The organism is Amycolatopsis sp. w19, assembly GCF_051373225.1.
GTDB lineage: Bacteria > Actinomycetota > Actinomycetes > Mycobacteriales > Pseudonocardiaceae > Amycolatopsis > Amycolatopsis japonica.
On record NZ_JBPQFM010000005.1, the window covers coordinates 224661 to 280378 of the forward strand.

Sequence of the window (55718 nt, forward strand, 5' to 3'; positions counted from 1 at the left end):
CCAGGCTCTTGGCCGCGAAGGTGTCGCACCGCGCGGGCTCGCCGGTCTGGAAGCCGGTGGTGAACCACTTCTTCCGCTGCGCCGAGGTGCCGTGGCTGAACTTCGACTCGTCGACCCGGCCCCCGCCGAGCTTCGACTGGATGTAGTCGTCACCGATCCGCGAAGCGGTGTCCAGCGCCGAGTCGACGTCCTCCTGGCTGACCTCGGTGATCAGCGGCCGCCCGCTCTCGGTCGGGGTGGTCGTCGCGTGGTTCGCCCAGACACCGGCGTAGCAGTCGGCCTGCAGTTCGAGCCGCACCGAACCGGACGTCGGCCCGCTCCCGGTGCCCTTTTTGGACACTCCGGTGAGGTTCTGCACGTGGTGACCGTATTCGTGGGCCAGCACGTACGCCTCCGCGAACGGCCCGCCCTGTGCACCGAACCTGGTGCGGAGTTCGTTGAAGAAGCCCAGATCGATGTAGACCGTTGAGTCGCCGGGGCAGTAGAACGGCCCGACGTCGGAGGTCGCGTTGCCGCAGGCCGTGTTCACGCCGCCGTTGAAGAACTTCGTGACCGACTTGCGGTAGGTCGACCCGGACCGCTGGAACTCCTGCCCCCAGTAGTCCTGGATCGAGTTGATGATGGCGACGATCGCGCAGTCGTGGTTCCGGTTCGCGTCCGCGCCGGTCTTGCACTCCTGGGACAGCGTGGTGTTGTCCACCTGCTGCCCGGAGCCCAGTCCGCCGAGCCCGCTCGAGGACGGGTTCAGGCTCACACCGCCGAACTGGGAGATGAGGAAGTAGATGACCAGGCCGACCACACTGAGCCCGCCGCCGCCGAGTGCCACCCGGCCGCCGATCCCGCCGCCACCGCCACCGCCGCGCAGGTCCTCGACCTCGGAGGTGTCCAGGCCCGCGCCTTCGTCGAATCGCACGGGGGAAGCGTAGCCGGAAGACCCCGGATATGCCTGGGTGCGGCCGCGTGGAGCGGCCGCACCCAGGGCTACCGAGGTTGTCTTGTTCTGATCGCCGGTCGGCCGCGATCACCGGGCCGGCGTCCTGGCACTGCCGAGGCGGTCGAAGAGGCCGCTAACCCGAAACAGGCCGGAGTGACGCCGAATGCGCCAGAATTGTCGAGCGCATCCGAGATGCCCGCGCTCGTCGCTGTTCACAGTCGCGACCGACCCGGTCCTTTCCGTTCCGGTCGCGGGGACACAGCAGGCGGTCAACCGCGAGAATCACCCGCCATACCACCACCTGACCCTTCCCGGCTGGGAGCAGGTCCGGCGACCCTTCCACGGGTTCGCCCGGTACTTGCCCGACCATCCGCTGACAAGCAGAATGCGCCTTTTCGCGCCGAGTCTCAACCTTTTCGTAACCCTCCTTCGGGCGAATGTTCCGCCGGATTTTTCAGGGGCCGAAAAGTGACCGGTGGGTATGCGCCTTGTGCGATCAACGCTCTACTCTGCGTGGATGGCGGTGGAGCAGAAGGAAGTGCGCTGGCTTTCCGAGTCCGAGATGGTCGCCTGGCGCTCGTACATCGTCGCCACCATGCGGCTGCGACAGCGCCTCCATCGCGAGCTCTCCGAGCGCCACGACGTCACCCTCGCCGACTACGAGGTCTTGGTCTGCCTTTCGCTCCAGCCCGACCGGCGGATGCGGATGACGGAGCTGGCGAGCATGCTCGGCTCGACCAAGAGCAGGCTTTCGCACCAGATGGTCCGGCTGGAGGCGGACGGTCTCATCCGCCGCACCCGCGATCCGGCGGACAAACGCGGCGTCGTCGCGGAGATGACCGGGAGCGGCGCGGAACTGCTGGAAGGCGCGGCGCCGACGCATGTCGAGGGTGTCCGCGAGCATTTGATCGACCTGCTGAGCCCCGAGGAGCAGCGGGTGCTGGGGCAGGCTTTCGGACGCGTGCTGGAGCACCTGTCCGAGATCGACGGCCTGCCGCGGCTGCCGCCGATCACTTCCTGAGCCTGGCGGCCTGACGCGTCAGGTGGGCACGCTCGGCCAGGTCGGCCGCCTTGCCCGCGGCCTCGCCGTACAGCCGCGCCGCGGTCTCCAGGTCGCCGTCGCGCTCGTGGAGGTACGCCGCCACGGCCGCGTACCTCGGCAGTGAATCGTCCAGTTCGGCGAGCGCGGCCAGGCCCGCGCGCGGTCCGTCCGCCTCGCCGACGGCGACCGCGCGGTTGAGCCGGACGACCGGGCTGCCGGTCAGCCGCGCGAGTTCGTCGTACCACTCGACGATCTGCACCCAGTCGGTCTCCGCCGCGGTGGGCGCGTCGGCGTGGAGCGCCGCGATGGCGGCCTGCGCCTGGAACTCGCCCAGCCTGTCGCGGGCCAGCGCGGCTTGCAGGATCTCGACGCCGTCGGCGATCAGACGCGTGTCCCAGGCGCCGCGGTCCTGTTCGGCGAGCGGCACCAGTTCGCCGTCGGCCGCCGTCCGCGCGGCGCGCCGGGCGTGGTGGAGCAGCATGAGGGCGAGCAGTCCGGCGACCTCGGGATGGTCGATCGAGGCGAAGAGCCGCCGGGTGAGCCGGATGGCTTCGGCGGCGAGGTCGACGTCGCCCGAGTAGCCCTCGTTGAACACGAGATACAGCACGCGGAGCACGGTGGCGACGTCGCCCGCCTGGTCGAAACGCACTCCCGAGACGGTGCGCTTGGCCCGGCTGATGCGCTGCGCCATGGTCGCTTCGGGCACCAGGTACGCCTGGGCGATCTGGCGCGTGGTGAGCCCGCCGACGGCGCGCAGGGTGAGCGCGACCGCCGAAGACGGCGTCAGCGACGGGTGGGCGCAGAGGAAATAGAGCTGCAGCGTGTCGTCCACCGCGGGAGCGGGCCCCGGGGCGGGCTCGTCGTCGACGAGGTCTTCGCGACGGCGGCGGGCGGCGTCGGACCGTGCCATGCCGAGGAACTTGCGCCAGGCGACGGTGACGAGCCAGCCCTTCGGATCGTTCGGCCGGTCGCCGGGCCAGACGCGGACGGCCTCGATCAGCGCCTCCTGGACGGCGTCCTCGGCCGACGCGAAGTCGGCTCCGCGGCGGACGAGGATCCCGAGGACGTTCGGCGTGAGGCTCCGGAGCAGGGCCTCGTCCAGTTCGGTGGTCACTCCGTGACGACGAGCGGGTCGCCCTGCAACGGACGCAGTTCGAGCCATTCGTGGATCGGCTTCCCGCCCGCTCCCGGGGCGGCCGACAGCTCACCCGCGAGTTCGAGCGCCCGCTCGTAGCTGTCGACATCGATGATCATGAAACCGGCGATGAGGTCCTTGGTCTCGGCGAACGGGCCGTCGGTGACCGGCGGCTTGCCCTCTCCGTCGTAACGGACGAAGGTGCCTTCGGGCGCGAGAGCCTGCTCTCCGACGTACTCGCCGGTCTCCACGAGCCGGGTCGCGAAGTCCCTCATGTAGTCGATGTGCGCCGTGATCTCCTCCGGCGCCCATTGCTCCATCGGGATGTCGTTCACCGCCGCCGGAGCGCCGCGGTAGTGCTTGAGCAGCAGGTACTTGGGCATGCCGGAAGGGTAGCGGCAGACTGCCGGTCCTTCTGCCTGGTCGGCTGAGACATCCGACCTCTAGCGTCTTTTTCGCGTTCCTCCATCGCGAAAGGAAGAGCCCTTGTCCAAGGCGAAACGGCGAACCGCCTGCCTGCTTGTGACCATCGGTCTCGGCTGTGGCCTGCTCACCGGAGAAGCGGTCGCCTCCGAGGTGGCCCCGGCCCCGCTCGCTCCAGCCGTCGCCCAAGCGCTGATCGCCGCGAACCCGGTGGTCTGCGAGGGCGACGGGGTTTCCGGCAAACGTGTCGAGCTGGTCTACGTCCGTGAGGCCGGCCAGCCCGACCGGTACGCGACCGTCGCGCCGTCCCTGCGCGCCTACGCGTCCGGGATCGACGATTCGTTCAACGACAGCGCCGCCGCGACCGGCGGCAGCAGGCATCTCCGCTACGTGACGACCGCGGGCGCGGGTTGCCAGGTCGCCGTCGCGAATCTCGTGGTGCCCGACGGCACGTATCTGTCCGGCGCCATCCGCGACCGCGCCATCCAGGCCGGTTTCTTCGACGCGGACCGTGACTACATGCTGTTCTCCGACAATCCGCACACCTGCGCGGGCACGTGGGGCGACAGCGACGACCAGCCCGGCCCCGCCAACGCCTTCAACAACGGCAGGCACTACACGGAGATCGCCGTCCCCTGCTGGGGTGTCAACGCCGCCGCCCACGAACTGGGCCACATGCTCGGCGCGGTTCTGCCGGGCGCCCCGCACTATCAGGGCGGCGGGCACTGCTCCCAGGAATGGGATCTGATGTGTTACGGCGACACGCAGTCCTTCGACTGCACGGAACGCGACTTCGACCGGCTGCTGGACTGCGGCAACGACGACTACTTCAGCACGAACCCCACGCCGGGCAGCTGGCTCGCGACGCATTGGAACGTCGCGAACAGCGCCTTCCTGATCAAGAAGGACACGCCCGACAACGACGACGGCCACGCCAGGGGCGGGAAGACCTACGTCATCACCGGCGCGAGCGGTAACGCGATCGACGTCGTGGGCTCGTCGACCGGCGGCCTCGTCAACCTCAGCCATCGGCCGCGGACCGACGCCATGAGCCAGAAGTGGGTCCTGGGCTACAACACCGGTCTTCAGCTGGTCAACGCCAACAGTCAGCTGTGCGCCGACAGCGCCCAGAGCGGGACGGCGCCGGGAACGCCGATCCTGCAGTACAACTGCAACGGCCAGAACGGTATGCGGTGGGCGTTCCAGCCGCTCGGCAACGGCAAGGTGGCGATCTTCAACTACCTGACCGGTTACGCGATCACCGACGGCGGCACGTACCCGGCGCCTCTGGTCCAGCAGCCCTACACCGGGGCGGCCAACCAGCAGTGGACGCTGAACCCCGTCGCCGATCCCGGCCCGCAGGCGGGCAAGAAGTACTACTTGACCGTCGCCACCAACGGAAACAGCGCGGCGGTCGTCGACGGCTCGTCGTCGGCGGGCGCGAAGATCACCCATGTGGCCAGGCAGAACGACAACGGCCAGAAATGGCGGCTCACCGACGCGGGCGGCGGGTACTGGAAGATCTCCAACGAGCGGAGCGGTCAGTGCCTGCGGCCGGTCTCCGGCAGCACCGCGGAGGGCGCGCAGTTCGAGCAGACGCATTGCGGCTCCGCCGTCAACCAGCAGTGGAAGCTGTTGCGCAGCGCCGACATGCGCTACGGACTGGTGAACCGGGCGAGCAAGCTGGCGGTGCGGCAGATCAACAACGGCACGGCTTCGCTGCTGGAGCAGCGGCCGTTCCTGGGCGGCCGTAGCGACGAGACGGTCTGGGCACTGGTACCCGCGTGACGCGAAGCGCCCCAGGCCGGTCGGCCTGGGGCGCTTTCGTATTCAAGACTGGCGGTAGCGGTGGGATTCGAACCCACGGAGGACAGAGCCCTCGCATGTTTTCAAGACATGTTCCTTCGGCCGCTCGGACACGCTACCGCTGTCGAGGGTATCCGACGGGGCTTTGGTGGAAGGTTTCGGATCTAGTCGAAGTCCCAGTCGGTCAGGATGCCCACGAAGATGACGCCGATCAGGATCAGCACGATGACGGCGACGCCGAGGTAGCCGATGATGATCGCCGCGAGCGCCATCCCCTGGCCGCCCGCTTCCCCGCGTTTGGCCTTGGAATGCGCGATATGCCCCATGATGACGCCGGCGATCGACGGCAGCCCGCTGCACGCGACGAGACTGGCGATCGACACGACCAGCGCCGCGATCGCGAGCCCTTGTTCCTGCGGCGGCGGCATCGCCGGGCCGTATCCGTAACCCGGTTGCTGGTACGGCTGCCCGTACGGAGGTTGCTGGCCGTAGGGCTGCTGCTGACCGTAGGGGTCCTGCGGGTATGTCACCCGCTAACCGTAACCGCCGGAGCTCAGGATGCCTGGCTCTTCGCGGCCTTCGCCGCGATTCGCGCCTGGACCTCGGGACGGCGCAACGGCGGCACCTTCGCCGGCGGCTGACGGCGCTCGGGCAGTTCGGCCAGCAGCCGCCGGGTGATCGCGGTGACCTCGGCGACGGCGGCCTCGAACGGCTCACGGGTGGCGTCGGAAAGGCTCTGCACCCCGGACACCTTGCGGACGTATTGGCGGGCGGCGGCCTCGATCTCGTCCGGCGTCGCCGCCGGTTCCAGGCCTCGTAGCGTGGTGATGTTCCGGCACATGCCCCGATCGTACGTCCGCTCACCGACGTTTCCGAGTGCTTCGATCACACAGTCGGTTAGAAGGTGCCGTGGTTCGTTGACGCCGAAAAACGCGTTTGGGCACCCTCGGCGGAGTGCCCCTCAGACCTCGCTCTCTTCGCCGTGCGCCCGTCGAGCCGACCCCCGAACCGGCCGAACCCTCCCCGATACCGGAACAGATCGGGCAGCGCGTCCCGATCGACGCCCTGATCGACCTGGTCACCGAGATCTTCACCGCGCACGACCTGCCCTGGTCGCGGGCCAGGATGGCCGCCGAGGCGTTGTGCCACGGCGATCTCACCGGAACGCCGGAATCCGGTGTCGCCGAGCTGACCCGGCTGTATCTGCCGATGCTGACCAACGGGATGGTGCGGCCGAGGGCCGAACCGCTGATGATCGCCGACCGCGGCGCCGCCGCCCTGATCGACTACCGCCGCGCGCCGGGCCTGTGGGCCGTCGGCGACGCGATGGACCGGGCGGTGTCCCGGGCGGGCCGGTACGGCGTCGGGCTCATGTCGGTGCGCGGCGTCGGGCCGTTCGGCAGCGCCGGGCATCATGCCGCGAGGGCGTTGCCGCACACCATGATCGGGCTCGTCATGGCGGCGGGCGGGGAGCGCGGGACGGCCGCGAACCCGCTCGGTATGGCCGCCCCCGCCGGCGCGTACCCCGAATTCGTCCTCGACTTAAACACGCTGGGGGACGTCGACGGCGCGGGCAGCGCCGCGATCGCCGGCTTCGCCCTGCTGGTGGAGATCTTCGCCGGGGTGCTGTCGGGCGTCGGCGACCACGACCACGACACCGGCCTGATGGTGATGGCCATCGCGCCGACGACGCTGCGCAGCGCCGACGGGTTCTACAAGGCGGCGAGCGCGTTGTTCGGCAGCCTGCTCGGCTGGGAGGGCGGCACGCCGGTCCGCTATCCGGGCTGGCGGGAGGCGCAGTACCTCGAACAGTGCCAGGCGCTGGGTGTCCCACTGAACGAGCCGGTGCACCGCGAGCTGGAAGAACTCGCGAAGGCGTTGCGCCTGGCGCCGCTGCAGGGGCGTTAGCCCAGGACGACGCGGCCGCCTTCGCCGCCGACCTCCACGACGTCGCCGTTCGTCAGCTGACGGCCGCGCCGGACCTCCACCTCGCCGTTGACCGTGACCTCTTCGGCGTCGAGGAGGTCTTTGGCGTGCGATCCGTCTTCGGCCAGGTTGGCCAGTTTGAGGAACTGGCCGAGGCGGATCGGTTCACCGGTGATCGGGACGTCGTGGATGCTCATGGGGAGATCATCCCCGTGCGTCCATCTTCCGGTACAAGGTGGCGACGTCGGTGTCGAAGTAGCTGCTGTAGGACGTGTCCGGATCGTCCCCGCCGTAGAGGTAGCCGCCGATCACGCCGACGACGGTGCCGAGTCCGGTCTTCGGGTCGGGGTCGACCACCCACGGGCCGCCGCTGGTGCCGGTCGTGAAGCCGGGGCACGCGACGCGCATCTGGTAGGTGTCGGCCTGGGCGCTCGTGCCGTGGCAGACGACCGGCGCCTCCCGTTCGTCGGGATACCCGGTCAGGGTGATCGGGTGGTCGAATCCGCCGCCGGTCAGCAGGGTGTTGGCGCCCGTGACGCTTTCGAGGGTCTTCGTGGTGCCGGCCTGGCGGGCGGTCGCGAACCCGACGTCCAGGTCCGGATCGGAGGAATCGGCCCAGCCGTCGGGAACCTGCGGATCGGAGACTTCCCAGTAGCCGTACGGCGCGACACCGTCGTGGTAGCCGGGCGCGAACGAGATCCCCGTCGCGTACTCGCCGCCTTCGCCGTCGTGCAGGCAATGCGCCGCCGTGAGCAGGAGGTCGCCGGGGGCGCTGTGGACGACGCTGGCCGTGCAGAAATGCGTTCCGTCCAGGAAGAGCGCGCCGATCGCGGGATTGGTCTTCGGTGCCGCGGGAGTGGCAGCCACCGTCGCGGCGGCGGCGTCTTCGGTCGCGGCGGGATCCGACGCGGCGGAACAACCGGACAGAACGACACAGAGCACGAGCAACAGGGCGCGGCGCATCGCCTTCCTTTCGCTCGTCCACGGCTGTCCGGGTACAGATCACCATAAGTGGGGTACGAACACAGCCCGAATCGATCAACGCACAGCAAGCTCACAGCCGTAGTATGTGTTACCTCCGGTAACAGTCGAGCGGGTTGGAGCGGGTATGAAGTCGTTCACGGACAAGGTCGTGGTGATCACGGGCGCGGGCTCGGGGATCGGCAAGGCGCTCGCGATCGAGCTCGCGGGCCGGGGCGCCAGGCTGGCGCTCTCCGACGTCGACGCCGTCCGCGCTGCCGGCACCGTCGCGGAGTGCGAGAAGGCGGGCGCGACCGCGAAGGCGTACGAGCTCGACGTCGCCGACCGTGACGCCGTCCTCGCGCACGCCGAGGAGGTCGCCGTCGATTTCGGCGGCGCCAACGTGGTGGTGAACAACGCCGGGGTCGCGCTCGGTGCCACGGTCGAGGAAATGACCTGGGACGACTACGACTGGCTGATGGGGATCAATCTCGGCGGCGTGGTCAACGGCACGAAAGCGTTTCTGCCGCAGGTGATCGCTTCGGGTGACGGGCACATCGTCAACCTTTCGAGTGTGTTCGGCTTCATCGGCGTGCCCACGCAGAGCGCTTACAACGCCGCGAAATTCGCGGTGCGGGGGTTCACCGAGGCGCTGCGGCAGGAAATGCTGATCGCCCGGCATCCGGTCAAGGTCAGCTGCGTGCATCCCGGTGGCATCAAGACGAATATCGCCCGTGACGCGCGGGGTGGCGTCGAGCGGGACATCGACAAAGCCGCCGAGGGATTCGAAAAGATCGCGAGGACGACGCCGGAGAAGGCCGCGCAGACCATCGTCCGCGGTATCGAACGGGGGACGGCGCGGATCCTGATCGGTCCGGACGCGTACGCCATCGACGCGATTCCCCGCGTGCTCGGCTCCTTTTACCAGCGGCCGCTCGCGCTGTTGGGGCGCTTGGGAATGCGGAATCTCTGAGAAAGCGGAAGCCACTGAACGGAGTAACCCTCCGTGGTCCGGACGGCTCGGGATAACTCGATCGGGGTGCGTTACTTACGGCGGCGTCGGAAATGCACCACAATGCTCAAGTTCGTGATTCCCCTTCCGGAGGTCCCCATGCCGCGCGCCGCCCAGCGCCGTACGCCGACCGATGCCGCGCTCTCCGTCGAGACGGCGGAGCTGCTGGACCGGACCGGGATCATCGCGGCGAGCCTGCCGAAACGGCGGCGCAGCCCGGAGAACGAACCCGTACCCGAGCCGATGCCGGTGCGGCCCCCGGTCTGCGAACCGGTGGTGGACAAGGATCTCCGCCCGAAGGCCGTCGTCATCCATCGCCGCGCCCGGTCCTGGCTCGTCGGCGGAGCGGGGGTGGCGCTGCTCGCGATCGGCTGGTTCGCCGGCACCTTCAGCTTCCAGCCCGCCGACGACACCGCCTTGCCCGAGCAGCCGTTGCCCGCCGTGGCGACCCAGCAGGCGGCGCCGCCGGCCGCGCAGCCCGCGCCGCAGGCCGCGCCGGTGACCGTCTACGTCCCGGTCACCGTGAAGCAGCAAGCGCCCGCGACGAAGAAGAAGCCCGCCAAGGAACGCGTCGTCGCCCTTCCGCCCGCCGAGACCCGGCCGCCGGAGCAGCCGCGCACCGACCTCGGCTCGCGTGACAAGGCCACGCAGGACATCCGGAGCATGATGGATCCCGTCGTGGCGAGTTCCCTCGCGATGCAGATGGCGCAGGGAATGGTGAGTTACGGCTACGGCCGCTGACCCGTCAGCGTGGCGGCCAGCGCCGAGCCCTCGCCAGGATCCCCGTGCACGAGTTCGGTGCGATGCACCACGCGCGGCGAGGACAGCGAAAGCGCGCTCACGCCGGTGATGACGTCCGCCGGGAGCAGCGCCAGTCCCTGACCGGCCGAGACCAGGGCGAGCAGACCGCGGACATCGGTCCCGGTGTAGCGCAGCCGACCGCGGAATCCGTCGGTCGAAGCGAACTTTCTCAACCGTTCCAACGGAATCGCCGTATCCGGAGCGTCGATCCACGCCGCGTCGGCGAGTTCGGCGAGCCGGACCGCCCGCCCCGTCATCGGATGGCCGTCGGGCACCGCGACCGCGAGCGGGCGTTCGCCGACGACGGTGGTGGTGAGCGGGCCGACGTCCGGCAGCGGGAGCGGATCACTCGGCGCGGTCATCCCGTCGACGAGGCCGAGATCGAGTGAGCCCGTCGCGACCTCCGTCAGGACGTCTTCGCGGCCCAGGACGCGCAACTCGGTGCCACGACGCGCGGCCGTGGCGACTTCGGCGGTGAGCGACAGCGGGGTGAGCCCGAGGACGACCCGCCCGGTGGGAGCCGCGGTGAGCCGGGCGAGGTCCGCGCGGGCGGCGTCGAGCCGGGTCAGCAGCGGGCCGGCGTGTTCGAGGAGACGTTCCCCGGCGTGCGTCGGGGCGACGGGCCGCCGGGTGAGCAGCGCGGTGCCGAGGTCCTGTTCGAGCGCGGCGATGTGCTGGGAGATCGCGGATTGCGTGTAGCCGAGGTCGCGGGCCGCCCGCGAGAACGAGCCGCCGCGGGCCACCGCCACGAAGGTGCGGAGCAGATGAGTCTCCATGGTCATCAGTATCGCTTATGGACGCAGCAAGGATCATCGTTGGCGCTGAACTCGGTTCGCGGGTCAGGATGACCGCATGACACAGACAGCCCGGGTCGCCCTGGTCGGCGACCGATCGGACGGCGTCCGCTCCCACGTCCGCATCCCGATGCTCTTCGATCGGCTCGCCGAACGCGACGGCCTCGAACTCGACGCCTACTGGATCCCGACGGACGCCGTCGGCGACCTCACCGGTTTCGACGCCGTCTGGCTGGTGCCCGGCAGTCCTTACCGGTCCGAATCCGGTGCGATCGAGACCGTGCGTGCCGCCCGCGAGAACGGCATCCCGTTCCTCGGAACCTGCGCCGGATTCCAGCACGCGCTGCTGGAATTCGCGCGGAACGTCTGCGGTCTCGGCGGAATCGGGCACGCGGAGAACGCGCCGGACGCGGAAGAGCGGTTGATCGTCCCGCTCGCGTGTTCGCTCGTCGGGCACGAAGGCGCGGTCCACGTCACGCCGGGCACCCTGGCGGCACGGGTTCTGGGGGCGGAGCGTTCCGTTGAGCGGTACCACTGTTCGTATGGTCTCGACGCCCGGCACCTGGACACCTTGGCGGCGAAAGGGGTGGTCTTCAGCGGATTCGACGGCGATGGCGACGCGCGGATCGCGGAACTGCCGGAGCACCCGTTCTTCCTGGCGACGCTGTTCCAGCCGGAACTCGCCGGCGACGGAACCCGGCCGCATCCGGTCGTCCGCGCCTTCGCTTCGGCCGCCACGGAGCACGCGAATCTGACCGTCCACAGTGGACACTGACGGTCGTCGTGGGCCGGATGGCCGCTGACACTGCGGAAGTGATCGACTACCGTGAGCCAAGGGGAGGGGCTCATGGAGAAGGGGGATTCCGCTCGGGGCACCGCGTTCAGGGCCGCTTTCGCGGTCGGCGAGTTCCGTGCGTTGTGGGCGGCCGAGGCGCTTTCGCAGGCCGGTGACCAGCTGGCCAGGGTCGCGTTGTCGGTGCTGGTCTGGGAAAGGACGGCGTCGGCCGGGCTGACCGGGCTCACCTATGGCCTGACGTATCTGCCGACGCTGATCGGCGGCACGCTGTTCGCCGGTCTGGCGGACCGGTATTCGCGGCGGACGGTGATGATCGTCTGCGACCTGGTGCGCGCGGCGATCGCGGCGCTGATGGCCGTCCCGGGGATACCGCTGCCGGTCCTGGCCGGACTGCTGGTGATCCTGACGATGGCGGGCGGTCCGTTCCGGGCGGCGCAGCTCGCGTTGCTCCCGGACGTCCTCGAAGGCGACCGGTACGTCGCCGGGCTCGCGGTCCGGACGATCACCATCCAAACGGCACAGCTGGCCGGATTCGGCGGTGGCGGACTGGTGATCGGTCTCGTGACGCCCTACTGGGGACTGGTGATCGACGCGGTGACCTTTGTGGTCTCGGCGCTGCTCGTGTCCGTCGGGGTGCGCCGCCGAGGGCCCGCCGCCACGGAATCTTCGGTGAAAAGCCGTGTGGCGCGGGCTTTCAGTGGCGAAGGCGCCAAGGAACTGTGGCAGGGCAAGGGAATCCGGGTGCTCTTCGGGTTGAAGATGCTCGCCGGGTTCGCCATCGCGCCGGAAGGGCTCGCGGCGCCGCTCGCCGTCGGGCTCGGGGCGGGCAGTTTCGCGGTCGGACTTATTCTCGCGGCCGATCCGATCGGTTCGGTAATAGGTTCGTGGATCTTCACGAAATGGGTTCCGGCACGACGGAAAACGCGAATCGTCGGCATTCTCGCCATCGCATCCGTCGTTCCTTTGGTGTTCGTCTTCTTTCGCCCGTCATTACCCGTCTGCCTCGCGCTGATCGGGCTCAGCGGGGCCTTCGCGGCGCCGTACCACCTGCAGGCCGTCGCGTTGATGGCTCGCGCGGTGCCGGACGGCGTCCGGGCGCAGGTGATGGGCCTGACCTCGACGAGTTTGGTGACCGTGCAAGGAATCGGGATCATGCTCGCGGGCGGTCTCGCCCAGTTGACCGGTCCGTTCGTGGCCGTCGGGGTGGCCGCGACGGTGGCCGTCGCCTCGGCGGGACCGATGGCGATGGCGTGGAAACGGGCCATCGCCACCGGCCCCGATGTATGGCTCCCGGCCGGGAGCCGAACCGGCTGAATTGGTGGGATCAGTCCTCGCGACCGTTCATGATGGTCCTCCCTCCCACTGCTCCATCTGTGTGTTCCGGAAATGACTCGAGCCACCCTCAGTACTACCTCGGATACATTGAAATGTGTACGGAAGGGGGACCGGTGACGATGATTATGGGGGATGTCGAACTCGCCGGAGAAGGGGCCGGCACACGTCTGAGAGCCAGGGTCCGACGCTGGGAATTATGGTCCGGACCACGCGGTGTTCCCGCGGTTTTTCTTGTGGTGGAAGGCCTCGCGGCGGCAGTCGCCGTAATCGCCTTGCTCCGATCGAACTACGAGACTACGGAATTCGTCCGATTTGGATCACTGCTCGGCCTCGCTGTTCTGCAGGCCGAGCTTTCGCGTTCGGTGGAACGGTTGCGGCGCACGCTGTGCGACCGGCCGCATATCAACATGACTTCGGTGTGGACGTTCGCGGGGGTGCTCGTCCTGCCGTCCGGGCTCGCGCTCGCCCTCGGTCTGCTCATCTACCTGCATCTTTGGTTCCGGGTGTGGCGGGGGATGAGCCACCGCCCGGCCTACCGCGTCGTGTACTGCGCGGCGGCGATCGTGATCTCCTGCCTGGCCGCGGGGGCCATCGTCGCCGGCTGGAACGGGCTGCCCGTCGGGTTCGCCGGCTCACTGAAGATCGTCGAAGCGGCGGCAGTGTTCACGGTGGTCAACGCGTTCATCGTGGCGCTCTCGGTGTACCTGCACACCGGGGCGAGGTCGCTGCGGTCGCTGTTCGGCACCGGCGACGACAACCTGCTGGAGGTCACCACCCTGGTGCTCGGGACCTCGACCGCGCTGGGCATCGTGCACGCGCCCGCCCTCGTCCCGTTCGTGCTGCTGCCGGTGCTGGTGCTGCACCGCAGCGTGCTGGTGCGGCAACTGGAGATCGCGGCGAACATCGACGGCAAGACCGGCGTCCTGAACGCACACGCGTGGCACGCGCTGAGCGAACGGGAGCTGTCGTCGGCGGCGAGGGCGAAGAGCAAGCTCGGCGTGCTGATGCTCGATCTCGACCATTTCAAGCAGGTCAACGACGTCTACGGGCATCTCGCGGGCGACGTCGTGCTCAAGGTCGTCGCGAAGACGATCTCCGAGCACGTACGCGACTACGACTCCGTCGGCCGCTTCGGTGGCGAGGAGTTCGTCGTGCTGCTGCCCGGCGCGACGGAGACCGAGGTGCTCCCCGTGGCCGAGCGGGTCCGCCGGGCGGTGATGGCGATCGAGGTCGAGGTCGCGACCGCGTCGGGGCCCCGGGTCGTGCGAGGGCTTTCGGTGTCCATCGGCGCGGCGGTGTACCCGTCGGGCGGGACCGTGCTGGAGCGGCTGCTGCACGTCGCCGACTCCGCGCTCTACCAGGCGAAGAACAGCGGGCGGAACCGCGTCGTGTCCCTCGCGGCCGCCTGACCCGTTGGACTACGCGATCGCCACCGAAGCCCCAGCAACACCACCAGACCCCGCAGTCGCAGCGGTGGCGCGTGAAGGCCCCCTTCACTGCGCTAGACGCAGTGAAGGGGGCCTTCACGTACTTCAGGGGCGAGCCACGTCGTGCCGCCTGAGGCACTTGGTGTCCGCAGTGGTCACTTTCCGAGCAGTGTACGCCTGCTTTATATCGTTAAGTCCGGTTCCGCGTAGGGTCGTGAGTGGTAAAGAGGGTTAGAACGACCATTCCCACTCACGACCCCCGCGTAATACTGCGCAAAGCGCCTAAAACAGACACCTCGGCCTCGAAAGATGTCCTTTTTGGACAGTCCAAGGGACGTGCCGAGTAGGACCGCCCTCCCCGCTCGTGAGGGGGCTACCAGGGTGAGTTCTCTTCGTCGTCCGGCGCTTCGTGGCGCCGTTCGCGAGGGGCCTGAGGCGGAGCGTCGGTCGAGGCCGCCGGAGGTGCGGGCGGCGGAGGCGGCGGCTCTTCCTCCTCGATCTCGGGGAAGCGGCTGCGCAGGGTCCCGATCATCAGCGACCTGGTCTCCTGGTCCTCGTCGCCGAGCGATTCCTGCATGACCTCGGCGACCTGACCCGCGATCCCGGCCTGCGCCTGGTGCATGGTCTGCAGGATCGCCCGCGACAGTTCCTCCAGCGGGTACGTCCTGGCCTTGGTCCCGAACTCGATGTCCGTCACGCCGCCGTCCGCCCCGACGGTGATCTTCACGGCGCCGTCGGAGCTGGACGCGGTCAGCCGGAGCTGCTCCGTCCGCTCTTGGGCGGCGGCGTACCGCTGAGCCTTCTCTTCCAGCCCGGCGGCCCATCGCTCCATTTTGCGCTGGGCCTCGTCCGGGTCCAGCATGAGCTCGCCGAGCTCGTTCGCGCCGGTCACTTCTTTCCTCCGATGTTCAAGGCGGAGAAGTCCGCTTTGAACGGTTCCGCGTTGGTCTTGTCACCGTCTACATAGGACTTGGCAGCGGTGCGGACGTTGTCGGCCGTCGCCTGTATCCCTTCCACGGCAGCCTTGATCGTCTCCGCCGCGCGTTCGCCCGCCGGGTTGACGATCGGCGGCAGGAACGCGCACAGCAGGCCGTACGCGTCCGCCGACATCGCCGAACCGGTCGCGGCGTGCGCGGTGTTCAGCCGGTCCACGAGCCCGTCGAGATGGCTCGCGTGCGCGGTCAGGTCGTCCGGATCGACCTCGAACGAGGCGGTCACTTCCAGTCCTTGTTCTTCCAGTCGCCGATCACCGGCGGCGCCACGACCTCGTCGGCCGCGAAGAAGGACGGGTCGTCGGATTCGACGTAGTCGGCGACCTTGTGCTCCTTGTCGTCCTGGCCCTGTCCCTTACCGGCGCCGGGGGCCATCCCGCCCATCGGGCCCATGCCGCCGGGGGTACCGGGCTTGCCACCGGAGGCCGCCGCACGGGCCGCGGCCGCTTCGGCGTCCATCGCGCCGGCGCCGACGGCGCCGCCCATGCCGAGCGAGCCGGACGCCCGTCCGGCGCCACCGAGACCGCCGCCGCCCGCGCCACCCGCACCAGTACCGCCGCCGCCGAAGCCACTGGTCCCGCCGGTGCCGCCACCGCCGGGGATGTTCGGCATGCCGAGTTTGGGCGCGTTGTACGGCGTGCCCTTGTACGAGTTGCCGTCGGGGAACGAGGGGCCGGTGAGCCGCTCGCCGATGCCGCCGGGCCGCGGAATCGGCGGGATGTTCGGCATGACCGGCCTCGGCCCGCCGCTGGTGGGCCCGTTGGGCCCGTTCGGGAGCGGGATGTTCGGCGGCGTGAACGGAAGACCACCGCCGGGCCGCGGTCCGCCGCTCTCCGGGATCGGGATGTTCGGCGGGGTGAACGACGGCGGCGAAACGGAGGGGGGCGTGTAGCCCGTCGTGCGCGTGCTGTCGTCGATCTTGGGCATGTTCGGGAGGTTCGGGCCCGACGACGCGGCGGGCTTGTAGGTCTCGCCGCCGGTCGGCCCGTTCGGGATGGTGGGCATGTTCAGGTTGCCGCCAGGGCCGCCGCTACCGGGACCACCGCCGCCGGGGAAGCCGCCGGGACCTCCGCCCGGACCACCACCGGGGCCGCCGCCCGGTCCGCCGGTCGGCGAGTTGAACGGCGAGACACCGCCGGGACCACCGGCCCCGCCCTGCGGCGTCCCGTCCATCGAAGCGACAAGGCCGTCCGGGCGCGTCCGGTCCGTGACGGCGCTGAAGGGGCTGAGCTGCCCGTCGGCGCCTTCGGGCGACATCCGGTCGCGAAGCGTGCCGGCGGGCGAGCCCGCGCCACCGCCGGCGGGAGTGCCCTGCATCTGCCTGGTCGCCGTCGCCAGCTTCGGCGGGGCGGGGAACGCCGGGGTGGCGATCGCCGCTCCGACCGTGGTGTCGAAGTCGGTCATCACCTTCGCGGCCTGGTCCCGCGCGTCCTGCTGCTTCTTGAAGGTGCCGAGATCCTTCCCGAGCTGTGCCATGTAGACGTACGGGTCGGTGATCTTCTGCAGGTTGGCGTTGGCCTCCTGCACGCTGAACGCCACCGGCGGGTTCGCCGCCATCTGCTTCTGCGTCTCGTTGAGCGTCTGTGAGTGGATCTGCTGCTGCCGTCCGGCCAGCGTCGCGCCGTTCGCGGTCGAGCCGAGCCATTTGCCGACACCGGCGAGGTGCTCGCGGGCCGCGTCGCCGCCCTCGCCCTCCCAGTTGGCCGTGCTCGCGCTGATCGCCTTCGCCAGGTTGCGCTGATGCGAGGCCAGGTCGTTGCCCGCCCGGACCCACTCTTCGGAGGTCTCGCCCACCGCGGCCGGATCCGCGTTGTCCAGGATCGCGGTCTGCATCTGCTCGTGGGTGGCGTTCGCCCAGACCGTGGACGGCGGCTCGCCGGGCTTGCGGATGTCCAGGTTCTTGTCGAGACCTTCGCGCGCCTTCTCCAGCTGCCCCTCGTACATCTTCTGCGTGAAGATGTCCTTGAAGCCGTTGAGCGCCTTGTCACCCCAGCCGAGGATGTTGAAGAGGAGGTCCGTCCCGGCCGAGGCCCCGGCCCGGATCTCGTCGCCGGAGGCGGCCTCGTCCGCCAGCGGTCCGACGTAGTAGTCGGACGACGAGTCGGCCGTCGGGTCGTAGTGCGGGTCGAGCTTGTCGTAGTCGGGCGAGTTCGGGTCGGAGACCTTCGCCGTCTTCTCCTCGGATTCGGTCACGGGTCTCTCCTTCAGATCTCGGTGTCGATCCGCTTCAGGTCACGCTGGTTCTGCGTGTCGCGTTCCCGGTAGTTCCGCTGGGCGAGCTCGATCGCCTCGATGTAAGTGGGGAACTCGGCGCGAGCGGCCTGGAGCTGGGTGAGCAGACCTCGCGCGTCCGTCGCGGTGCCGTGCATGTGCTCGGACACCCAGCGGGCGGTCGCGGTGGAGCTCATCGGCGGCGACTTCTGCAGCTTGGTCAGCGCGCTCCAGCGCTCTTCGAGGCTGTCGATCACACCCTGGAGTGAACGGATCATCTCCTGGCCGGTGGTCTCGTCGACGGCGAAGCCGCCCTGCTTGGCCATCTCCTTCAGCCGCGCGCTCGCGAACGCCACCTTGCGCGCCGCCATCATCGGCTGCAGTTCTTGTGCTTCCTCGGTCAACGGAGGGTCCTCTCGCCGGATTCAGGAAGGTCAGTAGATGTCCGCGATGGCGTCCCGGATCGCGTTCGCCACGCCCGATTGACTGGCCGGGTCGTAGTGCCCGATCACGGCGCCGGAGGCCTCGTCGGTCTCGGTCCGGATCAGGTACCGGCCGTCTTCGGTGTCGAGCCAGCTCAACGGTGTCGACCGGAGCCGTTCGCCGCGGCGGCCGATCCCGCTCACGATGATGTAGCCGCCGCCGAGACGGGTCCCGGACAGCACCTTCTCCAGGACCTCGACGTCGCTCTCGTCGTTGCGCGGCGCCGCGGCCTCCGGCCGGGCGCGGACGACACCGGTGAACTGGAGGTTGCCGAACGCGTCGGTCTCTTCCTCGTCGAACTCGGCTTCGGCCTGGCGGCGCGCGGCCATCGCGGAGACGGCGCGTTCCTCCTTCTGCACGAGCGTGCGGCGGCCGGTCGACGCGGGGCGCATCCGCGGCAGGACCCCGGAGAGGACCTCGACCAGCTCTTCGTCGTCGAAGAGCGCGAACTGCAGGAGGTCTTCGCCGTGGGCCTGCGTGATGCCGAGCGCCTGCCTGCCGTCGGTGAGCGCGAGGACGGCGATGTCCTGGCCGATACCGTCGATACCGTTGATCGAAACGGTGATCCGGTGGTTCCCGAGCAGCGCGAACGCGGTGCGGACGGCCTGGTTCAGCTCGCCGTCGATCGACAGGCGGCGCCGTTCGAGATCGGTATAGACCTTCCGGATGATCGCGGAGTACCGCTCCGGGTCGATCGAAGTGTTCTGGACGCGCAAGGGAAACAAGCGGGCGTCGACGCCAAGCGCCCGCCCGACCACTGTCGCCTCGACCGTCCCCAGCGCGAAATCGGCTCGCTCAGCCATGCTTCTGCGCTACTCCCTCACGGGGTCGGGCCCCGACTTTGTTAATGGCCAAAACAAACTAGCACAGCGCATGAACCTACGGAACCATACGTACACCGCTGAACCCGATGGAATGGATCACCATGCCCGATCGGGCACTTTTCTTGCCCCTAAAGGAATGACGGCCTGTTCACCGGCGCGTTACCGGTCGGCCGCCGCGGGGGCGTAGGTCGTCATCCGGCGGGCCACGTCGGTCCGCGAACGGGCGCCCAGTTTCCGCAGGACCTTCGCGACGTGCTGTTCGACCGTACGCGGCGAAAGGAACAATCCGTCCGCTATCTCCCGATTCGTGCGTCCGTCGGAAAGCATGCGCGCGACCTCGAGTTCGCGGGGCGAGAGCTCCTGGCCGTAGCCGCGCCGCCCGCGCTGCGAAGGCGCCCACGCGCCGTGTTCCCGGAGCAGGTGGCGGCAGCGTCCGGCGTCCCTGGTCGCGCCGAGCCGCTCGTAGGCCTCCGCGGCCGCCGCGAGCTCCTCGATCGCCTTGCGGTCGCCCGCGTCGAGACGGCCCGCGGTCAGGCGGCCCGCGGTCAGACGGCACAGCGCCGCCCGCTCGCGGGCGCCGATGGCCTGATAGGGCATCGGCAAGGCTTCGTAACCGGCCGCGGCCTCGTCGAAAACCGTTGCCGCGGCGGGATGTTTGCCGCGCGCGTCGAGCAGGATCGCCCGGCCGGCGAGCAGCGCGACCCGGGAGACCGGCGAATCCTTGCCGTCGACGCCGCGGGCGAATTCCTCGACCACGGCGTCCGCCTCCGACCAGCGCCCGGCCCGCGTGTAGGCCTCGGCGGCCGCGGGGACGAGCGCCGCCGCCCACACCCAGACACCCTTGCGCCGGGCCGCCGCGACGGCGTTGTCGGCCGCCGCGCACGCCCCGTCGACGTCGTCCGTCGCGAGGAGCACCCGGATCAGGACGCCCGCCGCCGAGAGGACGACCGGGATGGGGCCGTGCTCCGGCGCGTGCACACTCGCCGCTGTCAGATGTCGTTGCGCGGCGGCGAATTCCCCGCGCACGGCGGCCAGCCCGCCGAGGACGAGCGAGCATTCCATGACGATCGGGCCCAGGTCGGGATAGCCGTCGCGGAGCTGTTCGGTGGCCTCCGCGAGCCCGGACCAGTCGCCGCGCACCCAGTCGAGCCGGACCCTGGTGCCCTGCGCGAGGCCGGCGGCGTAGAGCGCGCCCGCGTCGGTCGCGCGGCGGATCCCTTCCGTGACCAGCTTTTCCGCCCTGGCCAGATGTCCGGCCCAGGACTGCGCGTCGGCGAGGTTGCACCACATCCTGGCCAGCTGGACCCGTTCGGCGACCCCGCCGCCCTGGTCGGCCAGTTCGGTGAACTCGGTCCAGGCCGAGCCGTCGCCGATATGCGCCTGGGTGGAGATCCGGTCGCCGAGCAGCGCGAGGCGCAGCTCCGGGTCTTCGATCCGGTCGAAGACCTCGCGTGCCCGGTCCATCCAGACCTCGTGCCAGGACAACGGGGTCAGCCCGTCGATCGGCTGGGCGAGCAGGTTGATCCCGCGCGCGGCCAGCTCCGGCTCGTCGACCAGTTCGGTGATCGCCTTCTCCACCTCGACCCGGCCGCGGCCGAGCCGCCCGATCGTGCGGACCAGCAGCATCCCGAGGCTGAGCCGGATCGTCCCGCGCACGCTCGGGCGCAGGTCGGTGAGGTCTTCGAGGATCCGCTCCAGCGTCTCGATGACGTCCGGGCGGAACCCGCGCAGCGCGACCTGGCTGAGCTTCGTGGCCAGCCGCGCGATGTCGTCCTCGCCGAGTCCCGCCTCGGCCAGCACGGACTGGAGCAGGTCGATGGCGCGTGAGGTGTCGCCGTGGGCGATGGCCTCGTCGGCGGCGGCTTCGGCGTAGTGACGCCATTGCCCGGTCCGGCCCGCCGCGCGCGAATGGTTCGCCAGCAGGGTCAGCGGCGGGGCGGGCTGCTCGGCGAGCACCTTGATGGCGCGCGAATGCAGCAGCGTCCGTTCCGGACCGCTGATCGTGTCGTAGACGGCCTTGCGGGCCAAGGGATGCCGGAAACCGTAGCGGTCGCCGCCGAGTTCGCCGAGCACTCCGCCGTCCAAAGTGGACAACAGGGCGGTGCGGAGGGCGTCACCGTCGAGGCACGCGAGTTCACCGATCACGGCCGGTTCCGACGGGACGGCGAGCACCGCCGCCGCGCGGGCGAGCCGGACGGCGGGTTCCGGCAGCGCGTCGAGCCGTTCGGTGATGGCCTCACGCAGGGAGATCGGGACTTCCAGGCTTTCCAGCAGCCGGTCGCCCAGCACCTCGCCGATCGGCAGCCGTCCCGCCGCGTCCCGCAGCGCCCGCAGTGTCTCCTCGACCACGAACGGGATCCCGGCGGTGCTTTCGTGGAGCTTCGCGGTGAACGGCGCGGAAACCCTCGGCAGGTCCAGCAGTTCCTCCGCGAGCTTCCCGACGGCGTCGAGATCGAGCGGGCCCAGCGTCACGCGGGCGGTCTGGACGTTCGGCGGGGTGCGGAACGGGATGCCGGCACCGTGCCCGGAGGGGGAACCGGTCCGGTAGGCCGCGACGACGGCCAGCTCGGCGGGCATCGCGGCGGCGAGGAAACGCAAGAGGTCGCGGGTGCCTTCGTCGGCCCACTGGAGGTCGTCGATCAAGACGAGCGCGGGCCCGCAGGCGATCAGGAGTTCACGGACGGCGCGGAACTGACGGTGGCGTTCGGCGCACGGGTCGGCGAGCGGTTCCGGTTGGGGCGGAAGGCTTTCCGCCAGTTCGGGCAGCAAGGGTCTCAGTACCCCGGCCACCGGGCTGAGCGGCCCGAGCGGCCGGTCGCCCGCCGAGCGCAGCGCTTCGAGCACCGGCCCGAACGGGAACGGTTCGCGCATCGGCTGGCAGGCGCCCGAAAGCACCCGGGCGGACGCGAACTCGCGGCGCCCGGCCAGCTCTTCGAGCAGCCTGCTGCGGCCCATCCCGGGTTCGCCTTCGATCAGCACGGCGGCGGGACGGCGCAGCAGGATCTTCACGATCGCCGAGACCTCGACGTCGCGGCCCACTAATGCCGTCGATCCGGCGCGGACCGAAACCGAGGTCGGGCGAGGGGTGGCAAGCCACATCATGCGCTCCTCGGTGGGGAGTTCCCGCTGAGCCCGACACGATCTTGTGCGTTGTCCTGCGGAGCCTAAGCACTGCCTACCGGGTCGTAAACCACCCAACACGGACACCCCGGGCACCCCCTGAGGCCGTTCGAGGACGCAGAGTCACCGGTTGGCTGACGGATCATCGGTTGGAAAATCACCGGGCACCCGAAACGTCGGCCACCAACCTGATTCGGCGATTCATCCCACGTTCAGGGGGTGGAAACGACTACGCAAGGTATTCGCTCGAAACCCTACTTACGGACGTGTCCGTCCGGGTGCCTGCTCTAGGTGGCCGCCCGTGGAGCAGGGGATTCGGTTCCCGAAGAATGGGTATACCTATCCCGCGCCGACCCGGATTGCGGCCTTCCCCGGAGTCCAGAACCCTCACCCGTCAGGGGAGGGCCATCGCATGGCGAACCGGAGCCGTGCGTGATGACGAGGGAGAAGCATGAAGATCACGAAGCTCCTCGGTGTGGCCGCCACGGCAGCACTGGCCACCGGCGCGCTCGTCACGGGTACCCCCGCGGCAGCGACCTCGAACACTCTGCTCAACGCCGAGATGGTCCCCGCCCTGCAACGGGACCTCGGCCTGACCGCCGACCAGGCACTCGCCCGGATCCAGAGCGAGACCGCCGCCGGCACGCTCGAACAGGCGCTCGCCTCGACGCTCGCCGGCAGCTTCGGCGGCGCGAGCTACAACGAGGCCACCGGCAAGCTCCGCGTCGGCGTGACGGACGCGGCGAAACTCGGCCAGGTCCTCGCCAGCGGCGCGGAAGCCGAACTGGTCCGCTTCTCGGCCGCCCAACTCGATTCCACTGTGGACAGACTGAACGCGAGTGAGCGCGCGGCGGACGGCGCGATCACCGGCTGGGGTGTGGACACCAAGACCAACCGGGTGACGGTGAACGTCCTGCCGGGCAAGAGCGGCGTCGTCGACTCGTACCTGGAGAAGACCAAGGTGGACAAGACCGCCGTCTCGGTGGTCGAGACCACTTCGGTGCCGACCCTCAAGTACGACGTCCGCGGCGGGGACGCCTACTACATCAACAGCTCTTCGCGATGCTCGATCGGCTTCTCGGTCAACGGCGGCTTCCTCACCGCCGGGCACTGCGGCCCGGGCACGGTGACCGGCTCGAACCGCGTGGCGATGGGCTCGTTCGCCCGCGTCAGCTTCCCGACCAACGACTACGGGCACGTCCGGGTCAACAGCAACTGGACGCCGCGCGGCATCATCAACAACGGCACCCGGGTGAGCGGCTCGACCGTCGCCGCCACCGGCGCTTCGGTCTGCAAGTCGGGCTCGACCACCGGCTGGACCTGCGGCACCGTCGGCGCCAAGAACCAGACCGTCCGCTACGCCGAAGGCACGGTCTACGGCATGACCGCCACCAACGTCCGCTCCCAGGCGGGCGACTCCGGCGGTTCGTTCATCGCGGGCAACCAGGCGCAGGGCATGCTGTCCGGCGGCAACAGTTCGGTGACCTACTTCTTCCCGGTCCGGCCGGCGTTGTCCGCGACCGGGACCTCCCTGGTCCTGGGCTGACACAGGACGAAGGGCGGACCGAGTGCCTCCAGCGCACTCGGGCCGCCCTTCGTTTTCGTGCCGCGGGAAAGTTTTCAGACGTTGCTGATCTCCTCGATCAGCGCTTCGACGTCGAAGTGCTCGCTCTCGGACCCGAGCGGGACCAGGTCGTAAGTGGACTCGAGGAACGTCTCCACGTCCTCGCGCTCCAGCTCGAACGACGCATAACCGTCGGGTGACTCGATTTCGAGCGTCAGCATCGCCTCGTCCTCGGAGAGGTCGGGGCGGACGCGGACGTCGCCGAGCCCGGCGGGATCGGTGAGGCCGGTGACGAGCAGTTCACGCGCGAAGGTCCACTCGACCCACCGGCCGCGCTCGGTCCGGAACGACACGGTGACCGCGAACGGCTCGCCGGCGTGGAAGGACAGGCGGGAGAGAACGGGCGTGCTGCTGTTGTTCAGCAGAACGAACTGGCTCTGGTGAATTGCGTCGGTGTGCACGGCCACTCCTCAGTGCTCTCGTGGTTCGCGCGGCGCGAACTTTTCGTCTCGGGGAGGAGATGGCCGGGCACGGGCCGGATGACGCGACTGTCGCCACGTTCACGCTATCGGCTGCATATGTCCATAGTGGTGTAACGCCGGGCACAGACCCCTTGCGTTCGGGCCGATACCCGTGGTGACGAGGTCAGGGAGTCCTTTTTGGACCTTCAGGGCTCCAGTGGCAGGGACAGCCCGGTCTTCACCCGGTCCATCGCCACCGACGTCGTGAAGTGCCGCACGTTCGGGTTGTCGAAGAACATCCGCCGCGTGAACGTCTCGAAATCCGCCATGTCCCGGCAGGTCACCACGAGCACGAAGTCGGCGTTGCCGGTGACGTAGTAGCACTGCTGGACGTTGTCGTCCGCGAGCACCTGACGGCGGAACCCGTCGAGCACCGCGAGGTTCTCCCGCTCCATCTCGACCATCACCACGAACGTCATCGACAGCCCGAGCGCCGCCGGCGACAGCACCGCCACCTCGCGTTCGATCACCCCGGCCTCGCGCAGCCGCTTGATCCGCCGCTGCACGGCCGCCGCCGACAGGCCCACCTTCGCGCCGATGTGCTCGGCGATCGTGCGGGCGTCGGACTGCAGGCAGGCGAGGATGGCGACGTCCAGGCGGTCGAGGTCGGGTGTGTGCACCAGGTCAGGCTAACCGGACGGCTCTCCCCGGCGCCTGTTCTTTGATCGCGCCCTCGCGCGGCGTCGGTCACGCCCGGGCGAAGGTGAGAATTCTTTGAATTGTGACCCGGAACACAACTGGCGGGTCTACTGAATGGTAGCGCTTACAAGTGAATGGCAGACCTCTCATTTCCCCGCGAAAGGATTTCTTGGTGCCCTCATCTCAGGCGGCCGTTCTCGCCGGTCTCGGCTCTTGGCTGCCTCCGCGCGTGGTGGGCAACGAGGAGATCGCCCAGCGGCTGGACACCTCCGATGAGTGGATCCGCTCGCGGACCGGCATCGCCGAGCGCCGGGTCGTCGATCCGGGGACGTCCACTGTGGATCTCGCCGTCGAGGCGGGGCGACGGGCGCTGGCCTCGGCGGGGGAGACCGAGGCGGACGCGGTCGTGCTCGCGACGTCGACCGCCGACCAGCTGTGCCCGGCCAGCGCGCCGCAGGTCGCGACGAAGCTCGGGCTGAACGGTGTCGCCGCCTTCGACGTCAACGCCGTGTGCAGCGGGTTCGTCTACGGGCTCGCCACCGGCGCCGGGCTGATCGCCGCCGGTGTCGCGCGGCGGGTGCTGGTGGTCGGCGCCGACGTCTTCACCTCGCTCGTCGACCCCGAAGACCGCGGCACGGTGCCGATCTTCGGCGACGGCGGGGGCGCCGTCCTGTTGCGCGCGGGCGACCCGGACGAACTCGGCGCGCTCGGCCCGTTCGACCTGCACAGCGAAGGCGAACTGGCGGAACTGCTCTGGGTCGAGGCCGGTGGCGCGAAGAACCGCCGCTCGGACGACCCGCGTGACCACTATCTGGTGATGCAGGGCCAGACCGTCTTCCGGCACGCCTGCGCGCGCATGGCCGAGTCGGCGCGCGCGGTGGTCGGCGCCGCGGGCTGGGCGGTCGGCGACATCGACCGGTTCATCGGGCACCAGGCGAACATCCGCATCCTGCAGACCTGCGCGAAGCAGCTCGGGCTCGCGGAGGACGTGATGTACTCGAACATCGAGAAGGTGGGCAACACGAGCGCGGCGTCCATCCCGATCGCGCTGGCCGACGCGGCCAAGGAGGGCGCGCTCCAGCCTGGGCACCGCGTCGTGATGGGGGCGTTCGGGGCCGGGCTGACCTGGGGATCGACGTTGCTGCGCTGGCCGGACGTCATTCCGGGCTGAGCGCCGCCCAGGCGGGCGTCGGTTCCTGACGCCCGCGAAGCTCCAGTTCCGCGTACGGCTCCCAGTGCGAGCGTTCGCTCTCCAAGGCCGCTTTGAGCACCGCTTCGCTCGCCAGGATCCGGCCGTCGGCGGCTTTCGCGTACTCGGTCAGGCGCGCGGCCTCGTTCACCGCGTCGCCGATGACGGTGTACTCGAACCGGCTGCTGGTGCCCAGCTGACCGGCGAAGACCCGGCCGCTCGCGACGCCGATGCCGAGGTCCAGCTCACCGGTCGCCTGGACCGCGTCCCGGATCGCCCGCGCGGCCGAAAGCGCGGCCGTCGGCGCGTCCGCGAGCCGGGTCGGGGCGCCGAAGACGCAGAGCGCGGCGTCACCCTGGAACTTGTTGACCAGCCCGCCCCGCGCCCCGACCGCGTGCACCACGCTGGTGAAGAACCGGTTGAGCATCTTCACCAGGTCTTCGGGCGGGGTGCGGCTCGCCAAGGCCGTCGAATCGACGACGTCCACGAACAGCGCCGTCACCTCGCGCACGTCACCCGAAAGGGAGGCGCCGTACTCGAGCGCGTGCCGCGCGACCTCGTCCCCGACGTGCCTGCCGAAGAGGTCCCGCATCCGTTCCTGCTCGCGCAGCCCGGCGGCGAGATCGTTGACCGACGTCTGCAGCAGGCCGATCTCGCTGGAGTCGTCGACCTCGACCACGACCTCCTTGTTGCCGCGGGCGATCTCGTCGAGCGCTATCCGCAGGCGGTGCAGCGGAGTCGCGACGGCCTTCGCGAGCAGGCCCGTCCCGATCGCACCGACGCCCAGCCCGATCACCGAAAGCATGATCAGGCTCGCGACGTGGTCGCCCTGGCCGAGATCCGGCGGCGTGGCCACCAGCAGCACGCCGAGGAACGGGACCCCGCTCGCCAGCGACCAGGTGACGACCACCCTGGTCAGCACGGTGACCTTGAGCGTCCCCTTCGGCGGCGTCACCTTGAGCGCGATCGTCATCACCGGCCGGGCGACCCATTCCGCGGCGAGATAGGTGAGACCGACCGTGGTCAGCCCGCCGAGCCCGATGACCAGCGCCATCCCGAGCGCGTCCATCCAGGACCCGAGCACCCGCGCGAGTGAACCGAGCACGATCGTGCCGATCAGCCAGAGCGTGCCGCTCACGATCCCCATGTCGACCGGGAGCCGGAGCGCCCGCTCGGCCTCGGCCTTCGTCGGCGGGCGGCCGAAGACGAACCAGACCGCCGTGCGCCGCTGCAGCCACGCCGTCCACACGGTGCCGACGATCAGCGACAGCGCCACGATCCCGGCCGCGGTGACACCGAGGATCCAGCCGCGATCGCCGACCTCGCTCGGAAGGCCCTGCAGGAGCAGCAGCAACGCCACGACACCGGCGCCGCACACACTGGATCCGACGCCGAGCGCGGCGAAGCCGAGACTGGTCCTGAGCACCAGCCGGAACCGGCTCGACATCGTCTTCGCGCGCACCCGGTGATCGTATGACCTCCGGCGGAAAACGGTTCGCCGGTTCCCGGGCGCGGTGGTTACCGTGCGGGCATGGAACCGCTGGGCCAGGACGAGATCAGAGCGTCCTTCGTGAACTGCACCCGAGGCGAGGCCAAGGGGGTCACGCTGCCCGCCCGGCCCGAAGAGATCCCTTGGGAGAAAAGGGAATTCCTCGGCTGGCGCGATCCGAAGGCCGCCGCGCGGGCGTATCTCGTGCTGCCGTACCGCGGGGAGACCGTCGGGCTTTCCCTGCGTGCCGCGCCCCGGCCGAAGGGCCGTGTGCTGCTGAGCAACATGTGCGGCCTGTGCACGACGACACATCCGCTGTCCGACATCGCGCTGTTCTCCGGCCGCCGCGCCGGGAAGCTCGGGCGCGAGGGCAACACGCTCGGCATCTACGCGTGCGCGAATCTGGCGTGCAGCCGGTACATCCGCGGCGAGCTCAAGTCGGACGTGCCGCAGCCGGCGGAAACGCTGTCGCTCGAAGAACGCGTCTTCCGGCTGGAGGACAAGCTGCACCGGTTCGTGGAGCGGGTACTCGAGTCACGCTGAGGTACACCGCCTGCCGTCCGTCCGATCACGCGAAACCGCCCGGCGACCATGTCGGCGCGGATGAGCGACCGGGGTGAAGGCTCCCTTCACTGCATTAGACGCGTTGAAGGGAGCCTTCACCCCACCATCGACCCGCCCGCGACCACGACACCTTTACCTTACCCCTCAATAGAACCGTCCTCGCCACTCGCGAGACCTGACCCCCGCGGCCCGGCGACCATGTCGCGAAAGCCACTTTCGCAACCTTCAACGTTGCGAAAGGGGCTTTCGCAACGCTTCCGGAACCGCCCCGGCCGCCTTCTGCCACGCCTCAGAACCGCATCCGCAGGATCCGCCCCATCTTCTTGAACGCCGGGAACAGTCCCGCGAACCACAGCTGCGCCCGCATCGACCCGGAAAGCCGGTCCTTCACCTCAGGCGTCGCGTAATCCGTCGAATCGAGTTTCGACACCAGCGTCAGCCCGAGCCGCTCCAATTCGGAAATCTCGTCGATGCCCCAGTACAGCGTCGCGTTGGCTTTGCGGACAACGGGATTCAGCTTCTGCAGTTTGATCCCCAGCCTGCTGAAGATGTCGAAGACCATTTCGCCGCCCTGCGGGAAATGCGCGATCAGCCGCCGCAGCAATTCCTCGCCTTCGGACGGCCGCAGGTACATCGTCAGCCCCTCCGCGATCACCAGACCGGGTTTGTCCGACGGGATCTCGTCGATCCAGCCGAAGTCCGTCACCGACGAGCCGATGGTCCGGTAGCCGTCCCGTTCGGGATAGATCCGGGCGCGCAGGTCGACGACCTCGGGGTAGTCGACGTCGAACCATCGCACCGTGGGCGGCGGGTCGACGCGGTACACGCGGCTGTCCATCCCGCAGCCGAGCTGGACGACGGTCGCGTCCGGGTGCTCCCGGAGGAACGACGCGGCCCAGTCGTCCATCGGCTTGGCGCGCAGCGCGACGGTGAGCCCCATGTCGGCGTTCACGCCCAGCGAGGCGAAGTCGTAGTCGATCTGCTTGACGGCCTCGTCGGCGGCCTTGTCGCCGAGGATCGGCCGCTCGCCGCGGGCGTCGAGCGCCCGGCCGTACAACGTGGCGAGCATCGTCGCCTTCTCTTCGGTGAACCGGACCTTCTCCACCGCACACCCCCGTCAGAAGTTTCACAAACTTCTGAAAACAATACTCGCGCGAGGGCGGCCGCGCCATCAAGGAAGCGTTAATCCCCGGTCGTGTAGTCGTGGACGTAGGTCTTGGCGTCGAGCAGATGCCGCAAGGTGATCTCCCGCGCGGCCGCCGCGTCCGACCGGCGGATCGCTTCGAGGATCGCGCGATGTTCGTCGACGGCCTTCTTGATCTGCCCGGGAAGCCGCAGCGCCGCCCGCCGCTCCTCGCCGACCAGCGAGAGCACCGAACGCAGCAGATCGGTGACGTCGTCGTTGCCGGCGTTGCCCGCGATCACCCGGTGGAATTCGGCGTCGGCCGCGATCACGCGCAGCATGTCGCCGTCGGCGGCCGCCTGGTCCATCTCGTCGACGGTGCTTTCCAGCCGGGCGAGCACTCGCGGAGTGTGCTCGAGCGCGAGCCGCTCGGCCAGCGTCGGCTCGACGGTGGTCCGCAGGTCGAAGAGCTTCTCGACCAGTTGCTCGTGTTCGGAGAACCACCCGCGCAGCGGCTGTTCGTCGAGGTTCTCGCGGACGTAGGTGCCCGAACCCGGCCGCACCTGCACGTAACCGATGGAGTCCAGCACCCGCAACGCCTGCCGCAGCGAACCGCGGCTGATCCCGAGCTGCTCGCAGAGCGCCCGTTCGGCGGGCAGTCTCGACCCGGCGGGGAGCCTGCCCGAGTCGATCATCGTGCGCAGATGATCGACGGTCGCACTCCACACCTGTTCGCGCTCGTCGTCGGCCACGGCCCCATCCTCGCAGGCCCGGCGGGACGTCCGGAATTGTCGGTGCGGGATGTCATCCTGTGCCGATGACTGGGGTGGCAGGGCTGATCAAGGCATGGGTGCACGGCTGGGCGCTCTCCCGCGGCGTCGGGGTCCCCGTCGCCGAGCCGGACGGTTACCGGCTCGACGTCGGGCGTCCGGGGCATCGCGTGCGGTACGTGCTGGCGGACACCGGATCGGTCGCGAACCGGGCGCGTTCGCTGACCGAGCCCGGAACGTGGTTGAAGGTGAGCGGTTCACGTGAGGAAGTGGCGAAGACGGTGCCGCCGGAGTGGAAGGTGGGCCCGCCGGAATACCTGATGAGCGCGCCGATCGCGCTCCGTCCCGTCATGGCCGCGCCCGAGCCGTACCGGGCGGAGCTGGTCGGCGATGGCGTCGTCACCGACGTCGTCGTGCGCGCGCCCGACGGTTCGCGCGCGGCCACCGGCCGGGTCGCGATAGCCGGCGGCACGGCGGTGATCGATCAGGTCGTGACGGAGCCCGAGCACCAGCGGCGAGGGCTCGGCCGGTTCGTCATGCGCAGGCTCGACGAGGTGGCGGTCGCCGCCGGGGCGGAGCGTGCGGTCCTGGTCGCGACGGAGGAGGGGCGCGCGTTGTACCTGACACTCGGCTGGACGGTCGCCACGGAGATCACCGCGGCCCATCTGCCGGAGGAGAACTGACATGGCGGCGGTGTTCAAGGACATCTGTCTCGACGCGAGCGACCATCAGGCCCTCGCGGACTGGTGGTGCGCCGCGATGGGCTACGTCCGCCGCCACCGGGACGAGCGGCCGGTGGAATGGCCGGTCGCGATCGAGGATCCGGCCGGTCGTGGCCCGCTGATCTGGGTCAACCCGGTGCCCGAGGCGAAGACCGTGAAGAACCGTATGCACATCGACGTCTTCGGCTCGACGGCCGAGCTGGTCGCCACCGGGGCGCGGCTCGTCCGGGCCAGGGACGGCGAGATCGACTGGGACATCCTCGAGGATCCGGAAGGCAACGAGTTCTGCGTGTTCTCCCCGCCGAACGGGACATAACGGGCTCGTTGAATGTTCGACTAGACACATCCGGAGCGCGAAAGGAGGTAACGGTGCTTAGGGTGCGGACGTGAGTGCTTTATGACGTGGTGGCACGCGGTAGTGATCTTCATCGCGGGGCTCTGGGCGGGCACCATCAACACGGTCGTCGGTTCGGGCACGCTGGTGACGTTCCCGGTCCTGGTCGCGCTCGGCTACTCGCCGCTGACGGCGACGACGTCCAACGCGATCGGCCTCGCCCCCGGCACGGTCAGCGGGGCGATCGGCTACCGGCAGGAGCTCAAGGGCTACTGGCCCGAGGTCGTCAAACTCGCGGTGGCGTCGTTCTTCGGCGCGATCTGCGGGACGATCCTGTTGCTCTCGTTGCCGAAGGACGCCTTCGAGACCGTCGTGCCCGCGCTGGTCGGGCTCGCGGTGGTACTCGTGATCGTCCAGCCGCGCGTGGCCGCCTGGGTCGCGAAACGCCGCGAGGAGAACGGGAAGGTCCACAAGATCGGGCCGCTCCTGTTGTTCCTGATCTTCCTGATCGGCATCTACGGCGGATACTTCACGGCCGCGCAGGGCGTGATGATGGTGGCCGTCATGGGGATGCTGATGTCGGAGTCGCTGCAGCGCCTCAACGGCGTCAAGAACGCCCTGTCCGCCGTCGTGAACATCGTCGCGGGCACGATCTACGCCTTCATCGCGCCGGTCAGCTGGCCCGTGGTGGCGCTGCTCGCGGTCGGGTCGACGATCGGCGGTCAGCTCGGCGCGAAGATCGGCCGCAAGCTCTCGCCGAAGGTGCTGCGCGGCGTGATCGTCGTGGTCGGTGTCGCCGCAATGGTGCAGCTGCTCCTGAAGTAAGAACGGCCCGCACCCCGACCGACACCCCCCGGCGAACGCCATGAAAGGTCCTTTCCTTGCAAAATTTGCAAGGAAAGGACCTTTCATGGCACGCGAGATGGGAACGGCCCGCACTTCGTCGGCGAAGTGCGGGCCGCGGCGAAACCCTTGTCAGCGCGGGAAGTCCCCGGCCGCTTCGAGGAAGAGGTCGTTCTCCTCAGGCGTCCCGATGGTCACTCGCGCGCCTTCGCCCGCGAAGGGGCGCACGATCAGCTTCCGCTCCAGGGCGTGCTCCGCGAACTCGGTCGTCCGCTCGCCCAGCGGCAGCCAGACGAAGTTCGCCTGCGTCTCCGGCACTTCGTAACCCTTGGCCACCAACGCATCCCGGACCCGGGTGCGTTCCGAGACGATCTCCTTGCAGCGTTCCAGCAGTTCGTCGGCCGCGTCGAGCGAGGCGATGGCCGCCGCCTGGGCGATCATGTTCACCGAGAACGCGACGTAGACCTGCTTCAGCGCGACGGTGATCGCTTCCGGGGCCACCGCGTAGCCCACGCGAAGGCCGGCGAGGCCGTACGCCTTCGAGAACGTCCGAAGCACCGCGACGTTGTCCCTGCCGCGCGCGAGTTCGACGCCGTCCGGCACCTCGGCGTCGGTCACGAACTCCTTGTACGCCTCGTCGAGCACGACGAGGACGCCCGAGGGCACGGCGTCGAGGAAGCGCTCGAGTTCCGCGCGCCGCAGGACTGTCCCGGTCGGGTTGTTGGGGTTGCACACGAAGACCAGCCGCGTCTTCGGAGTGATCGCGGCGAGCATCGCCTTTAAATCCAAGCCATGCTCACCTGTGAGCGGCACCTTCACGCTCACGGCGTTCGCCACCTGCGTGACGATCGGGTACGCCTCGAACGAGCGCCACGGGAAGACGACCTCGTCGCCCGGGCCGCACAGGGCCTGGATCATCTGCTGGCAAAGGGAAACCGAACCGCAGCCGATGGCGATCCGGTCGACGGACTCGTTCAGCTCGCGGGCCAGCCGCTCGACGAGCGCGGAAGCCGTGATGTCCGGGTACCGGTTGATGCCCTGCGCCGTCTCGGCTATGGCCTGCGCCACACTCGGCAGCGGGCCACCGGGGACCTCGTTGCTCGCCAGCTTGATCGCGCCCTGGATTGTCCGGCCAGGGACGTACTTCGGCAACGATTCGAGATCCGCACGCGGCGAAACAGGTGACATCTTCGGCGCTCCTACGTCTGGGGGACGGCTCCGACACCGTATCCTCCCGCGCGAGCGCAAGCTCCGAATATTTACCTAAGAGTGGTCTGATGGAGGAATGACCCTGACGACCACCGTGGAACATCAGCACGCCGACGGCCACACGCTGCGCCTGACCTTCGCCGAACCGGATGGTGTCGTCCGCGGCGGACTCGTGGTGCTGCACGAGGAGGCCGAAGAGGTCGAAGAGGGTTTGGGCCTGCTCCTGGCCGGTCTCGCCGGCGAAGGCTGGCTCACCGTCACTCCGCATCTCGACCGGGACAACCTCACGCAGCAGGACCTGCTCGAAGCCACCGACGCGACGCTCTCCTGGCTCGCGGAGCGCGGTGTCCAAGCGGATCTCGTCGGTGTCGTCGGTTTCGATCTCGGGGGCACGGCCGCGCTGGTCGTGGCGTCGAACCGCAGGCTGGGCGCGGCGGTCAGCGTCGGCGGGCAGGGGGTCACCGGGCTGCCGGTCCTCGTCGAGATCGCGGGACGGCTCACCAGCCCGTGGCTCGGCATGTACGGCGACGCCGGCGACGAGGCCGGAGGGGCCGAGGTCGAGCAGCTGCGTGACGCGGCGGCGACGGCGAACGTCGCGACGAACGTCGTCCACTACCCGGGGGCCAATCACCGCTTCGACGCCGACCCGGACGCGGCCGCGGAGGCCTGGCAGCGCACGTTGAATTGGTTCGACGCCCACCTGCGCTGACGCCGTTCGCGCTAGCATTCCCCTCAAGATGTGACAGGGGAGGGTCGAATGGCACAGTCACCCAAGGCGCCCGTGACGCCACAAGCCGCGTTCGGAGCTTCGGCTCCGGCGCTGGCTCCGGTGGCGGGTCAGATCCGGGACTCCAAGACCGATGCCAAGAAGGGGGCCGTCAAGGTCTCCGAGGACGCCGCCAAGAAGCTCGTCGACGCCCTGCTCAAGGCGCGCCAGGAGCTCAACGCGCTGATCAAGGACTCGACGGAGTTCAACGCACCGTTGAAGCTGGGCGACAACGTCGTCGGGCACACCATGAGCGATCGCTTCCAGGGCGCCGCGAACAAGGGGACCGAGGCGGCCGTGCCCGTGCTCAAGGACTTCGCGAAGGTCCTCAAGGACTTCCAGCTCACCGTGATGGCCGCGCGGAAGATGTACGTCGCCGCGGACGACGAGGGCCAGGAGCAGCTCGAACGGGTCGCCCGCCGGTTCGACATGGAGGACATCGTCGGCCACGAGCGGAAGGACGAGCACTGATGCGCATCCTGCCCATGCCGTGGCCGCCGCGGGAGCCCGAACCACAGCCGGGCCCCGAAAGCCTCATCGCCGACATCGACTGGATGAGCTACTCGCATCGAGAGCTCTACGCGATGGTCCACAACGAGCTGGATCTCGCGAGCGCGGAAGCCGTCGCCGCGCAGTGGACGAAGATCAGTGCCTTCCTCGACCGGGTCGGTTCCGAACTCAGGGCGGCCCTCGCGGCCACCGCCGACGGCTGGACGGGCGAGGGCGCGGACAGGGCCCGCGACGCCGCGGTCAAGCTCGTCGACTGGGCGGGCGAGACGGGCTGGCGGGCGGAGAACGTCGCGAACTGCGTGCGCCGCCAGACGGACATCGCCGAAACCGCGCGCCGCACGATGCCCGAGCCGCCGGGACACGCGCCGCGACCCAAGCTGCCTGAGCCGCCGAAGCGGCGTCCGATCCCGGTCTCCGATTCGACGCAGGCCATGTCGACCTCGGCGCCGTCGGGATCCGGGTTCGCCGAAGCCGGGCGGATCGTCGCCGAACCCACCGACGAGAGCTCGCAGGATCTGCACCGTCAGGCCGCCGACGTGATGACGCGGATGCAGTTCAGCTCCGGCGAGGTCTACGAGAACGTTCCGAGCTTCACGTCGTACGGCAAACAGCCGAAGATCCTTGAGACGCCCGAAGAACCGAAGCCGAAACCCGATCCGAAGCCGGAGCCGGTCCCGCCGCCGGACGACTCGACACGCAGCAGTGGCGTCGATGGCGTCGACGACACAGCCCCGATCCAAGTGCGGGAGCCGGTCGAGGCGCCGCGCGCGCCGGGCGCGGGCAGCGGCGCCTACGTGCCACCACCACCCGGCACCATCGGAGGAACCCAAGAGCAGCTCGGGCAAGGCGGCCGGTCCGGTGCCGGCGCCGGTGGGTTCGGGCCGTCGGGGCAGCCCGGCCAGCCGGCCGGGACCCGTGCCGCGGCCGCGGGCATGGGCGGCTTCGGCGGTATGCCGATGGGGATGGCGCCTTCGCAGGGTCGGCAGGGCGAAGAAGCGCACAAGGCGCCGGACTACCTCGTCGAGGATTCCGACGTATGGGGCCTCAGCGGGCACGTCACCCCGCCGGTCATCGGCGAGGACCCGAGGAGCGGTCGCTGATGGACTGGATCCGGCTGCACGTCGGCGAGCTGTTCCTGCTCTGGTCGGCGCACGGACGCGACGAACTGCCCGCGGTGCTGGAGGTCCCGCACGTCGGGCGGACCCCGGAGTTCCGCGCGGAACTGGTGGCCACGGCGAGCGCGACGCTGTCGGAACGCGGCCTCGGCACGGTGGACGCGCCCGCGCCCGAACTGGTCCGGCTGCTGCACACCGTCGCGAACAGCGAACTCACGCTCGACCTGCGGCTCGACGGGGATCCGCCGTACCGGGCGGTCGGCTGCGTATCCGATCGCGGCGCGGTCGCGATCGGCGTTTCGGGCACCGACGTCGAGTTGGCGGCCCTGCGGGAACCGCTCGTCGCCGCGACGCTGCTGCAGGCCTTGCCGCCATGCGAGCAGGGGCGGGGCCTGTCGGTCAATCTGCGCGTCGACGACTACACGGCCGCGTGCGAGGCGGGGGAACGCGGCGGGCAGCCGGCGTTCTCCGACGTCCTGCGCGACGCCGGGCTGCGGGAACCCGAGATCATCGTCATGGTGCGGATCGCGACGCAGCGGATCGGCAGCGGGCGGCTCGGCGCGGTCAGGAAGTCTTGGGAGGGCCGCTGGGTGCGCGGAGAGGGTACGTTGACCTGGGTCGACACTCCCGACGGCCGTTACGGGCTCAGGCGCGACCGAGGGTGGCTGACCGTCACCCCGCTCGACGCGTCACGGCTGAAGTCGATGGCGTACGAGCTGTTCACGGGGGCTCGCCAAGCAGGTTAACGAGGGTTAACATCGCGGGGTGACTCACACCGCCGACGCCCCGGAAGTGCTCTGGCGCCCCGAGCCGAGCCGCCTGCCCGACACCAAGATCGACGCGTTCCGCCAGTGGCTGCGCACCGAACGCGGCGTGGAGGTCGACGACTACAACGCGTTGTGGGAGTTCTCCGCGCGGCGGGGGCCGGAGTTCTGGTCCGCCGTCGCCGAGTTCCTCGGCGTGCGCTGGCACGAGCAGCCCGGTGAGGTGCTCACCGGGGAAATGCCGAACGCCCAGTGGTTCGTGGGCGGCACGCTGAACTACGCCGAGCACTCGCTCATGCCCGGCGTCGCGGGCGCCGCGAAGGCCGACGACGAAATCGCCGTGATCTTCCACCGCGAGGACGGCCTCTCGTCGCAGCTGACATACGGCGCGTTGCGCTCCGCCGTCGCCGCCGCGCGGCAGGGGCTGCGCGAGCTCGGAGTGTCCAAAGGGGACAGGGTCGTCGCGCTGGCGCCGAACTGCCCGCAGACGCTGATCGCCTTCCTCGCCACCGCGAGCCTCGGCGCCATCTGGTCGTCGTGCTCGCCGGACTTCGGTGTCCGCGCGATCACCGACCGGTTCGCGCAGATCGAGCCGAAGGTGCTCATCGCGGTCAACGGCTATGTCTACAATGGACGGTGGTTCGACAGCCGGTCGACGGTGAACTCGTTGCGCGACGAGATCCCCACGCTCGAAGCGACCGTGCTCGTCGACTACGCCGGCGGCCGCCTCGACGGCACCCTCGACTGGGACGAACTGCTCGCCGGCAACGAAGGCGCGGAGCTGGGCTTCGAGCCCGTCGACTTCGCGCACCCGCTGTGGGTCCTGTATTCCTCGGGGACCACCGGCCTGCCGAAGGGCATCGTCCACGGGCACGGCGGCATCACCCTCGAACACCTCAAAGCCCTTGCCCTGCAAAGTGATCTGGGCCCGGGCGATCGGTTCTTCTGGTTCACCACCACCGGCTGGATGATGTGGAACTTCCTCATCTCCGGCCTGCTGACCGGCACCACGATCGTGCTCTTCGACGGCAGTCCGGGCAGCCCGGACCTCAACGTGCTGTGGCATCTGGCCGAGCAGCACCGCGTGACGTACTTCGGCACGTCGGCGCCGTACATCCAGAGCTGTCTGAAGGCCGGGATCAAACCGGCCGAGCGGTTCGACCTGACGGCGTTGCGCGCCTTGGGATCCACCGGCGCGCCGCTGAGCGTCGAGGGCTTCCGGTGGATCGTCGACGAGGTGGGCAAACGCGTCCAGATCTGCTCGGTGTCCGGCGGCACGGATCTGTGCGCGGCGTTCGTCGCGTCGGCCCCGGACGTCCCGGTCTGGCTGGGCGAACTCTCGGTCCGCGCGCTCGGCGCCGCCGTCGCCGCCTTCGACGAGGACGGCAAGCCGGTGGTGGAGACGGTCGGCGAACTGGTGATCACCGAGCCGATGCCGTCGATGCCGGTGTTCTTCTGGAACGACCCGGACGGCTCACGGCTGCGCGAGGCGTATTTCGAGATGTACCCGGGGATCTGGCGGCACGGCGACTGGATCCGGATCACCGGCCGCGGCTCCGCCGTCATCTACGGGCGCAGCGATTCGACGCTCAATCGCGGCGGCGTCCGGATGGGCACGGCCGAGTTCTACCGCGTCGTCGAATCGTTCGACCAGGTCGCGGACTCGCTCGTGATCGACACTTCGGCGGCGGGCAACGAGGACGGGCAGCTGCTGTGCTTCCTCGTGCTGACCGAAGGCGCGTCGCTCGACGAGGTCGAACCCGCGCTGCGCAAGGAACTGCGCGGAGCCCTCTCGCCGCGGCACGTGCCCGACCGGTTCGTCCAGGTGAGCGAGGTGCCCCGCACGCTCAACGGCAAGAAGTGCGAGGTCCCGGTCAAGAAGATCCTTTCGGGGGTTTCACCTGACCGCGCCGTCAGCCGGGACGCCCTGCTGAACCCCGACGCCCTTGTACCGTTCGTAGAGCTGGCAAGGAGCTGACAGGGGCGGAACTTGGCGGGTGCTTGGCGGGTGGCGGGCGCCACCTCGGTGGCGGTGATCACCTGGGTGACACGGCTGGCCGGGCTGCTGGCACTGGTCTCGGTGCTGGTCCCGGCCGGGCGGCGCACCCTGCGCGGACACGTCGCCGCCTGGCTGGAACTGCCACACGAGGCCACGGTCGGCGCGGCGACGGTCGCGCTGGTGACCGGGGTGCTGCTGATGCTGCTCGCCACCGGTCTCAAACGACGGAAGCGCCGGGCCTGGCAACTGGCGGTCGCCGCGACCGCGCTGCTGACGGTGTCACACCTCGGACTGCGGCACACCCTCGGCGCGGGGCTCGTGTCGCTCGCGCTGCTGATCGCCCTGATCGCGACGCGGCGGCATTTCATCGCGCTCCCCGATCCGGTGACCGGCCGGTGGCGCGCGATCCGGGTCTTCCTGCAACTGACGGTGGCCGGGGTCGCGATCAACTTCGCGCTGCTGACGGTCGCGCTCGCTCCGCCGAGTGTCGGCGACCGCCTGGCGCAGTCGACGCTGGCCCTGGTCGGCGTGAGCGGCCCGGTGACGTTCCCCGCGCTGTGGCTGGAAGACCTGTCGGCCGCGGTCGGCCTGCTGTTCGGGATCGGCGCGGTGCTGCTGGCGGCGTACTTCCTGCTCCGCTCGGCCGAACCCGCGCCGGAGCTGACCGACGAGGAGGTCGAGCGGCTCAGAGGTCTGCTGGGGGAGCGGGACTCGCTCGGGTACTTCGCGCTACGCCGTGACAAGTTCGTGGTCTTCTCGAAGTCGGGGAAGGCCGCGGTGACCTATCGGGTGATCGCGGGGGTCGCGCTGTGCTCGGCGGACCCGCTCGGTGACCCGGAAGCGTGGCCCGGCGCGATCGAGGGGTACCTGGACGTCTGCCGGCGGTACGCGTGGACCCCGGCGACCATGGGCTGCTCGGAACTGGGCGCGACCGTCTGGGCCCGCTTCGGCCTCGAAGTGCTGGAGATCGGCGACGAGGCCGTCGTCGACACCGACACCTTCACCCTCGAAGGGCGCGTCATGCGCGGAGTCCGCCAAGCCGTCTCACGCACGAAGCGCGCCGGCTACACCGCGCGCATCCGAAAGGCCGAAGACCTACCGACCGCGGAACTCGACGAACTCCGCACCCTCGCCGCCACCTGGCGCGGCACGGATACGGAACGCGGCTTCTCGATGGCCCTCGGCCGCATGGGCGACCCGGGCTCGGTCCTCGTGACCGCTGAACACGACGGACAGGTGCGCGGCGTCCTCCAGTTCGTCCCCTGGGGTGAGAAAGGCCTGTCGCTGGACGTCATGCGCCGAGACCGGACCGCCGACAACGGCGTCAACGAACTGATGATCTCCGAGCTGCTTCTGACGACGCCCGCCCAGCGCGTCTCCCTGAACTTCGCCGCCTTCCGCGCGGTGCTGGAACAAGGCCAACGCATCGGCGCCGGCCCCGTCGCGCGCCTGTCCGCCCGGACACTGCGATTCTTCTCACGCTGGATCCAGATCGAGACCCTCTACCGCTTCAACGCGAAGTTCCAGCCGCGCTGGGTCCCGCGCTACCTCGCCTACCCCGCGGCCCGCGACCTCCCTCGCGTCGGCGTCGCCGTCTTCGAAGCCGAAGGACTCGGCGGACGCCCATCAGGCCTGCTCAGAGCCCTGCAACGCGTCTAAGGGGGGTGCCTTCCAAGGGGGGCAGGAGGGTGTGTAACCTATTTGAGCAGTGGTCGTTGGGCCTGGGAGGCTTCGCCTAGTCTGGTCTATGGCGCCGCACTGCTAATGCGGTTGGGGGTAACCCCCCCTCCCGGGTTCAAATCCCGGAGCCTCCGCTGGTGCCTGTTCCGGCAGGTGCTAGATTGATAACTGAACAAGCGCCCGTAGCTCAGCTGGATAGAGCATCTGACTACGGATCAGAAGGTCAGGGGTTCGAATCCCTTCGGGCGCACGTCTGGTTGAGACAGCACTAAGGCCCTCCCGTTCGCGGGAGGGCCTTTTTGTCTGTCCGTTGTGGATTCTGGAGGTCCACCCAGGAGTCCAACGGCTTTGCAGGCCGCCGCACGACCGTCGTGAAGTGGGCCGAGTTCGGACCATCGTGCCCTCGGCAGGAGTCGAACCTGCGTTCCCGGCTTCGGACGCCGGCGTCGTATCCGTTGGACCACGAGGGCTTGCGGAGGATGCAGGATTCGAACCTGCGCGACGCTCTCGCGCCGACCACCGTTTTCGGGACGGTTGCCTTACCTGGCTCGGCCAATCCTCCTTGTCGTACTGCTCGGTCGGACGCCCGTGAGTCGAACGCGGTGACTCCTGATCCCAAATCAGGCGGGGTCGCCAGTGCCCCTCGCATCCGTCGACCGGCGTATCCCCCTCCGATACGCCGACCAGTACCCCTGCCAGGACTCGAACCTGGGACCTCCGCATTCGTAGTGCGGCGCTCTGTCCACCTGAGTTACAGGGGTGAGGTGGAGACGAGCACACGCCTCCACCGGCGCTCGTCCTGGCCGCCTCTTTCGGCGACGGGGACGAGCTTCGGGAAAAGTCTTCTGTTGTCAAGGTTCGGGCTGAATTGGGCAGCATCGAGCACCGGCGGGAGGAGTCGAACCCCCTGGATACGGTTTTGGAAGCCGTTCCGCTTCCCAAGCTCGCCGATAGGGAATTGCTTTTTGCGCAGCGAAAAGAGAAGCCGCCCGGATCGGTTTTCCGATGGGCGGCTCCCTGGCATCACACGCGCTATGGCGTCATGATGGGGAGCCTTTGTCGGCCAGAACTCGCTGGTCAGCACGGCATGAACGTCGCCAGGAACAGGGCGAAGGACATACGGCGATGGGCGCGAGGGCCGAATGCCGACGCTGCGCCTTTCGCTGTTGCATATTCGTCATGGCCAGTCCTCTGGTTGGTCGAGTGCGTCCATTCTCGCCCATGGATCGTGGGAAGGCAATCGTATTTCGGTAGGAGTAGACGCTGGAGCGAAGTTCACGCCGCGTTGATTGCCCGGAGGTCTGCACGATCGACTGGCAGGTCATGGTCGGCCGCTGCGTACGAGAATCATGGACCTCGGAGCCGTGACCGTGAGCACATCGTGATTGTCACGTCGACGTGCCCGTGCCGCGGTCGGTTGTGGCACAGTCGTTCCATGGAGCCCGTGCGCACGAAGATCAAAGTGGGCGAAGTGCTCAGATATGCCGCGGCGAAGGACCCAACGGAACCTGAAGTCGACGGTTTCAGGAACTTCTTTCATATCACCGCTCTGGCGGGCGCTTCGAGGGTCCAGTTGGAGCGAGGTATCGATTCCCCCGCCTCCATCATCGCGCCCGAGGGTGAGCGACGTCCTGTCGTTCTCATCAGATCCAGTCCTTGGAAGGCGGGAACAGAACAGACGCCATGGCATGACGTCTTCGACTTGAACAACGGTCACGTACGGTACTTCGGCGATCACAAGGCCGATACGGTGGAGCCCGTCGGTCAAACGGTTGGAAACCGCTCGCTACTCGCGGCATGGGAACTTCACCAAGCGCCGACCGCTGCACTACGCGCAGCAGCCGTACCGCTAATGGTGTTCAGGTCGGTCCGACGTAACAATCGTCCGAAGGGCCATATCGAGTTCTGCGGATTCGGTATCGTCGAGCGAGCCGAACGAGTGGTTCAGTGGGCGCGAAACGGCGGTTCAACGTTCGTCAACTACGTGTTCGACCTGGCTCTGCTGGATCTCTCGGCCGAAGATGATCAACTCGATTGGGCGTGGGTGAACGAGCGGAGGAACCCTGCTTCACCGATCGACCGGACGCTGGATTGCGCACCGGCATCATGGCGACGGTGGGTCAGTGAGGGGTCTGTCGCCCTACCGCGCCTCCGTCGACGCGTCGCTCGTGCAGCCGTGCATAAGTTGGCGGACCAACGCCCGGAGAAGGGAAGTGTCGAGGCGTCCGACCTTCAGGTGATCTATAAATGGTTCGATGGTCGCAAACACGACTTCGAACACCTCGCATCGGCGATTGCCGCGAGGATCATTCGATGCCACGGCATCGAGTACCACGAGGGTTGGTTGACCCGACCGTCACAAGACGGCGGCACCGATTTCGTCGGCAGGCTCGACGTGGGGACAGGGATGGCCGTCACCAAACTCGTCGTTCTCGGACAGGCCAAATGTGTGAAGCCCGAGTCCACGATCTCCGCGGATCAGGTCGCACGAGTCGTGGCGCGGCTACAGCGAGGGTGGATCGGTGTCTATGTGACGACCGGGGCCTTCTCAGATGCCGCGCAGTTGGAGATCCTGGAAGATAGGTACCCGATCATCCTCGTCAATGGCCTGATGCTTGCCCAACAAGTGCGGCAGCATGCCAACGAAAGTCATCGTAGCGACATTGGAGCCTGCATTGCCGCACTCACGGCCGGTTCGGGTGCTGAAGTGGTTCACCGTCGTCCCGAGGAGATCCTCCTTTAAATCACTTCGGCACCTGCTTCATCCGGTCAAAGCGCGCACCGAATCGCGAGCTGTTCGCCATAGCTCGGCATTCAACTGCCGTTCATCGAGCGCGTCGAAGGCCATGAACGGTGCGAGGCGTAGCAACCGCTTGAGGAAGTCTCGCAGCAGGTCGCGCTCGGCTAGTCCATTTCTGTCGAGATCCTTCCAGACCTTCAAGATGCCCTTCACTAAATAAGGGCTTCCGCCGAGGGCCTTGCGACGTGCATAGATCTGGTCGAACGCCGCCTCGCCGAGAATGCCGAGCGCGGCGTAGGGCTCCGGTTCGCCAGGTTCGTGCACGAGTTGCGCCCGCCACCAGAGCCGACCGAAGACGTGCCGGGTGAGGTCTGTCGCCAAGACGCGATCCCCTGGAGGCTCAGGGTAACGCCAGTATGCGACGTCCGGCATGACGACTAGGGCCAGAAAGGCCCAGATGTCGCCGGCGGCCGCTTCTGCGGGAACCATGCCTGCCTCACGATGAAGGACGACAGCGAGATCCAGGTCGAAAGCCGCACGGCGCTCTTGCGTTGGCTCATCCGGATAGCCGGCGCGCTTCGCGAGCTCCATGACGATTGCCCGGACCCGTTCGAGATCAGGCTGTCTTGCGCGGTTCCCGCCGGTCGCAGCGAACACTGCGGACTCGTGTTGGAAGGCGACACGCGAGCGCAGGGCGTCGATGGAGAGCGTCTGGTACTCCCGATGAAGTTCTTTCGCCTGTGCCGAGAGAAGGCGCGGATACAAGAGACTCATCGGACGTCCTCGAAGATCTTGACAGCGGCCTGTACCTCGGATGAGAAAAGGCCCGGTGACTGTTCGCGCCGCCGACGCAGGTGATCGATCGTCACGTTCGGGAACAGACGGTTGATCAAGTTCTGCAGGGTCGCCCCCAGGCTTTCATCGTCGAAGTCGACTTCATGGTCGAAATCCGGAGACAGCAACGCATGTTCGATCATCGTCCTTGCGACGTCGGCATAGACGGCGGACAGGATGACACGGTCGATGGGGCGAGGGGCCGCAGCGTTCTGAAAGGCCTTCACAGCTACTGCGTTCTTCTCGTTCACTAGCAGAAGGAGCGCGCCCATGGTTGCCGTTTCGAGGTTACCGACCACCTGGACGTGCCACGCCGCTTCTTCGGGAAAGCTCGTCTTGGCGAAGTCGACTATGGCAATGGGGAACTGTGGCGCGTCGCCTTGGAGCCTGACCTCATGCCTGTCACTCCACAACACCGATCCTGCTCGCCGAGGTGCGGCCGGCGTCCCGTCCGAGCAGAAGTCGGCCAGTACGAGGATTGTGTCGAGGGTCAAGAGACCGCCCAGGTTTCTGCCGTCCAGGTCGATCGCGAGATCGAGCGAGCGAATCCCAGTGCCGGTCAAAGGGACGCGGGTTGCAGGCGCGCGCAGGCTGGAACCGGTGGCGGCCCACACGACCACGAGTGCCAGCGACGCGGTCGTCGGAAGCCCCGTGGAGGACTGAAGTAGGTCCAGGTCGATACGGACCGTCCGACGAAGATCGAGCTGCATTTGATAGTCCCAATCCGGCAATGACTCCGGCAGGTCAATCTGACCGTCGTCGATCCGGAGCGTCCATTCCTCCGCTTTGACGACATCCTCTGGTGGTGTCCGGTAGGGGAAGGCGCGGCGACTCATTGAGCACCGTCGCCAGGGTCGACAATGAGATCGATATCGGTCATGGTGTCAGGCGCCGGAAGCACTATGAGGCGCCATACATGATCGCCACCTTCGATCATGTTCTCGGTGTTTAGGTTCAATGCGCCCGATTCGTCTTCCCAGCCGAAGAGCTCCGGCTGGGCGGCATCCTTCGGCGGATCGGTCTCACGCCCGACTGTGCCGGGGAGTGCGATGGCGAGCCGTGCCCGGATTCGTTGTGGGCCGGGTTCCGGGGCGCGAAATGCCTGAATGAGAACAACATGGCCGCGCCTCACATCGAAGTACGGCTCGTCAAGGTACTCCAGTCGCAGACGCCTTCGTTTGAGGAATGGCCGTGCGGGCGGCAAGGGCGGGTATGAGGGCGCTTCAGAATCGCTCCCACCATGTGATGGGAAAGGCATACTCCCGAACGAAGAAGGCATGGAGTCTGGGACGTGCCCGACGGTCGGTTCCCACGTTCCGGTGTCTGGAGGCTCGGACAGATCCGGAGGCGGAGTCACGCGTGGCCTTTCCCGCCGTGCGCGAGCGAAGTCGGTGCCACCACCGATACCCCACGCACCTGCTACCAGAGAAGCAAATGTTCTGCTCGCAGCTCCGAGGGGTACTTCGGCTGAACCACCACGTACTCCGTCATTGACCCCGACGAGTATGTCCATTCTTTCTTTGAGCTTCGTGAATGTCTGCCGCACGAGGGTCCTGGCAGGTCCCTCGAGCGACTGCCAACGCCAGGCGTCGTGAGTCGGAGGTTCGGCGTCTGCGAAGACCGAGTCCAACTCCGGATCGACACGAAACACGCCGGCGTATGAAACCTGTTCGGCCGGAGGCTTCGGCCCAGCGTGATAACAGACGACCAGTTCCGCTGTTCGCATTAGGCAGATATGGTGCACGGTGGTTTCGAGGCCCATGGCCTTGCCGGCAGGGTCGGGTTCGACCGGCAGCATGAAGCGCTTCTCGACCCCGAGTCGGCCCAAGAGTCGCGTGGGTCGACGAGAATGTACCTCCTCTCCTATGGGGGATTCCATTGCTTCGTAGGCTGCCACGAAGAGGTCCACCGGCCGTGTCTCGCGTGGGTCCGGTACCGGGACCTGGGTTCCCTCGCAGAAAACTGAGAACTTCATCGGCGATGGGGCATCCTCCTTGGACAGCATTTTCGGCCAAAGGTTCCAAAGTATGGTGTTGGCCAGGTAGGTCGCGACTTCCAAGGGTGCACGTTCGTCTAGGTCCGGATCCAAGATTATGACGGACGTTCCCGTTTCATCGGGAGCGAACGGTCTCAGGCCCAATCTAGCGGCCAGATCCTCGGCGTCGTCGCCTCGAATTGGCTCAACGAGATCGCTTGTTCTATCTCCCCACCAATGGCGCCCTGTGTATCGTCGCCCCGAACGTCCCTCTCCGACGATGTAACTCTTCCAAAGAGCGCAGCCGATCAGGCGTGTTTCGAAGCCGTCGTCGACGCGGCATCGGGTGTGGATCAACACGGTCCCCGATTTCGCCATAAGGTAAAAGATTCCCTTGCCGAATCCGTAGGTACCGCCGCCGAGATCGGTGTCGCGAGGCTCGCCGATGTTGCGAATGAAGGACACGAAGTCATGGTTCTCTGCCACTGCGCTGTCGGCTCGTGTCGGGCCGCCGAGCCCGCCTGTGCCACGGTCCGACACGGTGAGAATGCGGATCGCCCCAGTTTGCAGGGACGATCTGAGTGGAAGTTGTTCCTTGGTCGGGGCTCCGCGTAGGAGGAGATCACGCCAGATCGGCGCCCGCGCAGCGCCGAGCGTATCGAGATCGATCCGATAGTCGACCGTCGTGTCACCCAGCCGGGCATCCCAACTGTTCTGCGCCGATTCCCGTACCAGGATCGTCAGCAGGTCGAGTTCGGGGCGACCGAGCTGATTACGGATGCCCTCTGCCGCGCTCGCGCCCTCGGGTGGATACGGCTGAGAGGACCAGGATACGTCCGTCACCTGACCTCCTGCGTGATGTCGTTCAAGTGGCGATCAAGGTCGGCTTCTTTGATCGGGTGTGGTGGCTCGGACGCGAGGTCGATCGAGTACTGGACATCGACGATGTCCACTGGGAGATCTGTGGGCGTAAGCCGGGGGAAGGCCTGGCCGACCTCGAACCAGAGTTCTTCGCGGACTACGAATCTGACCTCCCTGTAGAGGTCGATGTCCGCAGGGCGGTAGCCGATTTGCGCGAGCTTCAACAGGAAGCCGTTCTCGTCGTCCGACAGCCTCCGGAGGTGCTCGACCAGCTCGACCAGCCTCACGCCGCCATCCTGGACTCTTTCCAGGCGTATCCAGACGAGGTCCAATCGTCCGTCGAGCGGGCACTCGAGTTGATCTGCCCCATGGATGCGGACTCGTCTTCCCTCGGTCGCCGTCGATGCTTTGACTTCAATGGCAGATGGGGCGAAAACGAAGTCATGACGATGTCCGGAAGGCCCCGTCCAATGCTCAGTGGCCGCGGGATTCAGTTCTAGTAGTCGCCGAAGGACAGTGAGCTCACCGAACAGGCCTGCGAGCTGTTCGCTGTTCAGAGTCGGGCCGGTGCTTTGAAACAGCGCACGCCAGCGGTCGACGACTAGATACAGGGCCTTGAGTGGTCTCGAAGGGTTGTCTTCGACGACTGTCAGGACATCGCCACAGAGGCCGGTGAACACATCGTTCAGGTCAAGACGTGAGCAACAGAGGTCGGCGTATCGGCCATAGGTGTCGTCGTCCTCCAAAGCGCGTTCTCGCAGGTTCAGTACGGCTCCGGTCGATCCACGCCGTACCCGCTGGCGAGCCGCGAGCGGTACGAGCAGGTGACGAAGCCCGTCATGGTCCACTGCGGCCAAGAGCCTTCCCAACTCGGACACCGACGGCAATTCGGAGGTGCGGAGATGACTCGTGGACGATGGCACGGTCGATTCAAGCCGCCGCCAATGCTCGTCCAATACCTCACGGAGCGAAGATGCCATCAGACGTCCTCAAGCTCTAGAGCGCTCAGGTCTTCTTCTTCGATCTCCACCTTGGACAGATCTGCGCTGACGTAGTTCCACTCGATCGAAGTGTCGCCGCCCTTGGGCTCAGGGAAGACCAGGCCGACTCCGATGACGTGCTCTTCTGCCTCCATCGGCGCACGCTTGTCCCTCTTTGCACTGGGCACGGAGTCCTTGTCTATCGGGTATAGAGCGATCAGACCTACTCGGGATGCCTGCTCTCGACGCAGTTCTTTGATCCGCGCTTCGGTCAGTTCGCCTTGCACCTGACTTGTGTCCAGATCGACTGCTGCGTCTCGTCGGCTCATGAGGGTCTTGATGTCTGCGACATCGGTGCTCGCGGTCTCCTTGAGTCGAGCGCGCACGACCCGCTTCACGGCGATCCCAGGAGCGAACTCGAACACGTCGTCGTCATCGGGCTTCGTGGGGTTGCCGATGATCGCCACGTTCCACTTGGTCAATGCGGACGCGAGTTGCACGCGTTTCTCGATGTACGAGACCAGGAGTCCACTGTCGCACTCCTGGGATTTTTCATGGAATCTGTAATTCTCAAGAAAGTCGACAACGGCCTCATGGGACACGCCTCGTAATAGGTAGCGACCATCGGACAGGCGGTCCTCGCCCTCCGCGCCCTCTTCTCTTGCTCGCGCGACGAGAGCTTGAGCGGCGGCCTGATTTTCGATGAGCCACGGTGCCGCGGTATTGAAGTATCTGGTTTGGACGCGCTGGCCTCCGTAGGCCGAGGCGGCCCTGACCGCGTCGGTCATCTTCGCCGCAGCTGTGACACGCAAGGCTGGGTGCATCCGAAGACGAACGGCGAACGTCATCGGGTCCTTGTCTTCGATCATGTACACATCGATGTCGCGACGCATTTCACTCTCGACCGTTGCAATGTGACGGAACCACCCTTGAAGCTCGGAGGTCATCCAGATCCGAGGCAGGTCCGCGTAGCCGTTGCGATAGCCGAACCAGCGGCCCATCTGCAAGAGCGTGTCGTAAGCGGATACGGCTCTCACGAAGTAGCTGACTGCGAGTCCCTCCAACGTAAGCCCCCGCGACAACGTGTTACCGCCCACCGCGATTGCGACGATCGGCCCTCGCTCGTAGTCGAGGCGATCCTTGCTGCTGGAGTTGTCCATGATTATCTTGCAGGTTTGCAGCACGTTCGGCAGGAAAGCGGCGAGATCGTCGAACTCGACCCTTGTCTCGCCCAGATCGCCCGCGTCGACGCGGGCGATCTCTTCGTTCCAAAGTGTCCGCAACTCATTGAGGAGCGTCGGGTCGTTCGCCTGCAACTCCGTGGCGGTGTCGCGGCGGAAGATCTCCAGAGGTCGGTGAAAGCTGTTGTGCACCGACGTCTTGACGCTGGTGTGGATCAGCATCGTCGAGTGTTCATTGCCCGTGCCGCGAACTTTTCGTGCGGCCGTCGATAGCCAGAAGTACAGCACCGACTCTCTCAGGCTGCCCGTTATCGTCGGCACGAAACCGTCGGCGTCGGCGCGTGAAGATGGTCGTACAAGTGCTATTTCGTCGTCCGGGACGTCACGGATCATGTCGTACCCGTCAGGCACGTCTCCAGGATCTTCACCGTCCAAGGGGTCTCGCCCGAACAAGACCTCAGTGCCGAAGTGACCCTTGGGTTGCGGAAGATTCACGATGAAGTGCTTTGGGTAGAGATCTTTGGCCGATGGATCGATGAGCAGGTTGGCGAACGGTGTGGCGGTGTAGCCGACGTATGCGGACTTCGGCAATCGATCGAGAATTCCGCAGATCAGTGGGTTGATCGTATTGGTCGCCACAGTCGCCTGATCGGCCTCATCGTCGATGATCAGCGCAGGGCAGTCGGTGAGGTACTCCGAAGCCGACTCCAACCAGGCACTGAACTTACGGAGCACACGTGGGTTCTTTTTGATGACGCACAGCACGTGCTGCTTGTTGGTCTTGGCGAAGTAGGCCGCGGCGTTGGCGGGAGGGGAGAAGTCCCTGTCCGGATCCGTGAGCTGCATCCACCGTGACGGGTTCTGCTCGACAAGTTGCTGCACAAGCCTTCGTTGAGTCTGGCGGCGAAGGCCATTGTGAATTCCGGCGAGTACGATGAACAACTTGTAGCCGCGGTCTGCGGCCTTGGCCATGACGGCCGTGAAGTTCGTGGTCTTGCCCGACTGTACGTAGCCCACGACGAGCCCACGAGTCGAGAAGGTTCGCTCCTTCGGGTGGCTGAGCAACGAGACGACCTTGGTCGATGCTCCATCGAGGTCGTCGATCGAGTCGTCCTGCCAGCCGGACTTCTTCAGGATGGAGCAGACCGATGGCCAGCATTTGTCCTTCGGCCGGGGTCCTGTGTACCAGGTGAACCTGTTACCGAGGACCACCGAGCGTGGTTCCTCACGCTCCTTGATCCGGATCATCTCGTTCTCGTGTCGCGAGATGATCTGCTGCAGTAGATCTTCGGTCGCCCCTACCAGCTGCATCTGCTTGATGGCCTCCTCGGGCGTCCCCGAGTCGACGAGGTTGAGAAAGACCGCGTACTGCTGCTCGAACGTGTTCGTCACAGATTCCCCTCCGTGTGTCTCACTGGCACCCGCATCGAGGAGCACGAGGGCATTCGACTCACCTGCTACCAAGGTAGGGCGATGGCCCTCGATCAGTAGGACGGTGGATCGGCATGCCTTCGATCGGATGTACGACGGTTACTCCGATGCACGCTCGGTGACCATGAAGATCGCCCGAATCGCCTGTTGTGTTACGGAAGGTGTTCACACCTGCTGCCGCGTCGGATGCTGAGCGCGCCGGGCTGAAGCCACCTTCTGTGACGCCGATAGCATGCGACGCGGCTCGGGGCCGGTTACTGGCTTCTTGGCCTTCGGCCGGCTAGCATCGGAACATCCGTTCGATCATCGGATCGAGCTGCGCATCGGTCCGTTTGGCGACCGTTGGCTTACGAAAGGTGTAGGAGTTCGATGCCCGAACGCCGGACGCGGCGCGTCGAAGGTTCGCACCTGAAGGTGATCGACCTGTTCGCCGGTTGCGGAGGACTGTCCTTGGGCTTTCGTCAGTCCGGAAGGTTCGCTCCTGTCGCGGCGGTGGAGAAGGACCTCTATGCGGCTGCGACCTACGCGACCAACTTCGGCGAAGACCATGTCTACTGGGGAGACATCGCAGAATGGGTCCAGGGTGACCTCCCTGAGGCCGACGTCGTGGTCGGAGGGCCGCCATGCCAGGGCTTTTCCAATTTGGGTGCCAAACGCGATGACGACGAACGTAACGACCTCTGGGAACGTTACGTCGACACGCTCGTGAAAGTGAAACCGAAGGTCTTCCTCCTCGAGAACGTCGATCGGTTCCTGAAGAGCCGCCAGTTCGAAGCACTCCGCGACGAGACCAAAGAACACGGCTCGTTGGCCGACTATCGATTGGACTATGGGATTCTCCGAGCGACCGACTATGGGGCTGCTCAGCTGCGTAAACGTGCGATCGTGATCGGTACGCGTAAGGACCTGGACCAGGTTCTGCTGCCGACGACACAGTTGGCGACCGAGGCTTGGAGGACCGTCAAGGACGCCGTGGGCGATCTAAAGGCCAGAGTTCACTGGAGCAAGGTGAACCTGCCGGCCGAACGAACGTGCGAAGTCTTCGGCGTGCTTGTTCCCGGTGGTTACAGCGCCGAGGAGCTACACATCACTAGGCGCTACGAGCAGATGTCTCGCAAGCGGTTTCGCGACATCCCTTACGGGGGTAACAGGTTCGATCTTCGTGAAGAGCTGCAGGCTCCCTGCTGGATCAAGCACAAGACCGGTTCCGGGGATGTCATGGGACGCCTGATCTGGGAGAAGCCATCGGTCACGATCCGAACCGAGTTCTTCAAGCCCGAGAAGGGGCGCTACCTCCATCCAGAGGAGCATCGGGCTCTGACCCATCATGAGGCTGCCCGGCTTCAGGGGTTTCCGGACACCTTCAAGTGGTGCGGTACGAAGCTGGAGATCGCTCGGCAAATCGGTAACGCCGTACCTGTCGAGTTGGCCGAGGCCCTGGCGCTTCATATCGCCGAGGGGCTTCAGGGCTCCTGATCTCGGCCGGTCGTAGTGGTGCCGTTCGGGAGGTGAGAGTGAACTGGCAAAGACCGACTTCGGCCTCGAGTCCGGCTGTTCGTAAGAGTATGCAGTCCAACAAGGGGCGTGACACGAAGCCTGAGATGGCGGTTCGTCGCGCTGTTCACGCCATGGGACTGCGTTACCGCGTCTCTGTGAGGCCATTGCCCGAATTCAGGAGAACGGCCGATCTGGTCTTTAGGTCCGCTCGCGTGGCTGTTTTCGTCGACGGATGTTTTTGGCACGGCTGCCCGGTGCATCACACCGTGGCCGCCACCAATGCCGGTTACTGGGCCGATAAGGTCGTCCGAAACCGTGAACGCGATGGGGAAACCGATCGTGTGTTGGCTGAAGCCGGATGGACAGCTGTCAGGGTCTGGGAGCATGAGGACCCTGTCGAGGCGGCGACTCGTATCGCGGACGTAGTTCGTTCGCGTCGGTAGTCCAGCCCGCTGGAAGCCGGTTAGTCTCCGAACACGCTGGTCAGCGTCTCGCGGATCAACCCCGCCAGACCCGCCTCCCCGTCCGTCTCCGCCCACCGAAGCAGCGCGACGTGAGCGGCGCCAAGGCACGCCATAGCCGTAGCCCGCACCCGAAACTCCTCCTCGGGAGAGCAACCGAGGGCGGCCACGATCGCATCGGCCGTCGCGTACTGGCTGTCCAGATGTCGCGCCCGCAGCGCCGGCACCGAGATCATCAGCCGTAGCCGCGCCAGCAGGAACGCCTTCTCCGAAGAAGACCCGTGAGCGGCCGTCTCCGAGAGCGCGTGTCCGATCCGCGCAGACAAGGGCCCAGGGGGCGCGGCAGCGACAGCGGAAGCGGTCACGGGGTCGTATTCGTCGTAGAGGACCAGGTCCTCCTTCGTCGGGAAGTGCCGGTAGACCGTCATCGCCGAGACGCCGGCGGCCGCGGCGACGTCGGCGACGGTGGTCGCGTCGTAGCCGGCGTCGGTGAAGAGGCGGATCGCGTGCGTCTGGACAGCGAGCCGGGTTTCGGCGCGCTGGCGGTCTCGGAGGCTCACGTGGTAGACACTATCAAAGTGTTAGTCACTAACATCTGGGGTGCGCAATGAAGACGGCATTGGTGACCGGAGCGTCGCGGGGGATCGGGGCGGCGATCGCGCGGCGGCTCGAGAAAGACGGCATACGAACGATCAAGCGCTCAAGCGAGCAGGCCGACTTGTCGACCATGGACGGAGTCGACAAGGCCCTGGAGGGCATCGACAGCCTGGACATCCTGGTCAACAACGCGGCGGCCGCACCGGGAGGGCCGATCGGGACCGACACGCCCGAAGCGTTCGACCACCTGATGGCGGTGAACGTGAAGGCGCCGTACTTCCTCATCCAGCGGGCACCGCTGAACGACGGCGGCCGCATCGTCAACATCTCGTCGGTCGCCACCAGGATGGCCAACCCGGCGCAGACGTCCTTTGCGATGACCAAGGGCGCGCTCGAGACGATGAGCCGCACCCTCGCCCACCAGCTCGGACCGCGCGGGATCACGGTCAACGTCGTCGCGCCGGGCGCGACCAGGACCGCGGACAACGGCCAGATCTTCACGCCGGAGCTGGAGGCCGCCATAAAGACGCTCACCGCGCACCGAAGGCTCGGCACCGCGGAGGACATCGCGGACGTCGTCGCGTTCCTCGTTTCCGACGACGCCCGGTGGGTGACCGGGCAGGTCCTCGACGCGAGCGGTGGGTTGTTCCTCGGTCCTCCGGGCCAAGGCGCAGAATAGGCCGGTGACGTGGTTCAGCGAGGACGAACTCCGCAGGCAAGCCGGTGACGTCTCCTTCGCGCGCGGCGCCAAGTACCTGGAGTCGGTCGAGACACTGGACGACGTCGCGGGCGGGGTGACGGCCGTGGTCAGCGGCACCGACCGCTACACGGTCCGGTTGCGCAACGTCGACGGCGAGCTGGTCGGCGAGTGCTCCTGTCCGCACGCGGCGGACGGCTTCTTCTGCAAGCACTGCGTGGCAGTCGGGTTGCTGGTCCTCGAAGGGGTGGCGGACGGCGGCGCCGCCGACATCCGCGGGTACGTCGAGACGCTGGACCGCGACGAGCTGATCGAGCTGCTCGTCGGGCACGCGAACGAAGATCCGGTCCTGTTCCGCAAACTCTCGCTCAAGGCGGGCCGCGGCGACCTCGACGCGTTGCGCCGCCACGTCGAGGGAACGTTGCGGTTGCGCGGTTTCGTCGGCTTCCAGGGCACGGTCGCGTACACCGAGAAGGTGCGCGAGGTGCTCGCCACCGCCAGGGAACTCATGGACGGGCCGCTGCTGTGCCGCGTCATCGAGCTGGTCGTGGAGGCACTGGACTTCGTCGAGGACTCCTTCGGCGTGCTCGGCTCCGAGGTGTCGGGCGCGCTCGCGCTGTACGCGGAAGCCTGCGCGGACACGCCGCCGGAGCCCAAGGAGCTCGCGGAGTGGTTGCTACGGCTGGATCTCGACGGTTCCGGCCGCGTCGACGTGAACATCGCGGACTTCACCGCGGGCCTCGGTTTCGAGGGGCTCGCGGTGTTCCGCGCCGGCGTCGAGGAGCGGTGGCGGCTCGACGACGGCGAGGACCCGTATCGCAGCCGCAAGCTCCAGCGGCTGCGCGAAGGGTTCGCGGCGATGCGGAATTGGAAGGCCTAGTACCGCTGCCGGTTGCGGTACAGCTCCTCCAGATCCCGTAGGCCCGCCTGGTCGCCGGTGTCGGCGGCCGCGCGGAACCAGTGTTCGGCCTCCTGGAAGTTGCCGTGGTCGGCGGCCAGCCTGCCGAGGTTGGTGTACGCGGGAACGCTGCCGAGTTCCGCGGCCTTCCGGTACCAGGCGGTGGCCTCACCGGGGTCGTTCCGGTCGTTGGCCAGCACGCCCAGGTTCGTCATCGCGGCGGCGTCGCCTCGTTTGGCGGCCTTGAGATACCAGCGTTCGGCGGCGTCGAGTTCGCCGCGGCGGTGCAGCACCAGACCGAGGCGGACGGCGGCGTCGGGGGCACCGGCGGCCGCGGCCGCGTGGAAGCAGCTTTCGGCGCGCGTGAGGTCGCCTCGTTGCTGCGCCTGATGGCCGAGTTTGATCAGCGACGCGGCGTCGGCCTCTTCGCTCGCCTTGCGCCACCAGGGATCCGCTTCGGACGTCCGGCCGGTGTCGCACAGCACCGCGCCGAGCGTGATCATGCCTTCGACGTTGCCCGCCTCGGCGGCCTCGCCCGCCCAGTACTCGGCTTCCTCGAGATCGCCACTGCGGTGCCTGGACCGCGCGAGTTCCGCCATCGCCTCGACCCGGCCCTCGGCCGCGGCCCGGCGCCACCAGTCCTCCGCCGCCTCCCGATCCCCTCGGCGCGCGCAGAGATTTCCCAGATGCGACATGGCATGCGAATCACCGGCGGTCGCGGCTTCGCGATACCAGCGTTCGGCCTGTTCCGGCACGCCGCGCTCGTTCAGGAGATGCGCCAGGTTGCCCATCGCGACCCTGTCCCCGCCCTCGGCGGCCTTGCGGAACCACGTCTCGGCCCCGTCGAGATCACCACGCTCCAGCGCGGTGGATCCCATACGTGCCATGGCGATCACGTGTCCGCGTTCCGCGGCCTTCCGGTTCAGATAGTCGTCGACCCGGGTGTTCCACTTACGTTTTTCGGCGCTCACGAGCCCGCTCCTTCCGGCAGCGTCCCTGGGGTAGTCGCTGCTCAGGGCCCCGATGTGACAACAACTACCGGGTGTCATCGCCGTGTCGCGCCCGGTTTCCGCGCCCCGCGCGGCGATACTTGGCGCTCCCCATTCCCCCGTCGAGAGGAACCGCGCGGTGGCCACGCGTACCAGCCAGATGACCACTGCTCAGCGGTTGCTCCTGCTGATCACCCTCGCCGCCGTCGTACTCGCGGTGTTCTGGTTCGTGAGCGGCAAGGGCGACGCGCTGCAGCCGAAGCCCGCGAACCCGGCGAGCGCGGCCGACGCGCGCAAGCAACTGGACGAGCTCACCGTCGCCCCGCGCGGTTCGATGGACGGCTACGACCGCAAGAAGTACCCGCACTGGGACAACCAGGGGAACAACTGCAACACCCGCGAGTTCGTGCTCAAACGCGACGGCAAGGACGTCAAGGCCGGTTCCGACTGCGCCCCGACCTCCGGCAGCTGGACGAGCATCTACGACGGCGAGACCTGGACGAAGCCGACCGACGTCGACATCGACCACATGGTGCCGCTCGCGCAAAGCTGGGTCAGCGGCGCGAAGTCGTGGACCGACGAGAAGCGGCGCCAGTTCGCGAACGACCTGACCCGGCCGCAGCTGTTCGCCGTCACCGACAACGTCAACCAGGAGAAGAGCGACAAGGCGCCGGACCAGTGGAAGCCGCCGCTCGTGTCGTTCTGGTGCACCTACGCCACCGACTGGATCACCGTGAAGCACTACTACGGCCTCA

53 protein-coding genes and 6 tRNA genes (2 of these 59 cut by a window edge) are annotated in these 55718 nt (G+C 67.7%); 28 read left to right on the forward strand and 31 right to left on the reverse strand.

Features of this window, described 5'->3' with window-relative positions; all coding sequences use genetic code 11:
* Positions 1 to 913, reverse strand: the 5' portion of a protein-coding gene (gene ypfJ, locus ACSMFO_RS13850) for a KPN_02809 family neutral zinc metallopeptidase (protein WP_360096743.1). 5 nt of this gene lie to the left of the window's left edge; only the first 913 of its 918 coding nucleotides appear in the window; the start codon lies at positions 911 to 913; its stop codon lies beyond the left edge, outside the window.
* Between the two features lie 538 nt (positions 914 to 1451).
* Between ypfJ and ACSMFO_RS13855 the strand changes: the two genes are divergently transcribed.
* The gene (locus tag ACSMFO_RS13855; RefSeq protein WP_038507596.1) at positions 1452 to 1955 is read left to right on the forward strand and encodes a MarR family winged helix-turn-helix transcriptional regulator; all 504 of its coding nucleotides are present in this window, start codon (positions 1452 to 1454) and stop codon (positions 1953 to 1955) included.
* On the opposite strand, the gene ACSMFO_RS13860 is transcribed toward ACSMFO_RS13855, so the two are convergent.
* Both ACSMFO_RS13860 and ACSMFO_RS13865 read right to left on the reverse strand, forming a co-directional pair.
* Positions 1945 to 3078 (reverse strand): RNA polymerase sigma factor, encoded by a 1134-nt coding sequence (locus tag ACSMFO_RS13860; protein WP_436459021.1) that lies wholly within the window; start codon positions 3076 to 3078, stop codon positions 1945 to 1947. The two genes, ACSMFO_RS13855 and ACSMFO_RS13860, sit on opposite strands and share 11 nt — an antisense overlap.
* A gap of 8 nt (positions 3079 to 3086) precedes the next feature.
* The gene (locus tag ACSMFO_RS13865; RefSeq protein ID WP_436458908.1) at positions 3087 to 3494 is read right to left on the reverse strand and encodes a YciI family protein; all 408 of its coding nucleotides are present in this window, start codon (positions 3492 to 3494) and stop codon (positions 3087 to 3089) included.
* Between the two features lie 103 nt (positions 3495 to 3597).
* Here ACSMFO_RS13865 and ACSMFO_RS13870 point away from each other — a divergent pair, with 103 nt between their 5' ends.
* A complete protein-coding gene (locus ACSMFO_RS13870; protein ID WP_436458909.1) occupies positions 3598 to 5322 on the forward strand; it encodes an RICIN domain-containing protein in 1725 nt (574 codons plus the stop codon).
* Positions 5323 to 5371: 49 nt separating this feature from the next.
* Here ACSMFO_RS13870 and ACSMFO_RS13875 read toward each other — a convergent pair.
* From ACSMFO_RS13875 to ACSMFO_RS13885, 3 genes are all read right to left on the reverse strand, one after another.
* Positions 5372 to 5460 (reverse strand) — tRNA-Ser (locus ACSMFO_RS13875).
* Between the two features lie 44 nt (positions 5461 to 5504).
* Complete coding sequence (locus tag ACSMFO_RS13880; RefSeq protein ID WP_360088580.1) at positions 5505 to 5870, reverse strand: DUF4190 domain-containing protein; 366 nt, start codon at positions 5868 to 5870, stop codon at positions 5505 to 5507.
* A 23-nt stretch (positions 5871 to 5893) separates the two neighbouring features.
* Positions 5894 to 6181, reverse strand: a complete 288-nt coding sequence (locus tag ACSMFO_RS13885; RefSeq protein WP_038522179.1) for a DUF2277 domain-containing protein — start codon at positions 6179 to 6181, stop codon at positions 5894 to 5896.
* Positions 6182 to 6294: 113 nt separating this feature from the next.
* Here ACSMFO_RS13885 and ACSMFO_RS13890 point away from each other — a divergent pair, with 113 nt between their 5' ends.
* Positions 6295 to 7248 carry an Ldh family oxidoreductase gene (locus tag ACSMFO_RS13890; RefSeq protein WP_436458910.1) on the forward strand — a complete coding sequence of 318 codons (954 nt, stop codon included), beginning with the start codon at positions 6295 to 6297 and terminating at the stop codon, positions 7246 to 7248.
* Here the strand turns inward: ACSMFO_RS13890 and ACSMFO_RS13895 are convergent.
* On the reverse strand, positions 7245 to 7463 hold the full coding sequence (locus ACSMFO_RS13895) for an RNA-binding S4 domain-containing protein (protein ID WP_016330720.1): 219 nt from the start codon (positions 7461 to 7463) through the stop codon (positions 7245 to 7247). The two genes, ACSMFO_RS13890 and ACSMFO_RS13895, sit on opposite strands and share 4 nt — an antisense overlap.
* Before the next feature lie 7 nt (positions 7464 to 7470).
* The gene (locus tag ACSMFO_RS13900; RefSeq protein ID WP_436458911.1) at positions 7471 to 8229 is read right to left on the reverse strand and encodes a trypsin-like serine peptidase; all 759 of its coding nucleotides are present in this window, start codon (positions 8227 to 8229) and stop codon (positions 7471 to 7473) included.
* Between the two features lie 145 nt (positions 8230 to 8374).
* Between ACSMFO_RS13900 and ACSMFO_RS13905 the strand changes: the two genes are divergently transcribed.
* Positions 8375 to 9199 (forward strand): SDR family NAD(P)-dependent oxidoreductase, encoded by an 825-nt coding sequence (locus ACSMFO_RS13905; RefSeq protein WP_436458912.1) that lies wholly within the window; start codon positions 8375 to 8377, stop codon positions 9197 to 9199.
* Positions 9200 to 9301: 102 nt separating this feature from the next.
* Entirely contained in the window at positions 9302 to 9979 is a 678-nt protein-coding gene (locus tag ACSMFO_RS13910; RefSeq protein ID WP_436458913.1) for a hypothetical protein, read from the forward strand.
* Here ACSMFO_RS13910 and ACSMFO_RS13915 read toward each other — a convergent pair.
* On the reverse strand, positions 9967 to 10815 hold the full coding sequence (locus ACSMFO_RS13915) for a LysR family transcriptional regulator (RefSeq protein WP_436458914.1): 849 nt from the start codon (positions 10813 to 10815) through the stop codon (positions 9967 to 9969). The two genes, ACSMFO_RS13910 and ACSMFO_RS13915, sit on opposite strands and share 13 nt — an antisense overlap.
* 76 nt (positions 10816 to 10891) lie before the next feature.
* On the opposite strand from ACSMFO_RS13915, the gene ACSMFO_RS13920 reads away from it, so the two are divergent.
* The 3 genes from ACSMFO_RS13920 to ACSMFO_RS13930 all read left to right on the forward strand — a co-directional run bounded on the left by ACSMFO_RS13920 (position 10892) and on the right by ACSMFO_RS13930 (position 14373).
* The gene (locus tag ACSMFO_RS13920; RefSeq protein ID WP_436458915.1) at positions 10892 to 11608 is read left to right on the forward strand and encodes a CTP synthase C-terminal region-related (seleno)protein; all 717 of its coding nucleotides are present in this window, start codon (positions 10892 to 10894) and stop codon (positions 11606 to 11608) included.
* A gap of 72 nt (positions 11609 to 11680) precedes the next feature.
* Positions 11681 to 12943 carry an MFS transporter gene (locus ACSMFO_RS13925; RefSeq protein ID WP_038507619.1) on the forward strand — a complete coding sequence of 421 codons (1263 nt, stop codon included), beginning with the start codon at positions 11681 to 11683 and terminating at the stop codon, positions 12941 to 12943.
* Positions 12944 to 13236: 293 nt separating this feature from the next.
* The gene (locus tag ACSMFO_RS13930) at positions 13237 to 14373 is read left to right on the forward strand and encodes a GGDEF domain-containing protein (RefSeq protein ID WP_360088601.1); all 1137 of its coding nucleotides are present in this window, start codon (positions 13237 to 13239) and stop codon (positions 14371 to 14373) included.
* A 391-nt stretch (positions 14374 to 14764) separates the two neighbouring features.
* Here ACSMFO_RS13930 and ACSMFO_RS13935 read toward each other — a convergent pair whose 3' ends face one another.
* The 6 genes from ACSMFO_RS13935 to ACSMFO_RS13960 form a co-directional block, all read right to left on the reverse strand.
* Positions 14765 to 15283 (reverse strand): YbaB/EbfC family nucleoid-associated protein, encoded by a 519-nt coding sequence (locus ACSMFO_RS13935; RefSeq protein WP_436458916.1) that lies wholly within the window; start codon positions 15281 to 15283, stop codon positions 14765 to 14767.
* Complete coding sequence (locus ACSMFO_RS13940) at positions 15280 to 15609, reverse strand: type VII secretion target (protein WP_038507628.1); 330 nt, start codon at positions 15607 to 15609, stop codon at positions 15280 to 15282. The genes ACSMFO_RS13935 and ACSMFO_RS13940 overlap by 4 nt, the downstream gene beginning before the upstream one ends.
* The gene (locus tag ACSMFO_RS13945) at positions 15606 to 17576 is read right to left on the reverse strand and encodes a hypothetical protein (protein ID WP_436458917.1); all 1971 of its coding nucleotides are present in this window, start codon (positions 17574 to 17576) and stop codon (positions 15606 to 15608) included. Before ACSMFO_RS13945 ends, ACSMFO_RS13940 begins: the two co-directional genes overlap by 4 nt.
* Positions 17577 to 17587: 11 nt before the next feature.
* On the reverse strand, positions 17588 to 17998 hold the full coding sequence (locus ACSMFO_RS13950; RefSeq protein ID WP_436458918.1) for a hypothetical protein: 411 nt from the start codon (positions 17996 to 17998) through the stop codon (positions 17588 to 17590).
* Positions 17999 to 18028: 30 nt separating this feature from the next.
* Positions 18029 to 18880, reverse strand: a complete 852-nt coding sequence (locus ACSMFO_RS13955) for an ESX secretion-associated protein EspG (RefSeq protein WP_436458919.1) — start codon at positions 18878 to 18880, stop codon at positions 18029 to 18031.
* 180 nt (positions 18881 to 19060) lie between these two features.
* Positions 19061 to 22000, reverse strand: a complete 2940-nt coding sequence (locus ACSMFO_RS13960; RefSeq protein ID WP_360125909.1) for an ATP-binding protein — start codon at positions 21998 to 22000, stop codon at positions 19061 to 19063.
* Between the two features lie 472 nt (positions 22001 to 22472).
* Between ACSMFO_RS13960 and ACSMFO_RS13965 the strand changes: the two genes are divergently transcribed.
* Positions 22473 to 23567, forward strand: coding sequence for a S1 family peptidase (locus ACSMFO_RS13965; RefSeq protein ID WP_436458920.1), 1095 nt, complete (start codon positions 22473 to 22475; stop codon positions 23565 to 23567).
* Between the two features lie 74 nt (positions 23568 to 23641).
* Here ACSMFO_RS13965 and ACSMFO_RS13970 read toward each other — a convergent pair whose 3' ends face one another.
* Entirely contained in the window at positions 23642 to 24046 is a 405-nt protein-coding gene (locus tag ACSMFO_RS13970) for an SsgA family sporulation/cell division regulator (protein ID WP_016330736.1), read from the reverse strand.
* 206 nt (positions 24047 to 24252) lie between these two features.
* Positions 24253 to 24726 (reverse strand): Lrp/AsnC family transcriptional regulator, encoded by a 474-nt coding sequence (locus ACSMFO_RS13975; protein WP_037333334.1) that lies wholly within the window; start codon positions 24724 to 24726, stop codon positions 24253 to 24255.
* Positions 24727 to 24917: 191 nt separating this feature from the next.
* Between ACSMFO_RS13975 and ACSMFO_RS13980 the strand changes: the two genes are divergently transcribed.
* A complete protein-coding gene (locus tag ACSMFO_RS13980; RefSeq protein WP_436458921.1) occupies positions 24918 to 25916 on the forward strand; it encodes a beta-ketoacyl-ACP synthase III in 999 nt (332 codons plus the stop codon).
* On the opposite strand, the gene ACSMFO_RS13985 is transcribed toward ACSMFO_RS13980, so the two are convergent.
* Entirely contained in the window at positions 25903 to 27381 is a 1479-nt protein-coding gene (locus ACSMFO_RS13985; RefSeq protein WP_436459022.1) for an adenylate/guanylate cyclase domain-containing protein, read from the reverse strand. The genes ACSMFO_RS13980 and ACSMFO_RS13985 overlap by 14 nt on opposite strands.
* An 84-nt stretch (positions 27382 to 27465) precedes the next feature.
* On the opposite strand from ACSMFO_RS13985, the gene ACSMFO_RS13990 reads away from it, so the two are divergent.
* Positions 27466 to 27966, forward strand: a complete 501-nt coding sequence (locus tag ACSMFO_RS13990) for an FBP domain-containing protein (protein ID WP_436458922.1) — start codon at positions 27466 to 27468, stop codon at positions 27964 to 27966.
* A gap of 310 nt (positions 27967 to 28276) precedes the next feature.
* Here the strand turns inward: ACSMFO_RS13990 and ACSMFO_RS13995 are convergent, their stop codons facing one another.
* Entirely contained in the window at positions 28277 to 29092 is an 816-nt protein-coding gene (locus ACSMFO_RS13995; protein WP_037333326.1) for a class I SAM-dependent methyltransferase, read from the reverse strand.
* Positions 29093 to 29169: 77 nt separating this feature from the next.
* A complete protein-coding gene (locus ACSMFO_RS14000; protein ID WP_436458923.1) occupies positions 29170 to 29862 on the reverse strand; it encodes a FadR/GntR family transcriptional regulator in 693 nt (230 codons plus the stop codon).
* A 74-nt stretch (positions 29863 to 29936) separates the two neighbouring features.
* Here ACSMFO_RS14000 and ACSMFO_RS14005 point away from each other — a divergent pair, with 74 nt between their 5' ends.
* From ACSMFO_RS14005 to ACSMFO_RS14015, 3 genes are all read left to right on the forward strand, one after another.
* On the forward strand, positions 29937 to 30563 hold the full coding sequence (locus ACSMFO_RS14005; RefSeq protein WP_436459023.1) for a GNAT family N-acetyltransferase: 627 nt from the start codon (positions 29937 to 29939) through the stop codon (positions 30561 to 30563).
* Position 30564: 1 nt separating this feature from the next.
* The gene (locus ACSMFO_RS14010; RefSeq protein ID WP_436458924.1) at positions 30565 to 30918 is read left to right on the forward strand and encodes a VOC family protein; all 354 of its coding nucleotides are present in this window, start codon (positions 30565 to 30567) and stop codon (positions 30916 to 30918) included.
* Between the two features lie 81 nt (positions 30919 to 30999).
* Positions 31000 to 31761 (forward strand): sulfite exporter TauE/SafE family protein, encoded by a 762-nt coding sequence (locus tag ACSMFO_RS14015; RefSeq protein WP_038507665.1) that lies wholly within the window; start codon positions 31000 to 31002, stop codon positions 31759 to 31761.
* A gap of 150 nt (positions 31762 to 31911) precedes the next feature.
* On the opposite strand, the gene hisC is transcribed toward ACSMFO_RS14015, so the two are convergent.
* Positions 31912 to 32967 (reverse strand): histidinol-phosphate transaminase, encoded by a 1056-nt coding sequence (hisC, locus tag ACSMFO_RS14020; protein ID WP_436458925.1) that lies wholly within the window; start codon positions 32965 to 32967, stop codon positions 31912 to 31914.
* A 97-nt stretch (positions 32968 to 33064) separates the two neighbouring features.
* On the opposite strand from hisC, the gene ACSMFO_RS14025 reads away from it, so the two are divergent.
* The 8 genes from ACSMFO_RS14025 (at position 33065) to ACSMFO_RS14060 (ending at position 40072) form a co-directional block, all read left to right on the forward strand.
* Positions 33065 to 33697: a dienelactone hydrolase family protein gene (locus tag ACSMFO_RS14025; RefSeq protein ID WP_037333315.1), complete on the forward strand. Its 633-nt coding sequence runs from the start codon at positions 33065 to 33067 to the stop codon at positions 33695 to 33697.
* A gap of 48 nt (positions 33698 to 33745) precedes the next feature.
* Positions 33746 to 34225, forward strand: coding sequence for a hypothetical protein (locus ACSMFO_RS14030; RefSeq protein ID WP_436458926.1), 480 nt, complete (start codon positions 33746 to 33748; stop codon positions 34223 to 34225).
* On the forward strand, positions 34225 to 35364 hold the full coding sequence (locus ACSMFO_RS14035; RefSeq protein ID WP_436458927.1) for a PPE domain-containing protein: 1140 nt from the start codon (positions 34225 to 34227) through the stop codon (positions 35362 to 35364). Before ACSMFO_RS14030 ends, ACSMFO_RS14035 begins: the two co-directional genes overlap by 1 nt.
* Positions 35364 to 36125: an ESX secretion-associated protein EspG gene (locus ACSMFO_RS14040; RefSeq protein WP_436458928.1), complete on the forward strand. Its 762-nt coding sequence runs from the start codon at positions 35364 to 35366 to the stop codon at positions 36123 to 36125. Before ACSMFO_RS14035 ends, ACSMFO_RS14040 begins: the two co-directional genes overlap by 1 nt.
* A gap of 19 nt (positions 36126 to 36144) precedes the next feature.
* Positions 36145 to 38121, forward strand: a complete 1977-nt coding sequence (locus ACSMFO_RS14045; protein WP_436458929.1) for an acetoacetate--CoA ligase — start codon at positions 36145 to 36147, stop codon at positions 38119 to 38121.
* 30 nt (positions 38122 to 38151) lie between these two features.
* Positions 38152 to 39801: a phosphatidylglycerol lysyltransferase domain-containing protein gene (locus ACSMFO_RS14050; RefSeq protein ID WP_436459024.1), complete on the forward strand. Its 1650-nt coding sequence runs from the start codon at positions 38152 to 38154 to the stop codon at positions 39799 to 39801.
* Positions 39802 to 39866: 65 nt separating this feature from the next.
* Positions 39867 to 39956: transfer RNA gene (locus tag ACSMFO_RS14055), tRNA-Ser, on the forward strand.
* 42 nt (positions 39957 to 39998) lie between these two features.
* Positions 39999 to 40072 (forward strand) — tRNA-Arg (locus ACSMFO_RS14060).
* Between the two features lie 148 nt (positions 40073 to 40220).
* On the opposite strand, the gene ACSMFO_RS14065 is transcribed toward ACSMFO_RS14060, so the two are convergent.
* The 3 genes from ACSMFO_RS14065 to ACSMFO_RS14075 form a co-directional block, all read right to left on the reverse strand.
* A tRNA-Arg gene (locus tag ACSMFO_RS14065) sits at positions 40221 to 40292 on the reverse strand.
* Positions 40293 to 40295: 3 nt separating this feature from the next.
* Positions 40296 to 40384 (reverse strand) — tRNA-Ser (locus ACSMFO_RS14070).
* A 125-nt stretch (positions 40385 to 40509) separates the two neighbouring features.
* A tRNA-Arg gene (locus tag ACSMFO_RS14075) sits at positions 40510 to 40583 on the reverse strand.
* Positions 40584 to 41257: 674 nt separating this feature from the next.
* On the opposite strand from ACSMFO_RS14075, the gene ACSMFO_RS14080 reads away from it, so the two are divergent.
* Positions 41258 to 42565: a restriction endonuclease gene (locus ACSMFO_RS14080; RefSeq protein WP_436458930.1), complete on the forward strand. Its 1308-nt coding sequence runs from the start codon at positions 41258 to 41260 to the stop codon at positions 42563 to 42565.
* Positions 42566 to 42583: 18 nt separating this feature from the next.
* Here the strand turns inward: ACSMFO_RS14080 and ACSMFO_RS14085 are convergent, their stop codons facing one another.
* The 5 genes from ACSMFO_RS14085 to ACSMFO_RS14105 are packed head-to-tail and all read right to left on the reverse strand — an operon-like array spanning position 42584 to position 49785.
* Positions 42584 to 43336, reverse strand: a complete 753-nt coding sequence (locus ACSMFO_RS14085) for a DUF6339 family protein (protein ID WP_436458931.1) — start codon at positions 43334 to 43336, stop codon at positions 42584 to 42586.
* Positions 43333 to 44232, reverse strand: coding sequence for a hypothetical protein (locus tag ACSMFO_RS14090; RefSeq protein WP_360088648.1), 900 nt, complete (start codon positions 44230 to 44232; stop codon positions 43333 to 43335). Before ACSMFO_RS14090 ends, ACSMFO_RS14085 begins: the two co-directional genes overlap by 4 nt.
* Positions 44229 to 46214, reverse strand: a complete 1986-nt coding sequence (locus ACSMFO_RS14095; protein WP_360088651.1) for a hypothetical protein — start codon at positions 46212 to 46214, stop codon at positions 44229 to 44231. Before ACSMFO_RS14095 ends, ACSMFO_RS14090 begins: the two co-directional genes overlap by 4 nt.
* Positions 46211 to 47212, reverse strand: a complete 1002-nt coding sequence (locus ACSMFO_RS14100) for a PD-(D/E)XK motif protein (RefSeq protein WP_360088653.1) — start codon at positions 47210 to 47212, stop codon at positions 46211 to 46213. The genes ACSMFO_RS14095 and ACSMFO_RS14100 overlap by 4 nt, the downstream gene beginning before the upstream one ends.
* Positions 47212 to 49785 (reverse strand): Z1 domain-containing protein, encoded by a 2574-nt coding sequence (locus tag ACSMFO_RS14105; RefSeq protein ID WP_360088656.1) that lies wholly within the window; start codon positions 49783 to 49785, stop codon positions 47212 to 47214. Before ACSMFO_RS14105 ends, ACSMFO_RS14100 begins: the two co-directional genes overlap by 1 nt.
* Before the next feature lie 408 nt (positions 49786 to 50193).
* On the opposite strand from ACSMFO_RS14105, the gene ACSMFO_RS14110 reads away from it, so the two are divergent.
* The gene (locus ACSMFO_RS14110) at positions 50194 to 51300 is read left to right on the forward strand and encodes a DNA cytosine methyltransferase (RefSeq protein ID WP_436458932.1); all 1107 of its coding nucleotides are present in this window, start codon (positions 50194 to 50196) and stop codon (positions 51298 to 51300) included.
* A 38-nt stretch (positions 51301 to 51338) separates the two neighbouring features.
* The gene (locus ACSMFO_RS14115) at positions 51339 to 51764 is read left to right on the forward strand and encodes a very short patch repair endonuclease (RefSeq protein ID WP_360088662.1); all 426 of its coding nucleotides are present in this window, start codon (positions 51339 to 51341) and stop codon (positions 51762 to 51764) included.
* Positions 51765 to 51784: 20 nt separating this feature from the next.
* On the opposite strand, the gene ACSMFO_RS14120 is transcribed toward ACSMFO_RS14115, so the two are convergent.
* Complete coding sequence (locus tag ACSMFO_RS14120; protein ID WP_436458933.1) at positions 51785 to 52342, reverse strand: TetR/AcrR family transcriptional regulator; 558 nt, start codon at positions 52340 to 52342, stop codon at positions 51785 to 51787.
* 47 nt (positions 52343 to 52389) lie between these two features.
* Between ACSMFO_RS14120 and ACSMFO_RS14125 the strand changes: the two genes are divergently transcribed.
* Positions 52390 to 53058, forward strand: a complete 669-nt coding sequence (locus tag ACSMFO_RS14125; RefSeq protein WP_436458934.1) for an SDR family oxidoreductase — start codon at positions 52390 to 52392, stop codon at positions 53056 to 53058.
* 4 nt (positions 53059 to 53062) lie between these two features.
* Positions 53063 to 53956, forward strand: coding sequence for an SWIM zinc finger family protein (locus tag ACSMFO_RS14130; RefSeq protein WP_038507691.1), 894 nt, complete (start codon positions 53063 to 53065; stop codon positions 53954 to 53956).
* Here ACSMFO_RS14130 and ACSMFO_RS14135 read toward each other — a convergent pair.
* The gene (locus tag ACSMFO_RS14135; RefSeq protein WP_360125895.1) at positions 53953 to 54945 is read right to left on the reverse strand and encodes an SEL1-like repeat protein; all 993 of its coding nucleotides are present in this window, start codon (positions 54943 to 54945) and stop codon (positions 53953 to 53955) included. The genes ACSMFO_RS14130 and ACSMFO_RS14135 overlap by 4 nt on opposite strands.
* A 157-nt stretch (positions 54946 to 55102) precedes the next feature.
* Here ACSMFO_RS14135 and ACSMFO_RS14140 point away from each other — a divergent pair, with 157 nt between their 5' ends.
* Positions 55103 to 55718, forward strand: the 5' portion of a protein-coding gene (locus tag ACSMFO_RS14140) for an HNH endonuclease family protein (RefSeq protein ID WP_038507695.1). Its footprint extends 53 nt past the window's final position; the window shows 616 of its 669 coding nt (coding positions 1-616); it begins with the start codon at positions 55103 to 55105; its stop codon lies off the right edge, out of view.

Excerpts from the sequence above, each read along its gene's own strand:
- ACSMFO_RS13855 (WP_038507596.1), top strand. The coding sequence starts at position 1,452 with ATGGCGGTGGAGCAGAAGGAAGTGCGCTGGCTTTCCGAGTCCGAGATG.
- ACSMFO_RS13865 (WP_436458908.1), bottom strand. The coding sequence starts at position 3,494 with ATGCCCAAGTACCTGCTGCTCAAGCACTACCGCGGCGCTCCGGCGGCG.
- ACSMFO_RS13885 (WP_038522179.1), bottom strand. The coding sequence starts at position 6,181 with ATGTGCCGGAACATCACCACGCTACGAGGCCTGGAACCGGCGGCGACG.
- ACSMFO_RS13895 (WP_016330720.1), bottom strand. The coding sequence starts at position 7,463 with ATGAGCATCCACGACGTCCCGATCACCGGTGAACCGATCCGCCTCGGC.
- ACSMFO_RS13900 (WP_436458911.1), bottom strand. The coding sequence starts at position 8,229 with ATGCGCCGCGCCCTGTTGCTCGTGCTCTGTGTCGTTCTGTCCGGTTGT.
- ACSMFO_RS13905 (WP_436458912.1), top strand. The coding sequence starts at position 8,375 with ATGAAGTCGTTCACGGACAAGGTCGTGGTGATCACGGGCGCGGGCTCG.
- ACSMFO_RS13910 (WP_436458913.1), top strand. The coding sequence starts at position 9,302 with ATGCTCAAGTTCGTGATTCCCCTTCCGGAGGTCCCCATGCCGCGCGCC.
- ACSMFO_RS13915 (WP_436458914.1), bottom strand. The coding sequence starts at position 10,815 with ATGGAGACTCATCTGCTCCGCACCTTCGTGGCGGTGGCCCGCGGCGGC.
- ACSMFO_RS13920 (WP_436458915.1), top strand. The coding sequence starts at position 10,892 with ATGACACAGACAGCCCGGGTCGCCCTGGTCGGCGACCGATCGGACGGC.
- ACSMFO_RS13925 (WP_038507619.1), top strand. The coding sequence starts at position 11,681 with ATGGAGAAGGGGGATTCCGCTCGGGGCACCGCGTTCAGGGCCGCTTTC.
- ACSMFO_RS13955 (WP_436458919.1), bottom strand. The coding sequence starts at position 18,880 with ATGGCTGAGCGAGCCGATTTCGCGCTGGGGACGGTCGAGGCGACAGTG.
- ACSMFO_RS13960 (WP_360125909.1), bottom strand. The coding sequence starts at position 22,000 with ATGTGGCTTGCCACCCCTCGCCCGACCTCGGTTTCGGTCCGCGCCGGA.
- ACSMFO_RS13965 (WP_436458920.1), top strand. The coding sequence starts at position 22,473 with ATGAAGATCACGAAGCTCCTCGGTGTGGCCGCCACGGCAGCACTGGCC.
- ACSMFO_RS13985 (WP_436459022.1), bottom strand. The coding sequence starts at position 27,381 with ATGTCGAGCCGGTTCCGGCTGGTGCTCAGGACCAGTCTCGGCTTCGCC.
- ACSMFO_RS13990 (WP_436458922.1), top strand. The coding sequence starts at position 27,466 with ATGGAACCGCTGGGCCAGGACGAGATCAGAGCGTCCTTCGTGAACTGC.
- ACSMFO_RS14010 (WP_436458924.1), top strand. The coding sequence starts at position 30,565 with ATGGCGGCGGTGTTCAAGGACATCTGTCTCGACGCGAGCGACCATCAG.
- ACSMFO_RS14015 (WP_038507665.1), top strand. The coding sequence starts at position 31,000 with ATGACGTGGTGGCACGCGGTAGTGATCTTCATCGCGGGGCTCTGGGCG.
- hisC (WP_436458925.1), bottom strand. The coding sequence starts at position 32,967 with ATGTCACCTGTTTCGCCGCGTGCGGATCTCGAATCGTTGCCGAAGTAC.
- ACSMFO_RS14025 (WP_037333315.1), top strand. The coding sequence starts at position 33,065 with ATGACCCTGACGACCACCGTGGAACATCAGCACGCCGACGGCCACACG.
- ACSMFO_RS14030 (WP_436458926.1), top strand. The coding sequence starts at position 33,746 with ATGGCACAGTCACCCAAGGCGCCCGTGACGCCACAAGCCGCGTTCGGA.
- ACSMFO_RS14035 (WP_436458927.1), top strand. The coding sequence starts at position 34,225 with ATGCGCATCCTGCCCATGCCGTGGCCGCCGCGGGAGCCCGAACCACAG.
- ACSMFO_RS14040 (WP_436458928.1), top strand. The coding sequence starts at position 35,364 with ATGGACTGGATCCGGCTGCACGTCGGCGAGCTGTTCCTGCTCTGGTCG.
- ACSMFO_RS14080 (WP_436458930.1), top strand. The coding sequence starts at position 41,258 with ATGGAGCCCGTGCGCACGAAGATCAAAGTGGGCGAAGTGCTCAGATAT.
- ACSMFO_RS14085 (WP_436458931.1), bottom strand. The coding sequence starts at position 43,336 with ATGAGTCTCTTGTATCCGCGCCTTCTCTCGGCACAGGCGAAAGAACTT.
- ACSMFO_RS14090 (WP_360088648.1), bottom strand. The coding sequence starts at position 44,232 with ATGAGTCGCCGCGCCTTCCCCTACCGGACACCACCAGAGGATGTCGTC.
- ACSMFO_RS14100 (WP_360088653.1), bottom strand. The coding sequence starts at position 47,212 with ATGGCATCTTCGCTCCGTGAGGTATTGGACGAGCATTGGCGGCGGCTT.
- ACSMFO_RS14110 (WP_436458932.1), top strand. The coding sequence starts at position 50,194 with ATGCCCGAACGCCGGACGCGGCGCGTCGAAGGTTCGCACCTGAAGGTG.
- ACSMFO_RS14125 (WP_436458934.1), top strand. The coding sequence starts at position 52,390 with ATGAAGACGGCATTGGTGACCGGAGCGTCGCGGGGGATCGGGGCGGCG.